This is a genomic window from Modestobacter sp. Leaf380, from assembly GCF_001424485.1.
Lineage (GTDB): Bacteria > Actinomycetota > Actinomycetes > Mycobacteriales > Geodermatophilaceae > Klenkia.
Map to the genome: position 1 here is coordinate 57,672 of NZ_LMQC01000003.1, position 44,988 is coordinate 102,659.

General features: G+C 75.3%; 46 protein-coding genes and 1 rRNA gene (1 of these 47 cut by a window edge). 22 read left to right on the forward strand and 25 right to left on the reverse strand.

Translation table 11 applies throughout. The features are described 5' to 3' along the window. A protein-coding gene (locus ASG41_RS04810; protein ID WP_056290910.1) for an Fpg/Nei family DNA glycosylase crosses the window boundary here: on the reverse strand, positions 1 to 333 show its 5' portion. The gene continues 522 nt to the left of window position 1, outside the view; the window shows 333 of its 855 coding nt (coding positions 1-333); the start codon lies at positions 331 to 333; its stop codon lies beyond the left edge, outside the window. Positions 334 to 481: 148 nt separating this feature from the next. Here ASG41_RS04810 and ASG41_RS04815 point away from each other — a divergent pair, with 148 nt between their 5' ends. Then, complete coding sequence (locus ASG41_RS04815; RefSeq protein WP_056290801.1) at positions 482 to 1,522, forward strand: GGDEF domain-containing protein; 1,041 nt, start codon at positions 482 to 484, stop codon at positions 1,520 to 1,522. Between the two features lie 4 nt (positions 1,523 to 1,526). Here the strand turns inward: ASG41_RS04815 and ASG41_RS04820 are convergent, their stop codons facing one another. Beyond that, positions 1,527 to 2,426 carry a GAF domain-containing protein gene (locus ASG41_RS04820; protein ID WP_162245530.1) on the reverse strand — a complete coding sequence of 300 codons (900 nt, stop codon included), beginning with the start codon at positions 2,424 to 2,426 and terminating at the stop codon, positions 1,527 to 1,529. 446 nt (positions 2,427 to 2,872) lie between these two features. Here ASG41_RS04820 and ASG41_RS04825 point away from each other — a divergent pair, with 446 nt between their 5' ends. After that, positions 2,873 to 4,726 carry an EAL domain-containing protein gene (locus tag ASG41_RS04825; RefSeq protein ID WP_056290810.1) on the forward strand — a complete coding sequence of 618 codons (1,854 nt, stop codon included), beginning with the start codon at positions 2,873 to 2,875 and terminating at the stop codon, positions 4,724 to 4,726. Positions 4,727 to 4,818: 92 nt separating this feature from the next. On the opposite strand, the gene ASG41_RS04830 is transcribed toward ASG41_RS04825, so the two are convergent. Then, entirely contained in the window at positions 4,819 to 5,751 is a 933-nt protein-coding gene (locus ASG41_RS04830) for a dihydrodipicolinate synthase family protein (protein ID WP_056290812.1), read from the reverse strand. A 30-nt stretch (positions 5,752 to 5,781) separates the two neighbouring features. Beyond that, positions 5,782 to 6,399 (reverse strand): TetR/AcrR family transcriptional regulator, encoded by a 618-nt coding sequence (locus tag ASG41_RS04835; protein ID WP_200938731.1) that lies wholly within the window; start codon positions 6,397 to 6,399, stop codon positions 5,782 to 5,784. 87 nt (positions 6,400 to 6,486) lie between these two features. On the opposite strand from ASG41_RS04835, the gene ASG41_RS04840 reads away from it, so the two are divergent. Then, positions 6,487 to 7,206: an SDR family NAD(P)-dependent oxidoreductase gene (locus ASG41_RS04840; protein ID WP_056290817.1), complete on the forward strand. Its 720-nt coding sequence runs from the start codon at positions 6,487 to 6,489 to the stop codon at positions 7,204 to 7,206. A 52-nt stretch (positions 7,207 to 7,258) separates the two neighbouring features. Here the strand turns inward: ASG41_RS04840 and ASG41_RS04845 are convergent, their stop codons facing one another. Continuing rightward, on the reverse strand, positions 7,259 to 7,879 hold the full coding sequence (locus tag ASG41_RS04845) for a hypothetical protein (RefSeq protein ID WP_056290819.1): 621 nt from the start codon (positions 7,877 to 7,879) through the stop codon (positions 7,259 to 7,261). Positions 7,880 to 8,065: 186 nt separating this feature from the next. Here ASG41_RS04845 and ASG41_RS25165 point away from each other — a divergent pair, with 186 nt between their 5' ends. Next, on the forward strand, positions 8,066 to 9,613 hold the full coding sequence (locus tag ASG41_RS25165; protein ID WP_056290823.1) for a methyl-accepting chemotaxis protein: 1,548 nt from the start codon (positions 8,066 to 8,068) through the stop codon (positions 9,611 to 9,613). 200 nt (positions 9,614 to 9,813) lie between these two features. On the opposite strand, the gene ASG41_RS04855 is transcribed toward ASG41_RS25165, so the two are convergent. Genes ASG41_RS04855 through ASG41_RS04865 form a run of 3 tightly spaced genes read right to left on the reverse strand, consistent with a single transcriptional unit; the run spans position 9,814 to position 13,114 of the window. Further along, positions 9,814 to 11,430 (reverse strand): ABC transporter permease, encoded by a 1,617-nt coding sequence (locus ASG41_RS04855; RefSeq protein ID WP_056290827.1) that lies wholly within the window; start codon positions 11,428 to 11,430, stop codon positions 9,814 to 9,816. Further along, on the reverse strand, positions 11,427 to 12,173 hold the full coding sequence (locus ASG41_RS04860; RefSeq protein WP_056290911.1) for a phosphonate ABC transporter ATP-binding protein: 747 nt from the start codon (positions 12,171 to 12,173) through the stop codon (positions 11,427 to 11,429). Before ASG41_RS04860 ends, ASG41_RS04855 begins: the two co-directional genes overlap by 4 nt. Next, positions 12,170 to 13,114 carry a putative selenate ABC transporter substrate-binding protein gene (locus ASG41_RS04865; RefSeq protein WP_235564490.1) on the reverse strand — a complete coding sequence of 315 codons (945 nt, stop codon included), beginning with the start codon at positions 13,112 to 13,114 and terminating at the stop codon, positions 12,170 to 12,172. Before ASG41_RS04865 ends, ASG41_RS04860 begins: the two co-directional genes overlap by 4 nt. 246 nt (positions 13,115 to 13,360) lie before the next feature. Here ASG41_RS04865 and ASG41_RS04870 point away from each other — a divergent pair, with 246 nt between their 5' ends. From ASG41_RS04870 to ASG41_RS04880, 3 genes are all read left to right on the forward strand, one after another. Beyond that, the gene (locus ASG41_RS04870) at positions 13,361 to 14,269 is read left to right on the forward strand and encodes a TetR/AcrR family transcriptional regulator (RefSeq protein ID WP_082556581.1); all 909 of its coding nucleotides are present in this window, start codon (positions 13,361 to 13,363) and stop codon (positions 14,267 to 14,269) included. A gap of 201 nt (positions 14,270 to 14,470) precedes the next feature. Further along, on the forward strand, positions 14,471 to 15,253 hold the full coding sequence (locus ASG41_RS04875; RefSeq protein ID WP_056290829.1) for a DUF2382 domain-containing protein: 783 nt from the start codon (positions 14,471 to 14,473) through the stop codon (positions 15,251 to 15,253). A 170-nt stretch (positions 15,254 to 15,423) separates the two neighbouring features. Next, positions 15,424 to 16,164 carry a hypothetical protein gene (locus tag ASG41_RS04880; protein ID WP_056290831.1) on the forward strand — a complete coding sequence of 247 codons (741 nt, stop codon included), beginning with the start codon at positions 15,424 to 15,426 and terminating at the stop codon, positions 16,162 to 16,164. A 75-nt stretch (positions 16,165 to 16,239) separates the two neighbouring features. Here the strand turns inward: ASG41_RS04880 and ASG41_RS04885 are convergent, their stop codons facing one another. Further along, positions 16,240 to 17,190, reverse strand: coding sequence for an ABC transporter substrate-binding protein (locus ASG41_RS04885; protein ID WP_056290833.1), 951 nt, complete (start codon positions 17,188 to 17,190; stop codon positions 16,240 to 16,242). A 47-nt stretch (positions 17,191 to 17,237) separates the two neighbouring features. Next, entirely contained in the window at positions 17,238 to 18,734 is a 1,497-nt protein-coding gene (locus ASG41_RS04890) for an NAD-dependent malic enzyme (protein ID WP_082556582.1), read from the reverse strand. A gap of 126 nt (positions 18,735 to 18,860) precedes the next feature. On the opposite strand from ASG41_RS04890, the gene ASG41_RS04895 reads away from it, so the two are divergent. From ASG41_RS04895 to ASG41_RS04905, 3 genes are read left to right on the forward strand one after another with little or no spacing between them, the layout of a single operon-like run. Further along, positions 18,861 to 19,205 (forward strand): PadR family transcriptional regulator, encoded by a 345-nt coding sequence (locus ASG41_RS04895; RefSeq protein ID WP_056290834.1) that lies wholly within the window; start codon positions 18,861 to 18,863, stop codon positions 19,203 to 19,205. Next, a complete protein-coding gene (locus ASG41_RS04900) occupies positions 19,202 to 19,705 on the forward strand; it encodes a hypothetical protein (protein ID WP_056290836.1) in 504 nt (167 codons plus the stop codon). The genes ASG41_RS04895 and ASG41_RS04900 overlap by 4 nt, the downstream gene beginning before the upstream one ends. Before the next feature lie 56 nt (positions 19,706 to 19,761). Next, positions 19,762 to 20,277, forward strand: coding sequence for a hypothetical protein (locus ASG41_RS04905; protein WP_157519036.1), 516 nt, complete (start codon positions 19,762 to 19,764; stop codon positions 20,275 to 20,277). Between the two features lie 24 nt (positions 20,278 to 20,301). Here ASG41_RS04905 and ASG41_RS04910 read toward each other — a convergent pair whose 3' ends face one another. After that, positions 20,302 to 21,144, reverse strand: coding sequence for a tryptophan-rich sensory protein (locus tag ASG41_RS04910; protein WP_157519038.1), 843 nt, complete (start codon positions 21,142 to 21,144; stop codon positions 20,302 to 20,304). Positions 21,145 to 21,240: 96 nt separating this feature from the next. Here ASG41_RS04910 and ASG41_RS04915 point away from each other — a divergent pair, with 96 nt between their 5' ends. Beyond that, positions 21,241 to 21,699, forward strand: coding sequence for a MarR family winged helix-turn-helix transcriptional regulator (locus ASG41_RS04915; protein ID WP_200938732.1), 459 nt, complete (start codon positions 21,241 to 21,243; stop codon positions 21,697 to 21,699). Here ASG41_RS04915 and ASG41_RS04920 read toward each other — a convergent pair. Further along, the gene (locus ASG41_RS04920) at positions 21,696 to 22,142 is read right to left on the reverse strand and encodes a DUF309 domain-containing protein (RefSeq protein ID WP_235564492.1); all 447 of its coding nucleotides are present in this window, start codon (positions 22,140 to 22,142) and stop codon (positions 21,696 to 21,698) included. The genes ASG41_RS04915 and ASG41_RS04920 overlap by 4 nt on opposite strands. A 4-nt stretch (positions 22,143 to 22,146) precedes the next feature. Continuing rightward, positions 22,147 to 23,100, reverse strand: coding sequence for an anti-sigma factor RsbA family regulatory protein (locus tag ASG41_RS04925; RefSeq protein ID WP_056290846.1), 954 nt, complete (start codon positions 23,098 to 23,100; stop codon positions 22,147 to 22,149). Between the two features lie 240 nt (positions 23,101 to 23,340). On the opposite strand from ASG41_RS04925, the gene egtA reads away from it, so the two are divergent. The 5 genes from egtA to egtE are packed head-to-tail and all read left to right on the forward strand — an operon-like array spanning position 23,341 to position 28,759. Then, positions 23,341 to 24,621 (forward strand): ergothioneine biosynthesis glutamate--cysteine ligase EgtA, encoded by a 1,281-nt coding sequence (egtA, locus tag ASG41_RS04930; protein WP_056290848.1) that lies wholly within the window; start codon positions 23,341 to 23,343, stop codon positions 24,619 to 24,621. Next, on the forward strand, positions 24,618 to 25,895 hold the full coding sequence (gene egtB / locus ASG41_RS04935; protein WP_056290850.1) for an ergothioneine biosynthesis protein EgtB: 1,278 nt from the start codon (positions 24,618 to 24,620) through the stop codon (positions 25,893 to 25,895). The genes egtA and egtB overlap by 4 nt, the downstream gene beginning before the upstream one ends. Before the next feature lie 8 nt (positions 25,896 to 25,903). Continuing rightward, a complete protein-coding gene (gene egtC, locus ASG41_RS04940; protein WP_056290852.1) occupies positions 25,904 to 26,644 on the forward strand; it encodes an ergothioneine biosynthesis protein EgtC in 741 nt (246 codons plus the stop codon). Then, on the forward strand, positions 26,641 to 27,609 hold the full coding sequence (gene egtD / locus ASG41_RS04945; protein WP_056290854.1) for an L-histidine N(alpha)-methyltransferase: 969 nt from the start codon (positions 26,641 to 26,643) through the stop codon (positions 27,607 to 27,609). Before egtC ends, egtD begins: the two co-directional genes overlap by 4 nt. 40 nt (positions 27,610 to 27,649) lie before the next feature. Then, positions 27,650 to 28,759, forward strand: coding sequence for an ergothioneine biosynthesis PLP-dependent enzyme EgtE (gene egtE / locus ASG41_RS04950; RefSeq protein ID WP_082556583.1), 1,110 nt, complete (start codon positions 27,650 to 27,652; stop codon positions 28,757 to 28,759). Between the two features lie 32 nt (positions 28,760 to 28,791). Here the strand turns inward: egtE and ASG41_RS04955 are convergent, their stop codons facing one another. Beyond that, positions 28,792 to 30,180: an 8-oxoguanine deaminase gene (locus tag ASG41_RS04955; RefSeq protein ID WP_056290855.1), complete on the reverse strand. Its 1,389-nt coding sequence runs from the start codon at positions 30,178 to 30,180 to the stop codon at positions 28,792 to 28,794. A gap of 94 nt (positions 30,181 to 30,274) precedes the next feature. On the opposite strand from ASG41_RS04955, the gene ASG41_RS04960 reads away from it, so the two are divergent. Genes ASG41_RS04960 through pucD form a run of 3 tightly spaced genes read left to right on the forward strand, consistent with a single transcriptional unit; the run spans position 30,275 to position 33,965 of the window. Next, positions 30,275 to 31,111 carry a xanthine dehydrogenase family protein subunit M gene (locus ASG41_RS04960; RefSeq protein WP_056290857.1) on the forward strand — a complete coding sequence of 279 codons (837 nt, stop codon included), beginning with the start codon at positions 30,275 to 30,277 and terminating at the stop codon, positions 31,109 to 31,111. Next, positions 31,111 to 31,611, forward strand: a complete 501-nt coding sequence (locus ASG41_RS04965; protein ID WP_056290860.1) for a (2Fe-2S)-binding protein — start codon at positions 31,111 to 31,113, stop codon at positions 31,609 to 31,611. Before ASG41_RS04960 ends, ASG41_RS04965 begins: the two co-directional genes overlap by 1 nt. After that, the gene (gene pucD / locus ASG41_RS04970) at positions 31,608 to 33,965 is read left to right on the forward strand and encodes a xanthine dehydrogenase subunit D (RefSeq protein WP_082556584.1); all 2,358 of its coding nucleotides are present in this window, start codon (positions 31,608 to 31,610) and stop codon (positions 33,963 to 33,965) included. The genes ASG41_RS04965 and pucD overlap by 4 nt, the downstream gene beginning before the upstream one ends. Positions 33,966 to 34,047: 82 nt before the next feature. Here the strand turns inward: pucD and ASG41_RS04975 are convergent, their stop codons facing one another. The 10 genes from ASG41_RS04975 to ASG41_RS05020 form a co-directional block, all read right to left on the reverse strand. Next, a complete protein-coding gene (locus tag ASG41_RS04975; protein ID WP_056290862.1) occupies positions 34,048 to 34,398 on the reverse strand; it encodes a DUF4333 domain-containing protein in 351 nt (116 codons plus the stop codon). A gap of 81 nt (positions 34,399 to 34,479) precedes the next feature. Beyond that, complete coding sequence (locus ASG41_RS04980; protein ID WP_056290863.1) at positions 34,480 to 34,821, reverse strand: DUF4333 domain-containing protein; 342 nt, start codon at positions 34,819 to 34,821, stop codon at positions 34,480 to 34,482. A 109-nt stretch (positions 34,822 to 34,930) separates the two neighbouring features. Further along, positions 34,931 to 35,929 (reverse strand): allantoicase, encoded by a 999-nt coding sequence (gene alc, locus ASG41_RS04985; protein ID WP_056290865.1) that lies wholly within the window; start codon positions 35,927 to 35,929, stop codon positions 34,931 to 34,933. 240 nt (positions 35,930 to 36,169) lie between these two features. After that, positions 36,170 to 37,495: an allantoinase AllB gene (gene allB / locus ASG41_RS04990; protein WP_056290866.1), complete on the reverse strand. Its 1,326-nt coding sequence runs from the start codon at positions 37,493 to 37,495 to the stop codon at positions 36,170 to 36,172. After that, positions 37,492 to 38,214, reverse strand: coding sequence for an urease accessory protein UreD (locus tag ASG41_RS04995; protein WP_056290868.1), 723 nt, complete (start codon positions 38,212 to 38,214; stop codon positions 37,492 to 37,494). Before ASG41_RS04995 ends, allB begins: the two co-directional genes overlap by 4 nt. Positions 38,215 to 38,224: 10 nt before the next feature. Continuing rightward, the gene (gene ureG / locus ASG41_RS05000; RefSeq protein WP_056290870.1) at positions 38,225 to 38,902 is read right to left on the reverse strand and encodes an urease accessory protein UreG; all 678 of its coding nucleotides are present in this window, start codon (positions 38,900 to 38,902) and stop codon (positions 38,225 to 38,227) included. Positions 38,903 to 38,996: 94 nt separating this feature from the next. Beyond that, positions 38,997 to 39,764, reverse strand: a complete 768-nt coding sequence (locus ASG41_RS05005; RefSeq protein WP_056290872.1) for an urease accessory protein UreF — start codon at positions 39,762 to 39,764, stop codon at positions 38,997 to 38,999. Between the two features lie 34 nt (positions 39,765 to 39,798). Then, complete coding sequence (locus ASG41_RS05010) at positions 39,799 to 41,520, reverse strand: urease subunit alpha (RefSeq protein ID WP_056290874.1); 1,722 nt, start codon at positions 41,518 to 41,520, stop codon at positions 39,799 to 39,801. After that, positions 41,520 to 41,822, reverse strand: coding sequence for an urease subunit beta (locus tag ASG41_RS05015; RefSeq protein ID WP_056290922.1), 303 nt, complete (start codon positions 41,820 to 41,822; stop codon positions 41,520 to 41,522). The genes ASG41_RS05010 and ASG41_RS05015 overlap by 1 nt, the downstream gene beginning before the upstream one ends. Positions 41,823 to 41,947: 125 nt before the next feature. After that, positions 41,948 to 42,250, reverse strand: coding sequence for an urease subunit gamma (locus tag ASG41_RS05020; RefSeq protein ID WP_056290877.1), 303 nt, complete (start codon positions 42,248 to 42,250; stop codon positions 41,948 to 41,950). 160 nt (positions 42,251 to 42,410) lie between these two features. Here ASG41_RS05020 and ASG41_RS05025 point away from each other — a divergent pair, with 160 nt between their 5' ends. The 3 genes from ASG41_RS05025 to ASG41_RS05035 are packed head-to-tail and all read left to right on the forward strand — an operon-like array spanning position 42,411 to position 44,373. Next, entirely contained in the window at positions 42,411 to 42,773 is a 363-nt protein-coding gene (locus ASG41_RS05025) for a GntR family transcriptional regulator (protein WP_056290879.1), read from the forward strand. Continuing rightward, positions 42,770 to 43,681, forward strand: a complete 912-nt coding sequence (locus ASG41_RS05030; RefSeq protein ID WP_056290881.1) for an ABC transporter ATP-binding protein — start codon at positions 42,770 to 42,772, stop codon at positions 43,679 to 43,681. Before ASG41_RS05025 ends, ASG41_RS05030 begins: the two co-directional genes overlap by 4 nt. Next, the gene (locus ASG41_RS05035) at positions 43,678 to 44,373 is read left to right on the forward strand and encodes a hypothetical protein (RefSeq protein WP_056290884.1); all 696 of its coding nucleotides are present in this window, start codon (positions 43,678 to 43,680) and stop codon (positions 44,371 to 44,373) included. The genes ASG41_RS05030 and ASG41_RS05035 overlap by 4 nt, the downstream gene beginning before the upstream one ends. Before the next feature lie 524 nt (positions 44,374 to 44,897). On the opposite strand, the gene rrf is transcribed toward ASG41_RS05035, so the two are convergent. Further along, positions 44,898 to 44,988 (reverse strand): 5S ribosomal RNA (gene rrf, locus ASG41_RS05040); the annotation flags it as partial.

A 44,988-nucleotide genomic window follows, 5' to 3' on the forward strand; every position in this document is an offset into this window, starting at 1 on the left:
GGTCAGGTCGAAGCCGGCCCCGTCGTCCAGGTGCACGCGCAGGGCCAGCGGGCCCTTGCCCGGCTTGGGCGGCGCGGTGGGCAGCTCGGCACGCCAGTGCAGCCAGCCCGCGCGGGCCAGGTGCACGACCAGGTGGACCCCGGAGACGTCCAGGTCCAGGAACTTGCCGTGCCGGCCGGCACCGGTGACCTCGAGCCCGGCCAGCGCGCTCAACGGCGGGTCGAAGGTCTTGATCGTCTGGATGCCGGTCAGGTCGACGCGGGTGACGACCCGGCCGACGGCGTTCTCGCGGAGGAACGCGGCCAGCGCCTCCACCTCGGGCAACTCGGGCACGGGCCCATCGTCGTCCGCGACCGGGGTGTCGTCCACCGGCGGCACCCGGACGAGGGGCCCCGTGCGGGCACGTCGGGACCTGCTCCGGACGGGTGGCCCGGGCGCCGCCGGAGGTCAGCGCACCCCCGGACCTGCCGACCCTCCTGGTGTGCACCTCTCCTCCAGCATGCGGGCCCGCCACCCGCGTCGGGCCGCCCGCACGGCCGCCGGCGTCCTGGGCGCCGGCAGCGCCGTCCTCACCGTCTTCTCCGTCATCGACCCCGCCACCCCCACCCTGGACGAACGCTGGGCCAGCTGGGCGGTGGCCGGCCTGGCCGCGCTCCTCGCCGCCTGCTGCTGGCGGGTCGACGCGCACCGCAGCGACCGACGGGGGCTGCTCACCGCAGCGCCGGCCGTGGGCGCACTGCTGATCTGTGTGCAGGCCTGGCACACCCGGGACGTCTCGGCGTCCGTGCAGGTCTTCCTCGCCCTGCCCGTCGTCGCGGCCGCCACCCAGCTGCGCGCCGCCGGTGCCGCGACCACCGTCGCCGCCGCGGTCGCGGGTGACCTGGTGGTCACGCTGCACCTGATGCCGGTCGGCGCCGCGCTCACCGACGTCGTCTTCGTCGGCACCACCCTGGCCGTGGTCGCCGTCGTGCTGGTCCGGTTGGAGGACAGCCAGGCCGAGGACAAGGCCGAACTCGCCCGACTGGCCGCCGTCGACACCCTCACCGGCCTGGTCACCCGGCGCGTCCTGGACGACGCCCTGGCCACCGCGCTCAGCTCGGCGGCGTCCTCCCAGGGGACGGCGCTGATCCTGGTGGACGTCGACGACTTCAAGGCCGTCAACGACGGTCACGGCCACCCCGTCGGCGACGACGCCCTGCGCCACCTGGCCACCGTCCTGGCCCGCTCGGTCCGCGAGGACGACGCCGTGGTCAGCCGGATGGGCGGCGACGAGCTCGCGGTGCTGCTGCCCGGCTGCTCCCCCGAGGTCGCCGCGGACCGGGCCGGTGACCTGGTCGCCGCCGTGCGGGCGTCGCCCCTGCCGCTGGCGGACGGCAGCTGGCTGCCGCTCACCGTCAGCGTGGGCGTCGCCCAGGCGCCGCGGCACGCGGTGGCGCTGCGCGAGCTGTACACGGCGGCCGACACCGCGCTCTACCAGGCCAAGCGCGCCGGCCGGGACCGGTGCGCCGTCGCCGTCGCCTGACCGGTCAGCGACCGGAGGGCAGAGCCCGCTCCCGGCGGGCCGCCACGAGCGCGTGCTCCGTCCGCGACCAGGTGGTGGACAGCGGTTCGAGTCCGGCCCGCATGCTGTGCGCGGTCGCCGTCGCGAAGCCGGCGCCCTCCAGCCGGGCCTGCACCAGGTTCGCCGTGCGGGCCACCTGGGAGGCACCCGCTCCCCCGGCCAGGACCCCCAGCTGTCGCGGGCCCACCCGGGCGAGCCGCAGGTCCCCGGCGGCCTCGCCGGCGACCGCGACCGCCCGGCGCAGCGAGCGCACCGTGCGGAGGACGCCCAGGTCGACCAGGACGAGGCCGACCGGGTCCCCGACCGGGGTCGACATCTCCTCCTCCGCGGCCAGCAGCCTCGCCCACCCGCGCCGGTCGGGCAGCCGGGTGACGTCGTCGTGGTCGGCCAGGCTGCGCTCGTAGACCTCCTGCCGGGCGAGGGCCAGGGCGGCGATGTCGGCGCTCAGGGACGCCTGCAGGGCGGTGGCCTGCACGGTCAGCAGCGCGGCCCAGTCCCGGTCGTCGGGCTGCAGCGGTGCGGCACTCAGCCCTGCCAGCGACCCCAGCTCCTCCCCGGTGGGCGAGGTGAGGGAGACCCCCAGGTAGCCGCGGACGCCCCAGGTGGCCGCCACCGCCCGGACGTCGGGGTCCTCGCTGCGTTCCAGGTCGGCGACGACGACCGGCGCCGGGCCGGACAGCAGGTGGTGGCACAGGGACCGCCCCCGCCGGACGGGGGTGCCGGCGGGGTACCCGGCGGCTGCGCTGGACGACCAGCGCGAGCCGGGGTCGGCGGAGTGCGCGGCGGTCTCCAGGGCCAGCCCGGTCCAGGTGTCCTCGGTCATCCGGGTGACGGCCCAGGTGTCGACGCCCACGAGCGCGCTCAACAGGGTCAGTGACGCCCGGTTGCTGCGCACCGCCTCCCGTGGCCACGACCGGACCAGGGGCGCCGCGACCGCCGGGACCCCGGACCCGGTCCGGGCAGACAGGACCTCGACCGTGGGTGTGACGTCCGTGCCCTCCAGCGTCCCGCTGGAGGCAGTCCCGCGCGTCCGTGTCACGACAACTCCTTGGTTCTAGACGGTTCAGTTCCGGAGTCCCTCGCGGTATCGCCACCGCGAGGCCCGGTCTCCAGTCGAACCCGCCACGGCCCCGGTGGTCGTGGTCACGCTGCCGCGACGGCCCCGGTGACGAGCTCGCCGCCCCGGGTCACCGTGGCCCAGCAGCGGTTGGACCTGACCCGGGAGTGTGACCTGGACTTCAGCTCGTCCGCGAGCGGCCGACAGTGGATCCAGCAACCCCTGCACCGTCGACCCCCTCTGAGCGGAGCCTCGTGTCCACCAGCCACGGCGCGTGTGACGTCGGTCCGCCCAGCGGAACGGCCACCACCGCCCCCGCAGCCCACGCTCTGGACGGGCTGGCCGCCCTGCGGTCGATGGTCGCCCTCGCCGAGGTCCCGGGCGAACCGGGGATCCTCGACGAGCTCGTCACCTCCGCCCGCCGCCTGCTGTCGGCCGACTTCGGCATCGCCATGCTCATGGGCCCCGACGGCCGGGCGACCGCGCTGACCCACCAGGGCATGACCACCGGCGAGGTCGCGTCCACGCCGCACCTCCCCCGCCCCCTCGGGCTCATCGGTGCCGTCCTGGGCGGTCAGGTGCTCCGACTGGCCCGGATGTCCGACCACCCCGCAGCGGCCGGGTTCCCGACCGGGCACGTGGCGATGGGCCCCCTGCTGGCCTCGCCCGTCACCGTCGACGACACCGTCCTGGGCGCCCTCTACCTGGCCCGCCGCCCCGGCGACCCGGTGTTCACCGCCGTGGACGAGGACGCCGTCCGGTCCCTGACCCGGATGACCGGTCTGGTCGTCGCCGTCCGTCGCCGCGTCGTCGACCGCCGGGAGGTCCTGGACGGGTTGGCCACCATGGGACTCGGGCTGCCCGAGACCACCACCCGCCCCCCGGCGGGCCTCACCGGGGCCATCGACCACCTCGTCGAGGCAGCCCGCACCGTGCTGGGGGTGGACGTGACGTTCCTGTCCCGGATCGCCGCCGGGGAGCAGACCGTCACCCACGTCAGCACCCGGGCCGGCGCCCCCGACGTCGCCCCGGGGCTGTGCCTGCCCGAGGACGACGGCTACTGCGCCGCCATGCTCTCCGGCGCACTGCCCTCCTCGGTCCCCGACACCCACGGTCACCCGTTGACCGCGGACCTGCCGATGACCGCGGAGCTGGGTGTCGGTTCCTACAACGGGGTGCCCGTGACGCTGGCCGACGGCAGCGTCCACGGCACCCTCTGCGCCCTGGACCGGGCCAGCACCACCGCCGCCGACAGCACGTCCCGCACCGAGTCCCTGCACGTGGTGGCCCGCCTCGTCGCCCTGCAGGTCGACCGGCACCACGCCGCCAGGGCCCGCCGCACCGCCGACCGGGACCTGCTCGAGCCGCTGATCGCCGGGCACCGCCGCCGCACGGTCCTGCAACCCATCGTCGACCTGCGCACCGGCACCCCGGTGGGCTACGAGGCGCTGTCCCGGTTCACCGACGTCCACGGCGGCGCCCTGCGCCCCGACCTCGTCTTCGCCGAGGCGACCCGCCTGGGCCTGGGGGTGCGCCTGGAGCAGGCGTCGTTGGCCTCGGCGCTGCACCTGCTGCCCCGGATCCCCGGACCGGCCTACGTGTCGGTGAACCTCTCCCCGCAGGCCCTCGCCGACCCGGCCACCCACGACCTGCTCACCACCGTGCCCGCCCACCGGTTGCTGGTGGAGATCACCGAGCACGACCAGGTGCTGGACTACCCGTCCCTGGCCCGTCTCACCGAGCACCTGCGCGGCCGCGGCATCCGCATCGCCGTCGACGACGCCGGTTCCGGGTTCGCCAGCCTCCAGCACGTCACCCGGCTGCGCCCCGAGGTCGTCAAGCTCGACATCGCCTTCGTCCGCGACGTCGACACCGACCGCGGACGGCGCGCCGTCGCCCGCGCCATGATCGCCTGCACCGCCGAGATCGGCGCCACCCTCGTCGCCGAGGGCATCGAGACCCCCGCCGAACTCGACCAGCTGCGCGCCCTGGGTGCCGAACTGGGTCAGGGGTACCTCACCGGCCGCCCCGCCCCGGCCGACACCCTGCTCCCACCCCCCGCGTCAGCACCGGTGCCGCGGGGGCACCCCGCACCCGCGAGCGTCTGACCGGTCCGTCACGGCCGCCCCGTCACGGCCGCCCCGTCACGGCCGCCCCGTCACGGCCGCCCCGTCACGGCCGCCTCGTCACGGCCGCCTCGTCACGGCCGCCCCGTCGCGCCCCGCCCGGCCCCGTCGCGGACCTGCACCCCCAGCTCGGCCAGGGCGTCGGCGACGGCGGTGCGGTGCTCGGTGGGCACCGGGCGCAGCGGGCGGGGCAGCACCGGCTCGGTGGCGTCGCCGATCGCGACGGCCAGGGCGGCGCAGGTGCGCAGGCTGCCGAACCGGCGGTAGAGCGCCCACACCGGCTCGAGCTCGGCCGCGGCCGACACCGCACCGGCGACGTCGCCGGCCGTCGCGGCACGGGTCACCCGCAGGGCGTGCTCGGGCAGGACGGCGCCGATCATGGAGTACCAGCCGTCGCAGCCGTGGGTGAGCCCGATCGCGGCGGCCGGGTCACCGCTGATGCCCACGTGGTGGCCGGCGGGCAGGTGCGCCCGGAGGGCGCCGATGGTCCGGGCGGCGGCCTCGGGCACCAGTGACGGCGGCGGCGGGATCTTGACCGCCGCCACGTGCTCCAGCTGCGCGAGCCGGCCGTGCAGCTCGTCGGTGAAGGTGACGTGGGTGGTGCCGGGGTTGTCGTAGACCACCACCGGCACCGACGCCTGGGCCGCGACCGCGGCGAAGAGGTCGACCACCTCGTCCTCGGACAGCGGGTGGTACGACACCGGGGCCAGCAACAGCCCCGCCGCCCCGGCCGCCTGGGCGGCCTCCGCGTGGGCGAGCACGTCACGGGTCCGCAGCGCACCGATGCCGACGACGACCGGGGTGTCCCCGGCGGCCTGCACGGCCAGCCGGGCGACCCGCGCCCGCTCGGCCCCGGTGAGGTAGGCGTAGTTGCCGGTGGACCCCAGCACCCCGAGACCGTCGACCCCGGCGGCGGCCAGCCGGGCCACCAGGGCGCTGAAGGCCTCCTCGTCGATGCGTTCCTCGTCCAGCGGGGTGAGCGGGAAGGCGGTCAGGCCGGTGATCACGGTGGGGCTCCTCGGAGGTCGGTGACGTCGTCATCCTCGCGGGGAGGGCGGCCACGAGCTCAGGGTCATGTCGACGACGACCCGGAGCTCGGACTCCCCCACGCCCGTGGCCGCCTGCACGGCGACGCCGTTGGCGACGGTCATCAGGTGCCGGGCGAGCAGCGCCGGGTCCGTACCGGCCGGCAGGTCACCGTCCTGCAGCGACCGCTCGAAGCGGTCGCGCAGGAGGGCGGCCCCCGCTTCCCGCCAGGACGCCAGGACCCCCCGGGCCGCCGTGCCGGCGGACCCGACGGCGAGGGCGCCCTGCACCCCCAGGCAGCCTGCCGGGCTGGACGGGTCGGTCGTCGCCTGGACGGCGCCGTCGAGGAACTCCCGGGCGACCTCGCGGGCGGTGGGCCGTCCCACGGCCCGCAGCGCGTAGGCGGCCGCCGTCTCGGTGTACCGGGCCAGCACCCGCCCGAAGAGCTGCTCCTTGTTGCCGAAGGCCCGGTACAGGCTCGTGCGGGTGATGCCCATGGCGGCGGTGAGGTCGTCCAGGCTCGCCCCCTCGTAGCCCTGCGCCCAGAACACCCGCACGGCGGCGTCCAGCGCCGCGTCCGCGTCGAAGGCCCGGGGTCTGCCCGCCGGCCGTGCGCGTCCGGGTTCCACGGACCCACGGTAGCGCGTTCGGTACCGGTCGGTACACATCTGCTACGTTCCGTTGTGCACCGATCGGTACCGAACCCAGGAGTCACCATGACCCGCGTCGTCCTCGTCACCGGCGGCACGTCCGGCATCGGACTGGCCCTGGCCGAGGCCTTCCTCGCCGACGGGGCCTCCGTGGCCGTCTGCGGCCGGTCGCCGGCCGCACTGGACCGCTTCCGCACCGCGCACCCCGAGGCCCTGGCGGTGCAGGCCGACGTCACCGACCCCGCGGCACGCCGCGTCCTGCTCGACGCGGTGGTCGACCGGTTCGGCCACCTGGACGTGCTGGTCAACAACGCCGGCAGCTTCGTGGAATGCGACTTCACCACCGGCCTGCGCGCCCTGGACGGCCTCGCCCAGGAGATCGACCTCAACCTGACCGCACCGATCCGGCTGACCGCCGAGGTGCTCGAGCGGTGGCCGACCCCCGAGGCCGTCGTCGTCGTCACGTCGGGGTTCGCCCTGGTCTCCCCCACCCGGGCACCCACCTACGGCGCCGTCAAGGCCGGGCTGCAGGGCTTCGCCGACGGCCTCCGGCGGCAGCTGGCACCCGCGGGCACGCACGTCCTCGAGGTGCTCCCGCCCACCACCGACACCCCGATGACCGCCGGCCAGGCGGTGGACAAGCTGTCCCCCGCCGACGTCGCGCGGTCCACCCTGGCCGCACTCGGCCGGCGCCGCCGCACCGCCACCCCGGGGGACACCCGCGTACTGCCGGCCCTGCTCCGCCTGGCACCCCGCACGGCCGACCGGGTGGTCGGGAGGCTCTGAGCGGCGGCGGCGTCGGCGGCACCGGGGTCCGGACGACGACCGGTGACGCCGCTCAGCCCGACCGGTCGACCTGCTCCACCAGCACCGCGCGGGACGGGTCCACCTCCTCGGGCGGGGTGATGCCCAGGTCGGCGAGGTGGCTCAGCAGGAGTGGGCGGTCGAGCCGGTCCCGGATGCGCCGGGCGCGGTACCGGTCGACGTCCTCGAAGGGCAGCGGCGTCCCCGAGGCGTGCCAGGACCACCGCCCGTCCGTGGCCGACGCCGAGAGCGTCCGCTGCGGTGCCAGCGGTGGCTCGCCGTCCGGGCCGGTGACCCACAGCTGGGTCGCGGCGTGAGCGGGCCCGTAGGGCGGGACGTGCTGGGCCATGACGTGCTGCACCCCCAGCCGCCGGGCGACGACCACGGCGGAGGCAGTGGGGTCGCCACCGTGCGGGGCGTCGTTCAGGTAGGCGGTCCACCGGCCCGCGGGCAGCAGGAGCTCCCGACGCCAGGGCGACTCCCCGGGCAGCAGCTCCGCCAGGCCACGCTCAGGGCCCTCGACGACCCGCGTCCGTTGCCCCAGACCGCTCCGCCACGCCACCAGGTCGGCGAGCACGACGTCCACCGGTGCGGCGAGGAACTGCACCATGCACCCCGCGGGGTGCGCCGAGCCGCCGAGGAGTCCGGTCACCACGCCAGACCACCACACGGGACCACCACACCGGACCACCGCGCCACGACCGGGACGGCCGACGGGACGCCGGCCGACCCACCCCCTCCGGGTCCCACAATTCCGGATTGGGCTTCAGCCCACGCCGTGGCGGCCGTTACTGCTGTCAGCGCGCCGTCCCGGGCGAGCCCGGAGAGCGGAGACCCTGCTGTGTTCCCCAGTCGCAACGCCCGCGTCGTCGATGCCCCTCCCGCGGACGACCTGGGCCAGGACGTCGACGCCGTGGCCGCGGTCATCGCCGCGCTGGCCCAGGCCACCGACACCAAGGGCGCCGTCGTGGCTGCGCTGACCGCGGTGCGGGAGGCCTTCGGGTACGCCTACGGCTCGCACTGGGTCATCGACCCCGCCGACGACACCCTGCACTTCTCCTCCGACTCGGGCTCGGTCAGCCCGGAGTTCGCCGCGGTCACCGCGACGGCCACCTTCGCGCGCGGCGTCGGCCTCTCCGGGCGGGCGTGGGCGACCCGGGACCTGGTCGTCACGGCCAACCTCGGCGAGATGACCGACTGCGTGCGGGCACCGGTGGCCCAGAAGGTCGGGGTGCGCTCGGGCATCTGCTTCCCGCTGTTCAGCGAGGGCAAGGTGACCGGGACGATGGACTTCTTCTGCATGAAGGAGCTCACCCCCTCCCCCCGCCGGTTGACCACGCTGCGCTGCGTGGGGACGCTGGTCTCCCAGGCCATCGCCCGGTTCGCCGCCGTGGCCGCCGATGCCAAGACCGCCCAGGACGTCGCCGCGGTCACCCAGGTGCTCCAGCAGCTGACCCTCACCGACGACGCCGACTCGGCCCTGCAGATCGCCCTGGACACGATCCGCGCCGAGTTCGGCTGGGCCTACGGCTCCTTCTGGCGGGTCGACACCTCGGCGCGGGTGCTGCGGTTCGAGCGGGAGTCCGGCGACGCCGGGCCCGAGTTCCGCGCCGTGACGCTGTCGGCGACCTTCGCGCCGGGCGTCGGGCTGTCCGGGCGCACCTGGGCCAGCCGCGACCTCTTCTTCGTGCCCGACCTGGGTCAGATGACCGACTGCGTGCGGGCACCCGTCGCCCAGCGCGCCGGGGTGAAGTCCGGCGTCTGCATCCCCGTGGTGTGCGACGGGGAGATCATCGGCACGATGGACTTCTTCGCCACCTGGACGATGGTGCTCTCCCCCGGCCGCGAGGCCGCCCTGCGCAACACCGCGTTCCTGCTGGGCCAGACGCTCAACCGGATCGCCTCCACCGACCGGCTGTCCACCGCCGGACGGGAGCTCGTGCTGTCCATCGAGGAGGTCGAGCGCAACGTCCTCTCGGCGACCAACGTCGCCAGCGAGGGCCGCACCCTGGCCGAGGAGGCCAACCGGGTCGTCGCCGAGCTCGGCGCCTCCAGCCGACAGGTCGGCAAGGTCGCCCAGACCATCGACAACATCGCCGCCCAGACCAACCTGCTCGCCCTCAACGCCACCATCGAGGCCGCCCGCGCAGGCGAAGCCGGCAAGGGCTTCGCGGTCGTGGCCAACGAGGTCAAGGAGCTGGCCCGGGAGACCGCCGTGGCCACCACCGACGTCAGCGCGAAGATCACCGCCATCCAGGAGCAGGTCGACGCCGTCGTCAGCTCCCTGGCCTCGATCGGCACCGTCATCGAGACGATCAACGAGACCCAGGCGGTCATCGGCGGGGTGCTGACCGAGCAGGTCGCGGTGACCCGGGCGATCCTGGGCTGAGCACGACGGCGCCCGTGCCCGCCGGACCCGGGGCGCGTGCGTTGCCGCCGTCACGACCCCGGCGGCCCGCACCCGGGCGGCCAGCTCGGGGTCGGCGTGGTCGCCGGGCTCGACGCCGGCGGCCCGCAGCGCCTCGTGGTGCCGCGGCGAGGCCGCACCGACGACCCGAGCGTGTGGTGTCGAGCGGAGGCGCCCGTGGATCAGCGGACGGCGGACCGGGCCCGCGCGCTGACCAGGTCGACGGCCAGGGTGAGCAGCACCATCGCCACCAGCACGGTGGCCACGGCAGGCCAGTCGAAGGACGCGGTCTCCGCCGAGAGCAGGACCCCGATCCCCCCGGCCCCGAGCAGACCGACCAGCACCGAGTCCCGGACGGCCACCTCCCACCGGTAGAGGGCGAAGGCCAGGGTGGGCCCGACGGCGCGGGGTGCGGTGCCGACCAACCACGCGCCGACCGGCCGCGCACCGAGGGCGTCCAGCGCGGCCCGGGGGCGGGGGTCGAGCTCCTCGACGACCTCGGCGGTGAGCCGTCCCAGCACCCCGAGCGTGTACAGCCCCAGCGCGAGCGCCCCCGGCAGCACACCGGGCAGGAACACGAAGAGCACCACCAGCGCCCAGACCGGCGGCGGCACGGCGCGCAGCACGAGCAGCACCGCCCGGACGGCGACACCCGCCACCCGCCGGCCCGGCCCGGCGCCCGGGCCCGGGTGGGCGGCCACGCCGGACAGCGCCACCGCCCCGGTGAGGGCCACCGCGATCGCGACGACCGACATCTGCAGCGTCTCCACCGACAGGGCGACCACCCGACGCAGCAGCTCGCCGTCCACGGCCGGCGGCCAGGCCGCGGCCAGCACGTGGCCGACCTGCTCGCGGGCCCGGGCGCCGACCAGGGTGCGCACGTCCAGCGCCAGGTACCAGGCCGACCAGCCGACCAGCACCAGCACGCCGGCCACCGCGCCGACCAGCACCCGGTCCCGGCGCAGCACCCCGGCCGGCGCCTGGGCGGGGGCGGCCAGCCGGCGGCGCACCGCCCGCCCGCCGACGTCGGCGAGCAGGCACAGCAGCGCGATCGCGTAGACCGCCGTCCAGACCTGCGGCCAGCGCAACGACTGGAAGGACAACGACAGCTGGTTCCCCAGCCCGCCGGCTCCGATCAGGCCCAGCACGACGGCGGAGCGGACGGCGCACTCCAGCCGGTAGAACGCGTAGGCCAGGAGCCCGCCGGCCGCGGGGGGCAGCAGGCCGTAGAGCACCGCGGCGGACCGGGACGCACCGGCGGCCCGCAGCGCGTCGTGCCCGCCCCGGGGGACCTCGTCGACCAGGTCGGCGAACACCTTGGCGGTGACCGCGCCGTACGGGATGCCGATGGCGAGCACCCCGACCCACGGGTCCAGGCCCAGCACGTTGACCAGCAGCAGTCCCCAGACCGCCTCGTGCAGACCGCGCGGGACGGCGAGCGCACCCCGGGTGAGGGTCCAGCCCAGGCGTCGTCGTCCCCAGGTGGTGCGGGCGACGGCGACCGCACCGAGCGCGCCCAGCACGACCGCCAGGCCCGCCCCGAGCGCGGCGTAGGCGACGGTGACCAGCGCGGCGCCGCCGAGCACGGCGAGGAGGTCCCCGCTCAGGTCCGGGTGCACCGCCCCGGCGGCGAACCGGCCCGCCTGGGACAGCCCCGCCGGGTTGAGCACGTCCCCGGTGAGGGCACCGGTGCCGGCCAGCGACCACAGCACGAGTGCGACGGCGCCCAGTCCCCAGGCCCACCGGCGACGGTCCCGGACCAACGGGGCGACCGCCCGCGGACGCTCGAGCACCGTCACCGGGTCACCCCGTAGAAGGCCTCGAGCGCGCGCAGGTCCAGGTCGGCGGCGGGCCGGTCCAGCACCACCCGGCCGGCGACCAGACCGACCACCCGGTCGCAGTGCCGCAGCGCGAGCGCCGGGTCGTGCAGGCAGGCCACGAGCGCGCCGCCGGTGTCGGCGGCCAGCCCGGCGAGCACCTCCAGCGCGGTGTCGGCCAGCGCCGGGTCCAGCGCGGACGCCGGCTCGTCGGCGAGCACCAGCTCGGGCCGCTGCACCAGCACCCGGGCCAGGGCGACCCGCTGCTGCTGACCCCCCGACAGCCGGTCGGTGCGGTCGAAGACCCGGTCGGCGAGCCCGACCCGGTCCAGCGCGGCGACGACGTCCTCGACGCCCTGGGGTCGCAGCAGCGACCAGCCGGCCCGGGCGGCCGACCAGGACCCCAGCCGTCCGGCGTTGACGTTGTGCACCACCCGCAGCGGCCCGACCAGGTCCAGCTGCTGGTGCACGGTGCCCACCCGGGAGCGCAGCCGGCGCAGCCCGGCACCGGACAGCCCGGTCGGGTCGGCGCCGAGCACCCGCACCGCGCCGTCGGTGGGGGTGAGGGTGCCGTTGGCGACGCCCAGCAGCGTGGACTTCCCGGCACCGGAGGCGCCCACGACCGCCACCCGCTCGCCGGCGTGGACGGTGAGGTCGACGCCGGCGAGCGCGGTGGTCCGGCCGCGGACGACGGTGACCCCGTCCAGCTGCAGGACCGTGCTCAGCTGACCAGCCCCAGGTCGCGGCCGATCTCCTCGATCTGGTCGTACGCCGAGGCCCCGGTCGGGATGAACGACCCTGCCCCGAAGAGCTCGAGCACCTCGTCGTCGGCCGGCAGCCCGGTGAGCCACGCCAGCACCCGGTCGGGCAGGTCCTCCCCCAGCCGCTGGACCGCGTCGGGCCCGAGCAGCCAGTGGTAGTCGTGGTACCCCGGCGTCCGGGCGTACCGGACGACGGCGGGGTCGACCGTGCCCTCGGCCTGCCGGGAGGTCCACACCTGCTCGTTGAGCACCCCGGCCTGGTAGCTGCCCGAGGCCACCAGGGCCAGCGTCGCGTCGTGCGAGCCGGAGAACCCGGGGCCGCCCGGGAAGCCCTGCGGGTCCACACCGGCCTGCTGCAGGAACCAGGCGGGCATCAACCGGCCCGAGGTCGAGGTCTCGCTGCCGTAGGTGAACCGCAGCCCGGCCAGCGCTCCGAGGTCCTCGGCAGGGGCCAGCCCGGTGGCGGTGTTGACGACGAAGACGGAGTGGAAGTCGGCGTCGATGTCGCGCTGGGCGACCGGGACCGCACCGGGGGTCTGCAGCCGGGCCTGGACGCCGGTGAGGCCGCCGAACCAGACCAGGTCCAGGTCGCCGGTGCGGAACAGGGACACCGCGGCGGCGTAGTCGGTGACGGGCTCGTAGACGACGTCGAGGTCCAGGGCGGCCGACGCCGAGTCGGCGACCGCGCCGTACAGCCGGGCGAGGACCTCGGGGTCCTGGTCGGGGATGGCGCTGATCGTGAGGGTGTCGCGCCCGGACGACGAGCCGGAGACCGGGGACTCCCGGCCCCCGCAGGCGGTGAGGGCGGCAGCGAGGGCGACGCCGGAGGCACCCAGGAAGGAGCGCCGGGTCAGCGGGGGTGCGAGGACGGGGCCACCCGACCGGGCGACGCGGGGACCGCGCACTACGACTGCTCGGCGGGTCGGGGGGACGGTCGTCGGGACACGGGGCCTCCTGGGTCGGGTCTCCTGGAGCAGGTCTCCTGGAGGGGACACCCCCATCCTGCGGCCACCACCGCGGGCCAGCCCGTCGGTGCACCGGGGCCCCCGCTCGACCGGTGCGGCCGCCCGGCACGGACGCACCAGCGGGTAGAACGGTCCAGGACCCCCCCCACCCCACCGCACAGCCCCACCGCCGAACGGAGTGCCGCGATGCCCGGTCCCCACCCGTCGTCAGCCGGCCCGGAGGAGCCCCCGGCCCCGGACCGGTCGGCATCCGAGGGCCACGTGGGCCGCATCCAGTCCGGCGGGCTGGACGCCCCGGACGACCCGACGGACCCCGACCTGCCGGCGAACCGGCCGGGGGGCACCGAGGTGCTCGCCGGGGCGGCCGGCGTCGAGCCCCGGCGGGGACTGGACCGGCACCGCATCGTGTCCGCGGCGGTCGCGTTCATCGACGAGCACGGACTGCCCGAGCTCAGCATGCGCAAGCTGGGGACCGCGCTCGGGGTGGAGGCCATGGCCCTCTACCGGTACGTCCCCGGCCGCGAGGACCTGCTGGACGGGGTGGTCGAGATGGTGGTGGACGAGCTGTACGCCGACCCCGACGTCTACTTCGAGCCCCGCCACGGATGGCACGACTACCTGCACCGCCTGGCCCACGGGTTGCGCCGGATCGCCCTGGCACACCCGGCGGTGTTCCCCCTGGTGGCGACCCGGCCACCGGCCGCCCCCTGGGTGCGGCCCCCGCTGCGCAGCCTGCGCTGGGTCGAGTCCTTCCTGTCCGCGCTGACCAGCCACGGGTTCACCGACGACCAGGCCGTGGAGGCCTACCGGGCCTACTCCAGCTTCCTGCTCGGGCACCTGCTGCTGGAGGTGGCCCAGCGTGGGGTCGCGATCAACGCGATCGACGACCCCGACGGCGACCCGTCGGCCGCGATCGGGGACATGGACGCCTATCCCCTCATCGTGCGGCTGCAGCCCTCGCTGGCCCAGGACGAGACCGTGGCGGAGTTCGAGGAGTCGCTGGAGCACCTGGTCGAGCGCCTGGACGCCATCCTGGCGAAGGCACCCCGCCCCGAGACCGGCGGGTCCGCCGCCCGTGGAACGACTACACCGTAAACAATCGACGGCCGCACTTGTTTACGGTGTATCTGGGTGGGCACTGAGGAGTCGTCTCGCCGGGTTGTGACGCTCAGCCCGGGACGCGCACGGCGACTGTCAGTCGCACGCCGCGCAGCGCACGACCGCCGCGCGACCCCCACCCCACCCGCACCGCCGGCCCGCCCGGCCGATGTGGGCTGCTCACCTCCGGGAGCACACGTGATCACCGAGAACGACATCAGCACCGTCATCGGCGCCGACGCCGTCGACACCGACGGCGACGAGATCGGCACCGTCTCCGAGGTCTACCTCGACGACCAGTCCGGACGCCCCGAGTGGGCGACGGTCACGACCGGCCTGTTCGGCACCAAGGAGACCTTCATCCCGCTGGCCCAGGCCGAGCTGTCCGGGGGCTCCCTGCGGTTCCCCTACGACAAGGCCACGGTGTCCGACGCCCCGAAGATCGAGGCCGAGGGCCACCTGTCCCCGGAGGAGGAGACCGAGCTCTACCGCTACTACGGCGTCGGCGAGGCCACCACGCAGACCGCCGGCACGACGGAGACCACGGACCGCTCCGCCGCGCTGTCCGGCGACCAGCGCGAGGACCGCCGGGACGCCCCCGGCACCGTCGGCCACGACACCTCCGGCCCCACCACGGACGACGCCATGACCCGCTCCGAGGAGCGGCTCACCGTCGGCACCGAGTCCGTGGAGACCGGGCGGGCCCGGCTGCGCAAGCACGTCGTCACCGAGAACGTGACCCGCACCGTGCCGGTCTCCCACGAGGAGGTCCGCATCGAGCGCGAGCCGATCACCGAGCACGAGGTCACCCTCCACGCCGAGCGTCCGGTCGTGCAGAAGGAGACCGTGCCCGTCGAGCGGGTCCAGCTGGACACCCGGACCGTCACCGACCAGGAGACGGTGGCCGAGACCGTCGCGCACGAGGAGATCGAGCAGGTCGAGGACGACGTCGTCCCGACCGGGCGCGACCACCGGGACTGAGCTCCGCCCGAACCACCTGAGCACCCCGCCGGCACCGCCGGCGGAGCACCAGACCCGCAGGGCCGGTCACGACCGGCCCTGCGGGTCCCACCCCTGCCCCCGGTGACCGCACCGCGCCCTCCCGGCGCCGACGGCCGGGGGTCCCACCCCAGCACCAGCTCAGGAGAGCCATGTCTTCCACCAGCCAGTCGTTCCGGGACCTCCTGGACACCGTCATCCAGTTCCTGCCCAAGCTCATCGGCTTCCTGCTGATCCTGGTGATCGGCTACGTGATCGCCAAGGCGCTGCAGAAGATCGTCGACAAGGTCCTCGAGAAGGTCGGCTTCGACGCCGCCGTCGAGAAGGGCGGCATCAAGAAGGCCCTGGCGAAGTCCCAGTACGACGCCTCCGACATCCTCGCCAAGATCGTCTTCTACGCGGTCATGCTCTTCGTGCTGTCCACCGCGTTCGGCGTCTTCGGCCAGAACCCGATCAGCGACTACCTGTCGGCGATCATCGGCTACCTGCCCAAGGTCTTCGTCGCGATCCTGATCCTGGTCATCGCCTCCGCCGTCGCGGCCGGGGTCAAGCTGCTCGTCCAGTCCGCCCTGGGCGGCCTGTCCTACGGCAAGGTGCTGGCCAACGTCGCCTCCACCGTCATCCTGGCCCTGGGTGTCATCGCCGCGCTGGACCAGCTGCAGATCGCCCAGAACGTCGTGAACGCCGTGCTGTACGCCTCGCTGGCCGCGGTCGTCGGCATCGCGGTCGTCGCCGTCGGTGGCGGTGGCATCGCCCCGATGCGGGCTCGCTGGGAGTCCGCCCTGGCCGCGGTCGAGGCCGAGGCCCCCGAGGCCGAGCGCGCTGCCCGTCAGACCGGTTCCCCCGCCGACGCCGTCGAGGCCGAGGCCGAGGCGCAGCAGTACCGCAGCTGACGCTGCCGCCGGCAGGGCGCGGGTCCGCGACCCGCGCCCTGCCGGCACCTCCCCCGCCGCCCGACCGCCCCGGGATCAGCGGGAGGCGACGATCTCGGCCAGGTCGTCCAGCACCAGGTCGGCGCCCGAGGGGCCCAGCCCCAGGAACCAGCGGCTGTCGTCGATCTCGTGCTCGGCACCGGCCTGCACCGCGGGCAGCGTCGTCCAGAGCCCGCCGGACTGCACGGACGCCGACTCCGCCTGCCCGGTCTCCCCGAACCCCGGGGACCAGAAGACGACGTCGGAGGTGACCAGGGCCAGCGACTCCGGGGTCAGCTCGACCCGGTTGTCGGTGGTGTCCAGCGCCGCGGGCCAGACGAAGCCGATGTCGTCGAGCACGCTGCCGATGAACGACCCGCGGGCGTAGGCCCGGATCTCCCCGGCGCCCATGAACCGCAGCACGGCCACCTCGGTGCCGGCCGGGTCGCTCCAGGCGGCCGCGATCTCCCCCACCCGCCGGTCGTAGTCGGCCAGCTGCTCCTCCGCCTGCGCCGTCATCCCCAGGGCCTCCGCGGAGAGCAGGAAGTTCTCCTTCCAGACCGCACCCAGCTCGGCGGACATCACGGTCGGGGCCAGTTCGGACAGCTGGTCGTAGATCGCCTCGTGCCGGATCGCGTTGGTCAGGATCAGGTCCGGTCGCAGCGCGGCGACGGCCTCCAGGTCCGGCTCGGCGATGGACCCGACGACCTCGACGTCCGCGGCGTCGAAGTCGTGGGCGGTCGCGAGCTCCTCCAGCAGGCCCTCGGTCTCCACGGTGCCGACCGGGACGACGCCGAGCGAGGTGACGGCGTCCAGTTCCCCACTGTCCAGCACGACGACCCGCTCCGGCGTCCCGGCGATCTCGGTGGTGCCCAGCGCGTGCACCACCGACCGGGTCTCCTCCCCGGTCGCCGACTGCGGGCCGGCGTCCTCCGTCGTCGACCCGCAGGCGGTGAGCAGCAGGCCACCCACCGCCGCGAGTGCGATCAGTCCGGTCCGTCGTGCCACGTGGAGCTCCTCTTGTTAGGGGAGCCTCACCTTATCCAGGCAGGCGGTCAGACCGGCAGCCGGTCCTCGTCCACCTGCACCGTCGCACCGGGCTCCTGCCGCGCGGACGCCGCCACCGCGGCCGCCACCGCCTCCGTCGCCGCCGCGTCGAAGACGCTGGGGATGATGTAGTTGGCGTTGAGCTGGTCGTCGCGCACCACCGCGGCCAACGCGTCGGCAGCCGCCAGCAGCATCCCGGGGCGGATCTCCTTGGCCTTGGCGTCCAGCAGCCCGCGGAACACCCCGGGGAACGCCAGCACGTTGTTGATCTGGTTGGGCAGGTCCGACCGGCCCGAGGCGACGACGGCGCAGTACGGCCGGGCGCGGACCGGGTCGACCTCCGGCGTCGGGTTGGCCATCGGGAAGACGATCGCCTTCTCCGCCATCCCGGCCAGCGCCTCGACCGGCAGCACGTTGCCCGCACTGACCCCGATGAACACGTCGGCGCCGACGAGGGCGTCGGGCAGCTCACCGCGGCGGCACTCGGGGTTGGTCCGCTGCGCCAGCTCGTGCTTGGCCGGGGAGAGCCGGTCGTCGTCCGGGGACAGGACGCCCTCGCGGTCCCACACCAGCACGTGCTGCGCGCCGGCCTCCAGCAGCAGCGAGACGATCGCCGTCCCGGCTGCGCCGCCGCCGGCGACGACCACCCGGACGTCGGCCAGCTGCTTGTCCACCACCCGCAGCGCGTTGCGCAGCGCGGCCAGGGCGACGATCGCCGTGCCGTGCTGGTCGTCGTGGAAGACCGGGATGTCCAGCTTCGCGCGCAGCCGGGCCTCGATCTCGAAGCAGCGGGGCGCGGCGATGTCCTCGAGGTTGATGCCGCCGAAGCCGGGGGCGATGAGCTCGACGGTGCGGACGATCTCGTCGACGTCCTGGGTGTCCAGGCAGATCGGCCAGGCGTCGATGTCGGCGAACCGCTTGAACAGCGCGGCCTTGCCCTCCATCACCGGCAGCGAGGCACCGGGCCCGATGTCGCCCAGCCCGAGCACGGCCGACCCGTCGGTGACCACGGCGACCGTGTTGCCCTTGATGGTCAGCCGGCGGACGTCCTCGGGGTGGTCGGCCAGCGCCAGGCAGACCCGGGCCACGCCGGGGGTGTAGGCCATCGACAGGTCGTCGCGGGTCTTGAGCGGCACCTTGGAGACGACCTCGATCTTGCCGCCCAGGTGCAGCAGGAAGGTCCGGTCGCTGACCTTGCGGACGTGCACGTCGTCCACGGCGTCCAGCGCGGCGACGACCTCCTCGGAGTGCGCGGCGTCCGCGGCCGAGCAGGTGACGTCCACGGTCAGCCCGTCCGAGCGGGACTCGACGACGTCGATCGCGGTCACCGCGCCGCCGGCCGAGCCGACCGCGGTGGCGATCCGGCCGATGGTGGCCGGGTCGCCGTCGGCGGAGAGCCGGACGGTGATCGAGTAGGACGCCGAGGTGACGGGTCCGCGGGCCGGCGGCGCCGCCGCCGGGGTCTCGGCGGGCGTCTGGGCTGGGGTCTGGGTGTCGGTGCTCATGGCACGAGCGATCCTGCCGACCCCCGGACGGCCGGTCCACCCCCTCCCGGCCGACCGTTGTGACCGCAATCCCACTGTCCGCCCGACTAGCTTGCGTCGCTGACTAGTGGTCGCTAGCTTCTAGTCATGGCCGACGACGACGTGCCCACCGAGTGGCTCCGGGCGGTGCTGCCCCTGGCGGTGCTGGCCGTGGTCGCCGAGGAGGAGACCTACGGCTACGCGGTCGCCCAGCGGCTGCAGGCCGGTGGTCTCGGCGCCGTCAAGGGCGGCACCCTCTACCCGGTGCTCAACCGGCTGGAGGCCGAGGGGCTGCTCACCTCGTCCTGGCGCGAGGGCGTCGGCGGGCCCGGCCGCAAGTTCTTCGCCGTCACCACGGCCGGCCGCGACCACCTGGACCGCCGCTCGGCGGCCTGGCACACCTTCACCGAGCGGGCCGGCGGCCTGCTCCCGGACCCGAGGAGCGCCCGATGAGCACCTCCGTCACCGACGTCTGGCAGCAGCGGCTCGTGGCGGCGCTCCGCGCCCGCCGGGTGCCCGCCGAGCGGATCGGCGAGGTCCTGGCCGAGGTCGACAGCCACGTGGCCGAGACCGGCGAGGACCCCACCGAGGCCTTCGGCACCCCCCGGGAGTACGCCGCCTCGCTCACCCACGAGCACCGCCGCGACCGGCCGGCACTGCTCGTCCTGGAGGCGCTCAGCGGCGCCGCCGCCGGGTGGTTCGTCGCCGTCGGCGCGGTGACCCTGCTGCGCGGCGGGGAGTTCGCCGGGATGCCCTGGTGGGTGCTGGTGCCGCTGGGCCTGCTGCTCGGCGTCCCCGGCGGCCTCCGGATCGCCGGGCGCGCCCGACAGGTGCGCGACCCCCGCACCGGCGCACCGCTGACGCCGACCCCCCGGCGGGCCCTGGTGACGATCACCGGGACCCTCCTGGCCCTGGCTCTCGTGGTCGCCGGCATCGCGGTGGCACTCACGTGACCGGCACCCCCGACGCGACACCCCACCGCCCGACGCGCGACCCCGAGGAGCACCCGATGACCGCTGCCCCGACGCCCCGGACGACCTCCGACTACCGCCAGTCCCTCGTGCTGCACCTGCGCCTGCATGAGGTCCCGCCGGACCGGATCGGCGAGATCGTCGCCGAGGTCGAGAGCCACGTGGCCGAGACCGGCGAGGACCCGACCGAGGCCTTCGGCACCCCCCGCGAGTACGCCGCGAGCCTCACCGACGAGCACCGCAAGCCGCCGTGGTGGTGGACGACGACCACCCTGGTGCTGGCCGCGGCGGCCGGCTGGCTGATCGGCCAGGGCGCCTTCGCCCTCCTGCTCGACGAGCCCTACCTGGGCCGGTCGGGCTGGCTGTGGCTGGCCACCGGGGTGGTCGTCGGCGTCCCGCCGGCGTACCTGGTCGCCCGGCGGGCCCGTGAGGTGCTGGACCCGCGCACCGGGGAGCCGCTGGTGCGGACCCCCCGGTGGGCGGTGCTGGTGTTCTTCGCCATCCCGTTCGCGATCGTGCTGCTCGGCTGGGCGGCCATCGAGCTGGCGAACTGACCCCCGCGCCCCCGCGGGAGGGGCTCAGCCGACGAGCAGGGCACCCGCGTGGACCCGCCGGGAGGCGACCCGCACCCCGAGGGCGACCAGGACGACGGCGGCGGCACCGAGCGCGGCGACGGTGACCGGCGTCGGGCCCCCGGCGGCGGCGATGGCGACCAGTCCCCACACGACGGCGGCGGCGAACGGCCCGGCCGCGACGTGGGCGCGGAGGACGACGAGGGAACCGACCAGCGCGACGGCGACCATCGCGGCCACCGCCCAGACCTCCGAGGAGGTGGTGGCCGGGTCGGCGCCGAGCGCCACGCCGGTGTTGCCGACCTGGGCCACCGGGGCGACGGTCACCCAGCCCAGCAGCAGACCGGCCGTGGCCGCGGGCAGCGCCCGGGCCCAGCCGCGCAGGTCGGCCCGGACCTCCTCGCGCTGCAGCCGGGCGAAGCCGACGGCGGCGGAGGCCGTGATGGCGAAGACGAGCACCTGCGTGACGTACTGCCAGACGCCACCGAAGGGGTAGACGGTCTCCCACACGGCGTTGCCGGCGAAGGCGGCGGCCAGCGGCCAGCCGGTCACCCGGTGCACCAGCCGGGTGCGCTGGGCAGGCAGTGCCTGGTAGACCGCCCAGGCCAGCGAGCCCAGGAAGACGAGCCCCCAGATGCTGAAGGCGTAGCCGGCGGGGGTGACCAGGGAGCGGGCGCCGTCGCTGACGTCGCCCACGCTGTTGCCCGACAGCACCGACCCCAGCGGGCTGCCGACCACCTGGGCGACGGCGGCCAGGACGACGACCACGACCCGGGTGGTGTCCCCGCTCCCGGTGGCCGGGGCTCCTGCGTGTGCCCGGGACCCCTGCTGCAGGCCTGTGCTGGTCATGATCTGCTCCTCCTGCACCTCGACGGTGCGGCCTCTCGACGACCATGTCTCTCTACCGTCGAAGGACTTGTCGCAAACCCGCAGGTGGAGGTGATCGTGGACCCACTCCGACGTGAGGTCGTGCTGCTGCTGCGCGAGGTGTCGGTGGCCAGCAACCGCACCGCCGCCGTGTTCGGCGAGACCCACGACCTGCACCGCACCGACCTGGACGCCCTCGCCGTCGTGGTCGGCGCCTCGATGGGCGGGGTGGAGATGACCCCGGGCCGGCTGGCCACCCGGCTGCGGCTGTCCTCGGCGGCCACCACCGCCCTCGTCGACCGGCTCGAGCGGGCCGGCCACCTGGTCCGCGAGCGCTCCACCACCGACCGCCGCCAGGTCGTGCTCCGGGTGCAGGACCGGGCCCGGGCCCTGGCCCGGGACTTCTTCACCCCGATGGCCGAGGACGTGGGGGCCGTGATGGCCGACATGACCGAGGACGAGGTGCAGGTCGTGGCCCGGTTCCTGCGCCGGGCCGTCGACGCGCTGGGCCCGCCGACCGACGGGGCCGGGCGCTAGCCCACCAGCCGGGGCACCGGTCCCACGTCGGCGACGTCGACAGCCCGCGCCCAGCGGGCCAGCGCGCGGCCGTCCACCCCGAACCCGGCGGCCACCCCGGCCGCGGCCTCCACGTGGCCGGCACCGCGGTCCAGCAGCGTGCGCGCGCCGGTGCCGTTGCCCCGCGCGGCGTGGGTGAGGCCCACGGCGAGCTGGGCCAGCCCACGCCACAGCTCGCGGGTCTCCGGCGGCCCGGACTTCCAGGCGTCCTCGAAGACCTCGTGGGCGTGGAAGGGCCGGCCGGCGTCGAGCAGCTCCTGGGCCTGGGTCAGCGTGTCCCCGGACGTGCGGACCACGCCCTCGGGCGCGCGCGGCTCCCCCGGTGTCCCGTACGGCAGCGGCCGGCCCAGGCCGTCCCGCGGGCGCGCGTTGCGGGCCCGGCCGTCCTCGTCCCGGTCGCGCACCACGTCAGCGCAGGTGCGTGATCAGCCGGATCGAGACGCCGGCACCGTCCGGGGTGATGTCCACGTGGTCACAGAGCTGGCGGGCCAGCCAGAGGCCCATGCCGCCCTGCGAGAGGTCCTCGCCGTGCGCCGGGCCGTAGCCGATGAACGGGTCGTCCAGGCCGGTGCCGTGATCGGTCACCCGGCAGACCAGGCGCCCCTCCCCGGCCCACAGACGCAGGTCGACCGGGGGCCGGCCGTGCCGCAACGCGTTGGTGGTCATCTCGTCCACGGCGAGCAGGAAGTCCTCGACCCGGGTCTCGTGGGTCTCCAGCAGCCCCTCGTCGGCGGCCCGGGTGGCCAGCGCCCGGCGCAGGCCCCGCAGGTCACGGACGGCGTGCTCGGCGACCAGCGGCTCGCTGTCCTCCAGCGGCTCGCCGGGGACCTCCAGGGTCTCCAGGAAGACCGCCGGGTCCTGGTGGTCGGGGTTCGCGACCTCGGCGGCGCCGCGCAGCAGCACCGGGTGGGTGGCCCGGGCGCTCTCCAGCAGCGGGGCGGCTTCGCGGCGGGCGTCGTGCAGGCAGGCCACGCACAGCGGCTCGGTGGCCGCGACGTGGTCCAGCACCGCCTCGAACCGCTGCCACTCCCGCCAGGTGTCCGGGTCGTCCCCGGCCATCGGCTCGATGAGGACCCGCACCACGTCGGAGGGCCCGGGCCGCAACCGGGCGGCGAGCCGACGCAGCGCCGTCACCGCCGCCGGGGCGCCACCGCCGAACACCTCGATCCAGTCCACGAAGACGACCGGGTGGCCGGCCAGCGCCGGACGCAACAGCTCGGCCACCGGGGCCGACACCACCACGACCGCGACCTGCCCCGCGTCGATCCCGTCACACAGGAAGCCGGGCGCAGCCGCCAGCACGGCGGCGTCGTCCTCGACGAGCAGCGCGGCGTGCGGCGAGCAGCCGTCCTCGTCGTCCACGTCTGTCCCCGTCCGTCCTGGCGCCGGTCTCGGTCCGGCGTCCGTCCCGGACTACCCGGCCACGGGCAGGCTAGGCGTCGGGTCGGACGTGACTTGCACCGAGCCCTCCCCGGGGGACGCGGGTTGCCCCGACGGCCGACCGTGTGCACCCTGGTGGACGAGGACGGCCCGCCACCGCGAGCCGCCCCCGCACCGACCCGCGGTCGTCCACGACCGGTCCGGACCTGGAGGGGGTGGCCCTTGGCCACGGTTCTCGCTCATCAGCACGCCCATCGGCAGGACGACCGCCCCCTCGACGACGTCGGGGAGGCGCTGGCCCACGTGGCCGCCCGCGCCCTCGTCGCCGCCGACCCGGGCCCCGTCGGCCTGGAGCTCGAGGCGCACCTCGTCGACCGGCACACCCCCGGCGCACGTGTCCCGTGGGCGCGGATCACCCGGCTGGTCGCCGGGCTGGCGCCGCTGCCCGGGGGCAGCCGGGTGACCCTGGAGCCGGGCGGTCAGGTCGAGCTGTCCGGACCGCCGTACGGCGACGTGGCCGCCGCCGTCGCCGCTCTGCGCACCGACAGCGCCGCCCTCGCCCGCGCCCTGGCCGCGGACGGGCTGGCGCTGGCCGCGCTGGGCACGGACCCGCTGCGCCCGGCGTCCCGGGTCAGCCCCGGGCCCCGTTACCTGGCCATGGAGCAGCACTTCGCCGCGATCGGCTGCCCCGGCGCGGGTGCGGCGATGATGACCTCCACGGCCTCGCTGCAGGTGAACCTGGAGGCGGGACCCGCGGCGGGCTGGGTGGACCGGGTGGGCCTGGCCCACGCGCTGGGACCGGTGCTGGTGGCGGTGTCGGCGTGCTCGCCCTGGCTGCAGGGCCGGGACACCGGCTGGGTCTCGGGCCGCCAGCAGGTCTGGGGCGACCTGGACCAGGCCCGCTGCGGGCCGCTGCTGGGGCGGGGCGACCCGGCCGACGAGTGGGCGGAGTACGCGCTGGCCGCGCCGGTGATGCTGGTCCGCTTCACCGACGCGGGCGGCGCGGAGCCGGTGACCGGCCCGGTCTCGTTCGCCGACTGGGTCCGCGGCCGGCCCGAGCTGGGTGGCCGGCGGCCCACCGCCGCGGACCTGGACTACCACCTGACCACGCTCTTCCCGCCGGTCCGGCTGCGCGGGTTCCTCGAGGTCCGCTACCTCGACGCCGCCCCGGAGCCCTGGTGGCCGGCCCTGGCCGCGGTGACCGCGACCCTGCTCGACGACCCGGTCGCCGCCGACCTGGCCGCCGCGGCCTGCGCCCCCGTCGCCGGCCGCTGGGACGACGCCGCCCACCACGGCCTGACCGACCCCGACCTGCACACCGCCGCCACGGCCTGCCTGGCCGCGGTGGCCGACCGCGTCCCGCCCGCGCTGCGCCCGGAGGTGCACGCCCTCGCCGAGCTGGTGGCCGCCGGCCGCAGCCCCGGGGACGCCGTCGCCGACACCGCCCGGGCCGCCGGCCCGGCCGCCGCCCTGCTCGCCGCCTGTCCGGAGGAGGACTCGTGACCGCCCCCTACGAGCTGCTGGTCCGCGATCTCACCGTCGCCCGGGACCGCACCCTGCTGCTCACCGACCTCGACGAGCCCGAGCTGCTGCGCCAGCACGACCCGCTGATGAGCCCGATGGTCTGGGACCTCGCCCACATCGGGCAGCAGGAGGACCTGTGGCTGCTGCGCGGCGGCGAGGCCGGCCGGCCCGGCGTGCTGCCGGTGCAGGTCGAGGCGCTCTACGACGCCTTCACGCACCCGCGCGCCGTCCGCGCCGCGCTGCCGCTGCTCCCGCCGGTCGAGGCCCGCGGCTACGTCGCCGCAGTCCGGGACCGGGTGCTGGACCGGATCGCCACGGCCACCCCCGACGACGACCCCTTCGACGTCGCGATGGTGGTCAGCCACGAGGAGCAGCACGGCGAGACGATGCTGCAGACCCTGCAGCTGCGCCGCGGGCCCGCCCTGCTGGGGACCGGTGCGGCGCTCCCGCCCGGGCGCCCCGGCGTGGCCGGCACCAGCGTGCTGGTGGCCGGCGGGCCGTTCGAGCTGGGCGTGGACGGCACGAGCGAGCCGTTCAGCCTGGACAACGAGCGGCCGGCACACACCGTCGACGTCCCCGCCTTCCGGATCGGCCGGGTCCCGGTCACCAACGCCGAGTACGCCCGGTTCGTCGCCGACGGCGGCTACACGACGGCGCGCTGGTGGTCGGCCCGCGGCTGGGCGCACGTCGCGGACGCTGGGCTGCAGCGGCCGATGTCCTGGCACGCCGACGGCACCCGGACCCGGTTCGGGGTCGTCGAGGAGGTGCCCGGCGACGAGCCGGTCCAGCACGTGACCCACTTCGAGGCGGAGGCCTACGCCACCTGGGCGGGTGCCCGGCTGCCCACCGAGCAGGAGTGGGAGAAGGCCGCCGTCTGGGACCCGACGACCGGTCGCCGCCGCCGGTTCCCGTGGGGCGACACCGAGCCCACCCCGACGCTGGTCAACAGCGGCGGGACGGCGCTGCGCCCGGCTCCGGTGGGCGCCTACCCGGCCGGCGCCTCCCCGTACGGCGTCGAGCAGCTGCTGGGCGACGTCTGGGAGTGGACCGCCTCGGACTTCACCGCCTGGCCCGGCTTCACCCCGATGCTCTACGCGCAGTACTCCGAGCCGTTCTTCGGCGGCGACTACAAGGTGCTGCGCGGCGGCTCCTGGGCGGTCGGTGCCTCCGTGCTGCGGCCCAGCTTCCGCAACTGGGACCACCTGCAGCGCCGCCAGGTCTTCAGCGGGTTCCGGCTGGCCTGGGACGCGTAGGCAGCCGCATGTGCAGACACCTCGCCTGGCTCGGACGACCCCGGACGCTGTCGTCCCTCGTCCTGGAACCGCCGTCGGCCCTGGTCGTGCAGTCCTACGCACCCCGCCGCCAGCGGCACGGCACCGTCAACGCCGACGGCTGGGGCGTGGGCTGGTGGGCCCCCGACCGGCCCGGGCCGGCGCGCTGGCGGTCGGCGTCCCCGCTGTGGGGCTCGGCGTCCTTCGCCTCGGTGGCGCCCGCGGTGTCCTCGCGCTGCGTGCTGGCCGCGGTCCGGTCGGCCACCGTCGGGATGCCGATCGACGAGTCCGCCGCCGCACCGTTCACCGACGGCCGGTGGCTGCTCTCGCACAACGGCCGGGTCGAGCGGTCGGTGCTGCCGCCGGCCCCGGGGGCGGAGTCGGTCTGCGACAGCGCCCAGCTGGCGGCCCTCGTCTTCGCCCGCGGCCTCGACGCCCTCGGTGACGTCGTCCGGGAGGTGGGCGCCGCCGACCCGACCGCACGACTGAACCTGCTGGCCGCCGACGGCACCCGGCTGCTGGCCACCACCTGGGGCGACACCCTCTCGGTGCTGACCACCGAGGAGGGCACCGCCCTGGCCAGCGAGCCCTGGGACGACGACCCCCGCTGGACCGACGTCCCCGACCGCCACCTGGTGTCCGTCACCCCCGACGGCACCGCCCTGACGCCCCTCGACGACGCGCCACCGACCACCCAGCACGCCACCCCAGACCCGGGAGGACCCCCATGAGCTTCACCCTGACCGACCACCTCGGCCCCGTCGACGCCGGCGCCGCACTCCGCGCCGACGTCACCGCCGGCCTGACCGCGACGCCCAAGACGCTGCCGCCGACCTGGTTCTACGACGAGCGCGGCAGCGAGCTCTTCGACGACATCACCCGGCTGCCGGAGTACTACCCGACCCGGGCCGAGCGCTCGATCCTGGACGAGCACGCCGACGAGATCGCGGTGCTGTCGGGCGCGGACACCCTGGTCGAGCTCGGCAGCGGGACGTCGGAGAAGACCCGGCTGCTGCTCACCGCGCTGACCACGGCCGGTACGCTGCGCCGCTTCGTGCCCTTCGACGTCGACCCGTCCGTCCTGCGGCACGCCGGCGCGGTCATCGGCGAGGAGTTCCCCGACCTCGCCGTGGACGCCGCGGTCGGCGACTTCACCCAGCACCTGGGCGAACTGCCCCGGGAGGGACGGCGGCTGGTCGCCTTCCTGGGCTCGACCATCGGCAACCTGGAGCCGGGCCCGCGGGCGGCGTTCCTGACCTCGGTCGGGGCGATGCTGGACCCCGGCGACTGGTTCCTGCTGGGCACCGACCTGGTCAAGGACACCGACCGGCTGGTCGCCGCCTACGACGACGCCGCCGGGGTGACCGCGGCGTTCAACAAGAACGTCCTCGCCGTGGTCAACCGGGAGCTCAAGGCCGACGTCGACCTGGACGCCTTCGACCACGTCGCCCGCTGGGACGCCGGGAACAGCTGGGTCGAGATGCTGCTGCGCTCCCGCCGCGACCAGGTCGTGCACGTGGCCGGCCTGGACCTGGACGTGCCGTTCGCCGCCGGGGAGGACCTGCGCACCGAGGTGTCGACCAAGTTCCGGGTCGAGCAGGTGGTCGCCGAGCTGGACGCCGCCGGGCTGCGGGCGGCGGAGACCTGGACCGACCCCGACGGCGACTTCGCCGTCACCCTGGCGACACCCCGGTAGCCCGCGTCCCGGCGGCGCGCACGCCAGGGAGGATGGCCGCGTGACGGACCTCCCCCTCCCAGAGCTGGGCGCCGCCTGGCGGGCCGCCCGGCCCCGGCCGGCCGGCGTGCACCTGGACTCCGCGGCGTGCAGCCGGCAGTCGGTCAAGGTCCTCGACGCCGTCGCGCACCACGCCCGGCACGAGGCCGAGGTCGGCGGCTACCAGGCCGAGGCGTCGGCGGAGACGCTGCTGCAGCAGGGCCGGTCCGTGCTGGGCGGGCTGGTCGGGATGGCCGCCGCCGACGTCGCCTTCACCGAGTCCGCGAGCTCGGCAGTGCGCGTCCTCTTCGCGGCGTGGCCGCTGCCGGCCGGGTCGCGGGTCGGGGTGCTGCCCGGGGAGTACCACGGCAACCTCGCCGCGATCCTGTACGCCGGGCTCGTCCCCGAGGCGCTGCCGGCCGACGACCTGGGCCGGGTCGACGTCGAGGCGCTGGCCCGGCTGCTGCGCTCAGACCCGCCGGCCGCGGTGCACCTGACCGTGGTCGCCAGCCACCGCGCCGTGGTCCAGCCGGTGGTGGAGGTGTCCCGGCTGTGCCGGGCGACCGGGGTCCCGCTGGTCCTCGACGTCGCGCAGGCGCTGGGTCAGGTCGACTGCGACGTGCGCGCCGACGCCGTCTACGGCACCTCCCGGAAGTGGCTGGCCGGCCCCCGGGGGGTCGGCTTCCTGGTGCTGCGCCCGGCGTTCCGCGCCGGGCTCGTCCCGGTCCAGGGCGACCCGGCCGACGTGCTGTCCTTCGAGACCCACGACGCGCACGTGGCCGGCCGGGTCGGCCTGACCCTGGCGATCGGCGAGCACCTGGCCGCCGGCCCGGCCGCGGTCCGGGCGCGGCTGGCCGGCGTCGGCCGCGCCGTCCGGGAGCGGGTGGACGGCGTCGCGGGCTGGCGGGTGGTCGAGCCGTTCGGCGAGCCGACAGCGGCCACCACGCTGGTCCCGCCCGACGGCGTCGACGTCGCCGGGACCGTGGCCCGGCTGCGGGCCGAGCACGGCGTGGTCACCACGGCCTGCCTGCCGGCCCGGGCGCCCGGGGAACTGACCGGCCCGGTGCTGCGGGTGTCCCCGCACCTGGACGTGACCGACGCCGACCTGGAGACCCTGGCCGCCGCGCTCTGACCCCCCGCGCTCTGACCCCCCGCGCTCGACCCTCAGGCCTGCAGGCGGGCCGAGACGCGACGGTGCACGGCCAGCTGCTCGTCGAGCCCGGCGTGCACCGGGACGCCGTCCTCGACGACGAACCGCCCGGCGACGACGGTGTGCCGCGGGGAGACCGGCCCGCAGCGCAGCCAGGCCTCCACCGGGTCGGACAGAGCACCGGCGAACCGGACGCCCTCCAGCGGCCAGACGACGAGGTCACCGCAGGCACCCACCGACAGCTCGCCGATCTCCCCGGCCCGGCCCAGGCAGGCCGCTCCCCCGCGGGTGGCGACCTCCAGCGCGTCCCGGGCGGACATCGCGGCGGCGCCGTGGCGCAGCTTGCCCTGCAGCATCGCGGTGCGGGCCTCCAGCCACAGCGACGCCGAGTCCGCCGACGCCGACCCGTCCACACCCAGCCCGACCGGCGCCCCGGCCGCCCGCAGCTCGGCCACCGGGGACAGCCCGGAGCCCAGGATCATGTTGGACGACGGGCAGTGCGCCGCCCCGACCCCGGCGGCGCCCAGCCGGACGACCTCGGAGGCGTCGGGCCAGACCACGTGCGCGAGCCAGGACCGGTCGGTCAGGCAGCCGACGTCCTCCAGGTAGTCGACCGGCCGGCGGCCGAAGGTCTCCAGGCAGAAGGCGTCCTCGTCCTGGGTCTCGCACAGGTGGGTGTGCAGCCGGACGTCGAGCCGCTCGGCCAGCTCCGCGGTCTGTCGCATCAGCGCGGTGGAGACGCTGAACGGCGAGCACGGGGCCAGCGCGATCCGGGTCATCGCGTGCGGTGACCGGTCGTGGTGCAGGCCGACCAGCCGCTCGGAGTCCGCGAGGATCGTGTCGTCGTCCTGCACGACGGAGTCCGGTGGCAGCCCGCCGTCCTTGACCGACAGCGACATCGAGCCCCGGGTGGGGTGGAACCGCATGCCCAGGTCGCGGGCCGCCCGGACCTCGGCGGTGATCAGGTCCCCGGCGCCGGCGGGGTGCACGTAGGAGTGGTCGGTGGAGGTGGTGCAGCCGCCCAGCGCGAGCTCGGTGAGCCCGACGAACGTGCTGGTGTAGACCGCCTCCTCGTCGAGCCGGGCCCACAGCGGGTACAGCGTCACCAGCCACTCGAAGAGCCCGCCGGTCAGCGCGGGGGCGTAGGCGCGGGTCAGGTTCTGGTACAGGTGGTGGTGGGTGTTGACCAGGCCCGGGGTGACCAGGCAGCCGCGCGCGTCCACCCGCCGCAGCGCCTCGGGCTTCGGGTCGGCGGGCCCGCCGACCGCCGTCACCACCCCGTCGGTGACGGCCACCCAGCCGCCGGCGATCTCGGCGCGGGCCTCGTCCACGGTGGCCAGCAGGTCGGCGTCGTGGACCAGCAGGTCGGCGGGGCGGGCCGGTGCGGGGGTGGGTGCGGACATGCCCGCATCCTGCCGTCCGCTCGTTGCGACACGGTGTCGTGACAATCCCCGGTTACGGTCGGCTGGCTGTCCGTGCTGACCGAGAGGTTCCCGAGTGCTGCTCGCCGCACCCCGCTTCGCCCTCCCCGAGACCCTCGGTGAGGCGATCACCGCCCTGGCCGACCGCCCGGACGCCACCGTCGTGGCCGGCGGCACCGAGGTCATGCCGGACCTGCTGTGGCGCACCCGCCGGGCCGAGGGCTTCGTGTCGCTGCGCCGGGTCCGCGAGCTGCGCGGCGTCACCACCACCGACGACGAGCTGGTGGTCGCCGCCGGCACCCCGGTGGCCGCGTTGATCCACGTGGAACACCGCGCCCTGGCCGCCGCCGCGACGTCGCTGGGCACACCGCTGGTGCGCACCGAGGCCACGATCGGCGGCAACGTGATGAGCGCGCTGCCCTACCGGAACCTGCTGCCGGCCCTGCTCGCCGCGGACGCCGCCCTGGAGCTGACCGGCCCCGGCGGCACCCGCACCGTGCCCTTCGACGGCTTCGTCACCGCACCCGGCGTCACCGCGATCGGCCCCGGCGAGCTGCTCACCGCCCTCCGGCTGCCCCGGCACCGCGGCTTCGCCGACTACGCCAAGGTCGGCCGGCGCAACGCCCAGTTCGTCGCCACCGCCTCCGTCGCCGCCGTCGCCGCGGCCGGCCGGGTCCGGCTCGCGTTCGGCAACGCCGGCCCCACCCCGGTCCGCTCGGACGCCGTCGACGCCGTCGCCACCGCACTGCTGGACGGCACCGCCACCCCCGAGGAGCTGAGAGCCGCCGTGGACGCCGCCGTGGACCCGCCCACCGACCCCGTCGCCTCGGCCGAGTACCGGCGGCACGCCCTGGGCGTGCTGGCCGTACGGCTCGTCGTCCGCGCCCAGGTCGACGCCGGACTGGGGTCCTGATGGCCGACGTGGAGTTCGAGCTGACCGTCGACGGCACCACCTCGGCCGTCGAGGCCGGGTTCAGCGAGTCGCTGCTGACCGTGCTGCGCGACCGGCTGGGGGTGCGCGGGCCCAAGGTGGGCTGCGCGCACGGCCGGTGCGGCGCCTGCGCCGTGTCGGTGACCGTGCCCGGCGAGGACGCCCACGTGCTGTGCGCCTGCCTGGTGCCCGCGGCGATCGTCGCCGGCTGCGCGGTGTCCACCATCGCCTCGATCAACGGCCCGGACGGCGAGCTGTCCGACGTGCAGGAGGCCTTCCTCGCCGAGGGCGCCGTGCAGTGCGGCATCTGCACCGCCGGGTTCGTCACCGCGGCCACCGAGCTGCTGGACACCAACCCCGACCCGACCCGCGAGGAGATCGAGGGCGCGCTGTACGGCAACCTGTGCCGCTGCACCGGCTACGGCCGGATCGTCGCCGCCGTCGAGGCGGCCGCGGCCGGACGCCGGGAGGCGACGTCGTGACCGGCGGCATCGGCGAGTCGGTCCGGCGCCCCGACGGCCCGGCCAAGGTGCGCGGGGAGTTCGTCTACGCCGGTGACCTCACCGCCGACGACGTGCTGGTCGGCGTCACGGTCCGCTCCCCGCACCCGCACGCGCGCATCACCCGCATCGACACCACCGCGGCCCGCGCGACCGACGGGGTGCACGCGGTGCTCACCGCCGACGACGTGCCGGGCGACCCGTGGTTCGGCCTGACCATGCGCGACGAGCCGGTCCTCGCCGGGGACGTCGTCCGCTACGCCGGGGAGCCGGTCGTCGCGCTGGCCGCCGTGGACGCCGCCACCGCCCGCCGGGCCGCGCGGGCCGTCGTCGTCGAGTACGAGGTGCTGCCCGCCGTCACCGACCCCGAGGTCGCGCTGACGGCGCCGCCGCTGCACCCGCAGGCGCACCCGGAGGGCAACGTCTACCGGCACGTCGCCTACACCTGCGGCGACCCGGACGCCCGGGGCGTCGTCACGGTGGAGAACACCTACCGGATCGGCATGCAGGACCCGGCGTTCCTCGCCCCCGAGGCCGGGATGGCCACCCCACTGCCCGGCGGCGGGGTGCTGCTGGAGGTGGCCACCCAGTGGCTGCACTCGGACCAGCAGCAGGTCGCCCGGGCCCTGGGCCTGCCCCCCGAGCAGGTCGAGGTCCGGCTCGCCGGCGTCGGCGGCGCGTTCGGCGGCCGCGAGGACGTCACCCTGCACACCCACGCCTGCCTGCTCGCGCTGGCCACCGGCCGCCCGGTGCGGGTCGAGTACACCCGCGAGGAGTCCTTCCTGGGCCACCGCCAGCGCCACCCGGGCACGATCTGGCTGCGGCACAGCGCGGACGCCGACGGCACGATCGTCGCCGTCGAGGGCCGGGTGCTGCTGGACGGCGGGGCCTACGCCTCCACCTCACCGGTCGTCATCACCAACACCGTGACCCTGCTGCAGGGGCCCTACCGGGTGCCCAACGGCCGTTTCGAGGGCTCCTCGGTCCGCACCCACAACCCCTCGTGCGGGGCGATGCGCGGGTTCGGCGTCCCACAGGCGGCGTTCGCGCACGAGGCGCAGCTCGACGCGCTGGCCGCCGCACTCGGCCTGGACCCGCTGGAGGTGCGGCTGCGCAACGCGCTGCGCCGGGGCGACGTCGCCACCTTCGGGCAGACCCTCGACGCACCCACCCCGGTGCGCGAGGTCATCGAGGGCGTCCGGGACCTGCCGCTGCCCACCGGACCGGCCAAGGCGCCCGGCGGCGTCGGCCGGGCCGCCGAGGGCGGCACCGTCCGGCGCGGCGTCGGCTACGCGGTCACCATCAAGAACCTGGCCTTCAGCGAGGGCCACACCGACGAGTCGACGGCGACGGTCTCGCTGCGCGACGGGCACGCCACCGTGCACTGCGCCTGCGCGGAGGTCGGCCAGGGCTTCGTCACCGTGGCCGAGCAGATCGCCCGCACCGTGCTGGGCGCGACGACGGTGACCGTCACCCAGCCCGACACCCTCATCGCCTCGGCCGGGTCCACCTCGGCGTCCCGGCAGACGATGGCCTCGGGCACCGCGGTGCACCGGGCCTGCGAGGTCGTCCGGGACCGGCTGCTGGCCCGGGTCGCCCGGGCCGGCGACCTGGACCCCGCCACGCTCTCCATCGCCGGCACGACGGTCTGCGCCGCCGGCCGCCCGCTCACCGAGGTCGCCGACGCCGCACCCGGGCACACCGTGCGGGCCACCGAGCACTTCGCCCACCCGGACACGTACCCGCTGGGCTCCACCGAGGGCGGCATGTACGTCGGCTTCGGCTTCTCCGCCCAGCGCGCCGTCGTCGACGTGGACGTGGACCTCGGGCTGGTGAGCGTCGTGCAGATCGCCTCCTGCCAGGACGTCGGCACCGTCGTGAACCCGACCCAGCTGCTAGGCCAGATCGAGGGCGGCATCGTGCAGGGCATGGGCCTGGCGCTGATGGAGGAGGTGGTCGTCGTCGACGGGCTGATCACCAACCCGCACTTCGAGGGCTACCTGATCCCGACGATCGTGGACGCCCCGGAGGTCGTCTCCACCTACGTCACCGACCCCGAGCCGGGGATGCCACACGGCTGGAAGGGCGTCGGCGAGCCCCCGTTGTGCACCGCGGTGCCGGCGGTGGCTGCGGCCGTCCGCGCGGCGACCGGGCTGCCGCTGCCGGCGGTGCCGATCAAGCCCGAGCACATCGCCCTGGGCCTGGGCAGCACCCCGACGGTCACCTGGACGACGCCGCGGCCGGCGGCACCGTCGTCCCCGGGCCGGGCGGTGGTCGAGCTGGACCCCACCGACCGCACCGGCACCTGGGACGCCGAAGGCGCCACCGGGGCCTGAGACCGCCCGCGGCTCGGCGGGCCGACCGGGGCCTGCTCGCCCGTCCCGCGCCGGCCACGGCGGGCCGGCGCGGGAGGGAGGATCAACGGGGGGTGTCGGCGACCTGGACGTCGTAGGCGACGTTGTTGCCGTCGACCGAGTTCACGGTGATGTCGACGTCGTACTCACCCTCGAGGCCGTCGGCGGTCAGCGTGCAGACGATCGCCGCGCCCTCCTCGGCGGGGAGGTCGTCCTCGCAGTCGATGTCGGGACGGACGTCGGAACCGGTCTGGTCCATGAGCTGGGTCTCGGCGCTCTCCTCGACGTCGTCGGAGTCGACCGAGCCGGCGCCGCAGGCGGACAGCGACAGGGCGAGCGCGGGGGCGGCGGCCAGGGTCAGGACCAGGCGGCGTGCGGTGCGGGTGATGGGGGCTCCTCGGTCCGTGCACAGCACGGGCCGGCTGTGCGTCGGCCCAGAACGTATCGGCAGCTGGAGGCCGGGGGCCGCCGGACACGACGGCCCCGTCCGACCAGGTCAGCCGGCCGCTGCGCCCGCGGACCGGGTGACGGGCTCCTCGGACCCCACCTCGATGGACAGCGACGCCGTGTCGCCCTCCACCTCGGCCACGCTGACCGTGGCGTCGACGACGTCGCCGGTGCCCGGGTCGGTCACCTCGCAGCTGGTCTCCGCGCCGACCTCGCCGGCCAGGTCCTCCGGGCAGGTGACGTCGGGGCGGGTGCCGGTCTGCTCCTCGATGGCGTCGCTGACCTGACCGGCCACGTCGGCGGAGGAGACCGCGGAGCTGCAGCCGCCCAGCAGGAGCACGGCGAGCGGGACGGACGCGGCGAGGGCAAGACGGGTGGGGACTCGGGACACGGTGGCTCCAGGGTGGGGGTCGACGGCCACGGACGGCGTCGGCTCCCTCCCAACGGCAGGTGCCGGCCCCACCTGCACCCCACCCGACCCGGACGGGTGGAACCGCTGGTCAGGAGGCCGTGAAGCGCCTGTCCAGCTCGGCCCGACCGGCCTCGGTGGGGCGGCCCCACAGCCGCAGCCGGGCCATCCCGCCGTCCGGGAACACGTCGAGCCGGACGGCGACCACCCCGGCGGCGTCCTCGAGCAGGAACCGGTGTCGGGTGTCGGGCTGCAGCGGGGTGCGGGCCAGCAGCTCCACCTCGGTCCCGTCGGCGGCGATCCCGGTCAGCGAGGCGGCACCGGGGGCGTTGCCCAGGAAGTACGAGGTGTCCAGCTCGGCGAGGGTGACGGTTCCCTCGCAGGCCAGCTGGACGTGCACCCAGTCGTTGCCGTCGTCCCGGCGACGGGCGGTCTCCCAGCCCTCGCCCATCGAGCGGGCCAGACCACGGCCGACCAGCTGGTGCGGGGTGCCGTAGAACTCGTTGCTCACCGCGGTCACCAGCCCGCCGTTCTCCAGCGCCGCCAGGTCGAACGGGCCGGCGTCGAGGTACCGGGGGTCCGGGACGACGGTGCCGTGCACCCGCAGGCGGGCCACGCCACCGTCGGGGTGGATGGCCAGCCGGACGTGGGTGACCCGCCGGTCGGAGTCGACCACGAAGGCGTTGGCGGTGTCCCCGGCCAGGTCGACCGAGGGCAGCAGCGGCTGCCAGTCCGCCTGCTCGAGCTCGGCGACCGAGGGGTGCCCGTCGACCGCGACGCCCTCCACCGAGGCCCGCGGCGGGTAGTTGCCGGTGAAGAACGCGGTGTCGACGACGACCCCGGCGACGATCCCGGGCGCACCGAGCCGGACGACCGCCCAGTCGTGCCCGGCGCTCCGGCGGCGGCGGGTCTCCCAGCCGTCGTACTCCTTGCCCTTGTGGCCGAACTCGGTGCGCGCGACGGCGGGCCAGGGCAGCACCAGGTTCTCCCGGGCGGCGAAGAACTCGTCGTTGGCCGCCACCACGGCCCCACCCAGCGCACGGCTGGCCAGGTCGGGGAGCTGGGCCCAGGGGGCACGCGCGTCGGTCATCGGTCTCCTGTCAGGACGGGTGCGTCCACTGTGGCAGAGGGTGGGAGCGGGTGGTCGGTGCTCGACGGGACAGCGGGAGGCCACCGTGGCGCAGCTCGGAGGGGACCCAGGACGGTCGGGAGCACCTGACGGCGCGGGCCCGCGAGACCGACCGGGCGGCGCCGACCCCGCGGGAGGAGGTGCAGGACGACCCGCAGGTGCACGGCGAGGCGGCCCGGGAGGAACCGCGGTCGGTGGTCGTCAGGTGCCCTCCCGGTCGAGCAGCCGGCCGCGGGGGACGCCGTCCACCTCGGTGCCGCGCAGCCAGGTGCGGCGGACGACACCGGTGAGTTCGCGCCCACGGTAGGGCGTCACCGGGTTCCTGTGCTCGAGCCGGTCGACGGTGAAGGCCTCGTCGGGGGCGAAGGCGACCAGGTCGGCGTCCTTGCCGACGGCGATCGCGCCCTTGGCCGGCAGGCCGGCCAGCCGGGCCGGTGCGGCCGACATCAGCTCGACCACCCGGGTGAGCGGGACGCCGCGGGCCCGCGCGCCGGTCCAGACGGCGGGCAGGGCGACCTGCAGGCCGGCGATGCCGCCCCAGGCCAGGCCGAAGTCCCCGACGTCGAGCCGCTTGAGCTCCGCGGTGCACGGCGAGTGGTCGCTGACGACGAGGTCGATCTCGCCGTCGGCCAGGGCCTGCCACAGGGCCTCGCGGTGTCCGGCCTGGCGGATCGGCGGGCAGCACTTGTAGGCGGTGTCGCCGTCGGGGACCTCGTCGGCGGCGAAGGTCAGGTAGTGCGGACAGGTCTCCACGGTCACCCGGACGCCCTCGGCCCGGGCCCGGCGCAGCGCGGGCAGCGCCCCGGCGTCGGCCAGGTGCACGACGTGCACCCGCGCACCGGTCTCGGCGGCAGCGGCCAGCAGCAGCCCGATGGCCGTCTCCTCGGCGGCCTCGGGCCGGGAGGCGAGGAACGCGGCGTAGCTGGCGCCCTCGGGGGCGGGGGCGGCCGCGATCGTGGCCTCGTCCTCGCAGTGCGCGATGAGCAGGCCGTCGACGGCGGCCAGCGCGGTGAGCGCCGACCGGAGCCCGGCAGGGTCCAGCGGCGGGAACTCCGGCACCCCGCTGTCGAGCAGGAAGCACTTGAACCCGACGACCCCGGCCGCCAGCATCGGGACGAACTCGGCGGTGTTCCCGGGCACCGCCCCGCCCCAGAAGGCGACGTCCACGCTGATCTGCCCGCGGGCCACCGCCCGCTTGACCTCCAGCCCGGTCAGCGTGGTGGTCGGCGGGATCGAGTTCAAGGGCATGTCCACGACGGTGGTCACGCCACCGGCAGCGGCGGCCCGGGTGGCGGAGGCGAAGCCCTCCCACTCGGTGCGGCCCGGCTCGTTGACGTGCACGTGGCTGTCGACGAGACCGGGCAGCAGCACCTCGTCGTGGTCGAGCGTGACGGACCCGTCCGGACCGGCGTCGTCGAAGTCGGTGACCGCGGTGATCCGCCCGTCGGCGACGTGCACCGCGGCCGGGCGCTCACCGTCGGGCGTCACCACGCGGCGGGCGCGGACCACCAGCGGTGTCCCGGTCATCGGGCGTCCTCCAGGAGTGCGGGGTCGTGGGTCACCCGGTCCAGTGCGGCGAGCCGGGTGAGTGTGGGGATCAGCCGGTCGCCCCAGGCGGTGGCGACCCACCCGTCGACCAGCGGCAGCCGGACGGCGTCGTCACCGACCTCGCGGGTCCCGGCGGCACCCAGGTGGACGGTGCTGGCGTAGGCGCGGGGAGCGACCGGCGGCAGCCAGGCCGGAGCCCCGGGCCCCAGGCCCACCGTGGTGTGCAGCACGGGCAGCCCCGCGCGCTCGACCCGGGTGGTCCCGGTCCAGCGGCCGGGCTCCTCGCCGGTCCGGCCGAGCTGGACCTGCTCGGTGGCGGTCAGCCGGGCACCGTCGGCCAGGACGGCGTGCAGCAGCGCCCGGTGCTGCGCCCCCGCGGTGACGACGGTCGGTTCGGGCTGCAGGTCCAGCTCGCCGGCGACCTCGGCGAGCACCCGCTGGACCGAGGCCGGCGACTCGCCGCGGGCAGGGAGGACGACGGCTGCGGCCACCGTGCGCACCGACAGCCGGGCACCCTCCTCGACCACGAGCCGGATCTCGGCGTCGTCGCCACCGAGCGGCCCGAAGGCGGTGGCCACGAGGTGGACGGTGGTCGGCCCGGTGCGCCGGACGGCGAGCTGCCCGCTGGCCCGGACGACGGGGAGCACGGTGCGCCCGCCCGGCCCGGGTCGGGCGACCACCTCGACCAGCGTCCTCACCGGCTGCGGCTCACGCGTGCGCGACGGCGCGGGCGCGGACCTGCTCGCGGACCCACTCGGCGACCTGGGTGGCCGCCGGGTCCTCGCGCAGCGAGATGAGGAACGTGGGCTTGCCGCCCCGGACGGCGTCGGAGTCCCGGCGCATGACGCCCAGGTCGGCCCCCACCATCGGGGCCAGGTCGGTCTTGTTGACCACGAGCAGGTCGGCGCTGGTGACCCCGGGCCCGCCCTTGCGCGGCACCTTGTCCCCTCCGGCGACGTCGACCACGAACACCTGGACGTCGACCAGGCCGTAGCTGAACGACGCGGTCAGGTTGTCCCCGCCGGACTCGACGAGCACCAGCTCCAGGCCGGGGTGCCGGGACTCCAGCAGCTCCACGGCGTCCAGGTTGGCGGTGATGTCGTCCCGGATCGCGGTGTGCGGGCAGCAGCCGGTCTGCACCGCCTCGATCCGGTCGTCGGGCAGCACGGCGTTGCGGCGCAGGAAGTCCGCGTCCTCGGTCGTGTAGATGTCGTTGGTGACGACGGCCAGGTCGTACTCGGCGCCCAGCGTGCGGCACAGCGCAGCGGCCAGGGCCGTCTTCCCCGAGCCGACGGGACCGCCGAGGCCCACCCGCAGGGGCCCGCCGTGGCGGTGCCCCGGCTCGTAGGGGTCCACGTAGTCGTCGAGGTTGTGGTCAGGCGGCACGGTCTCTCCCTGTCGGTCGTGCGGTGATCCTGTGGTCCTGCGGTCCTGCGGTCCTGCGGTCCATGGTGCGGTCGAGTTTCGGGGTGGCCCCCGGTCAGGAGGCGAAGTACCGGTCCCCCCGGGCTGTGTGCACCTCGGCGAGCAGGTCCATCAGAGGATCGGTGTCGGCCGGCAGCCAGGTCCCGACCGCCGCACCGGCGGGGGCCCAGGACACCGCCCCCGTCACCTCGGTCCGGTGGTCGCCAGAGACGGTGGCGGTGGCGCCGCCCTGACCGGTGCGGGCGAGCGCATCGGCGGCGACGGCGTCGACGTCCGGCCCGAGTCGGGCGGTCACCGTGGCCACGGTGATCGGGTCCATGGCCAGCAGCCGTTGCGCCGCCGTGGCCGGCCCGGTGATCGCCAGGTAGGCGGCCGCCGCCGCGGCGTCCCGTGCGGTCAGGTCCCCGGCCGCGGCGGCGACCCCGAGGGCCACCGGGTGGTGTGGGTGCCCCGGCAGCGCGTCCCAGACCGGGTGCGGCCAGGCACGACGACCGACCCGGACCAGCCCACGTCCCTGCTGCCGGGCGGCCGCCCGCAGTGCCGGCGACGGGGTCCGCGCGTCGGCCTCCGCGTCGAGCGCGACCAGCACGCGAGCCAGGCCACCATCCGGCACCGCCTCTGCCTCCGTGACCGCCCGGCAGGCAGCTGCGGCCAGTCCACCGGCGACCGCCCCGGACGTCTCGAGCCGCCGACGCAGGAACCCCTCCAGCGAACGCGGGTCGCCGACGATCCCGGCCGCGATGGCCTGCTCCACCCCGCCGGAGTGGGTGTGCCCACCGGCAGGCAGCCGGGAGTCCGCCAGCGCCAGCAGCGCCGCCGTCACCTGCCGTCTCCGGGAGTCAGGGTCCTCGCCACGGTCAGAAGAGGAAGTAGCGCTGGGCCATGGGCAGCTCGGCGACCGGCTCGGGGTCCCACACCTCACCGTCGACGGACACGGTGAACGTGTCGGGGTCGACCCGGATGTCGGGCAGCGCGGTGTTCTCCGGCATGTCGGACTTCCCGAGCCGGCTAGTGTCCCGGACCGCGACGAGCCGACGGTCCACGCCCAACCGGTCGGGCAGCCCGGCGTCCAACGCGGCCTGGGCCACGAAGTGCAGCGACGTCTGTGCCGGGACCTTGCCGTACGCCCCGAACATCGGCCGGGGGAAGACCGGCTGCGGCGTGGGGATGGAGGCGTTCGCGTCCCCCATCTGGCCCCAGGCGATCATCCCGCCCTTGAGCACCACGTGCGGCCGCACCCCGAAGGTCTTGGGGTCCCACAGCACCAGGTCGGCGAGCTTGCCCGGCTCGACCGAGCCCACTTCGCCGTCGATGCCGTGCGCCACGGCGGGGCAGATCGTGTACTTGGCGACGTACCGGCGGGCCCGGGCGTTGTCCGCGGCGCCGTCACCGGCCAGTGACCCACGCCGCCGCTTCATCACGTGCGCCGTCTGCCAGGTGCGCATGACGACCTCGCCGACTCGGCCCATCGCCTGCGCGTCCGAGCCGATCATCGAGATGGCGCCCAGGTCGTGCAGCAGGTCCTCGGCGGCGATGGTCGTCGGCCGGATCCGGCTCTCGGCGAACGCAAGGTCCTCGGGCACCGAGCTGTCCAGGTGGTGGCAGACCATGAGCATGTCGAGGTGCTCGTCGAGGGTGTTCACCGTGTGCGGCCGGGTGGGGTTCGTGCTGCTGGGCAGCACGTTCGGGTGGCCGGCAACGGTGATGATGTCCGGTGCGTGCCCACCCCCGGCGCCCTCCGTGTGGTAGGCGTGGATGCTGCGCCCGGCGATGGCCGCGAGGGTGTCCTCGACGAAGCCGGCCTCGTTGAGGGTGTCCGAGTGCAGCGCCACCGGGACGCCGTGGCGGCCCGCGACGGTCAGGGCCGCGTCGATGGCGGCCGGGGTCGACCCCCAGTCCTCGTGCAGCTTGAATCCGCTGGCCCCGGCCCGCAGCTGCTCCTCGAGGGAGGCGTGCGAGACGGTGTTGCCCTTGCCGAGCAACGCGACGTTGACCGGCCAGACGTCCATCGACTCGAGCATCCGCGCGAGGTACCAGTCACCCGGGGTGATCGTGGTGGCCTTGGACCCCTCGGCCGGCCCGGTGCCCCCGCCGATGAGCGTGGTGACCCCCGACCCGAGCGCGGTCGGCACGATCTGCGGGCAGATGAAGTGGACGTGGCAGTCGATGCCGCCGGCCGTGAGGATCTTGCCGTTGCCGGACAGCACCTCGGTCGCCGGGCCGATCACCAGGTCGGGGTGGACGCCGTCCATCGTGTCGGGGTTCCCGGCCTTCCCCAGGGCCACGATCCGGCCGTCCCGGATGCCGACGTCGGCCTTCACCACGCCCCAGTGGTCCAACACCACCGCGCCGGTGATCACCAGGTCGGGTGCGCCCTCGGCCCGGGTCGCCCGACCCTGGCCCATCGACTCGCGGATGACCTTGCCGCCGCCGAACACCGCCTCCTCGCCGGCGAGCCCGGGCCCACCGGAGCGGTCCTCGGTGACCTCGATGAGCAGGTCGGTGTCGGCCAGCCGGATCCGGTCCCCGGTGGTCGGGCCGTACAGCTGGGCGTAGCGCTCACGGGACAGCCGGACCATCAGCCCAGACCCCCTTCTGCGGTCAGGCCCGGGACGACGCGCGCGCCGGCCAGGGGGACGAGGGTGACGGTCTTCTCGATGCCGGGCTCGAAGCGCACCGCCGTACCTGCAGCGATGTCCAGCCGGTGACCGTGCGCCGCGACCCGGTCGAACACCAGGGCGGCGTTGGTCTGCGCGAAGTGGAAGTGCGACCCGACCTGGACCGGCCGGTCCCCGCTGTTGTGCACCTCGAGCTCGACCCGCGGCACCCCGGGCAGCGTCTCGATCCAGCCCTCGGCCGGGATCACCTCCCCGGGCACCACGCCGTGCAACTCCCCGCCCACGGGCTGCGCCGGACGGTCCCGCTCGCTGGCGCTCACGGGCTGCGCCGGACGGTCCTGCTCGCTGGCGCTCACGGGCTGCGCCGGACGGCCCCGCTCGCTGGCGCTCACGGGATCGGGTGGTGGACGGTCACCAGCTTGGTCCCGTCCGGGAAGGTCGCCTCCACCTGCACCTCCTCCAGGAGCTCCGGGACACCGTCCATGACGTCCTCCCGGGCGAGGACCGTGCGGCCGCTCTGCATCAACTCCGTGACCCGGACCCCGTCCCGGGCCCCCTCCAGCACGTGGTCGGTGACCAGCGCCGTGGCCTCCGGGAGGTTGAGCTTGAGTCCGCGGGCCTGCCGGCGACGCGCCAGCTCGGCGGCGTAGCTGAGCAGCAGCCGCTCCTGCTCGTGCGGGGACAGGTGCACGGGGTCGACCTCCGTCGTCTCGGGATCCGCACGCTAACCCCGGGGTGTGACAGTCCTGTTGCGTCGGCCCTTGCGCTGAGTGGCGTACCACTTCTATGGTTCATTACATGAGTAGTGGACCAACGAGCCGTCGCGCTCACCCTCGTCACGCCCGGTCGGCGTGAACGAGGACGGCGGCCCGATCTTCCGGCAGATCGCGGCACAGGTGGAGAACGCGATCGTCGACGGCTCCCTCCCGGAGGAGAGCCAGGCGCCCTCGACCAACGAGCTCGCCGCCTTCCACCGCATCAACCCCGCCACCGCGGCCAAGGGCCTGAACCGGCTCGTCGACGACGGGGTCCTCCACAAGAGACGAGGAGTCGGGATGTTCGTCGCCACCGGTGCCCGCGACCAGCTGCTCAAGCGGCGTCGCAGCGAGTTCGCGGACCAGTACCTGGAGCCCCTGCTGACCGAGGCCGCCAAGCTCGGCATCTCGGGCGCCGAGATCTCCACGATGATCGCGGAACGGAGGGGCGCCCGATGACCGCCGCCGCCACGCTGGACGACGTGACCATGCGCTTCCGTGGCCACACCGCTCTGGACGGCATCACCACCGAGCTGCGGCAGGACTGCATCACCGGCCTGCTCGGGCGCAACGGGGCAGGCAAGACGACCCTGATGCAACTGCTCACCGGCCACCGGGTGCCGACGTCGGGGAGGGTGCGCGTCTTCGGCGTCGACCCCTACGAGGCGGACTCGGTCCTGCAGCGCGTCTGCTTCGTCAAGGAGAGTCAGCGGTACCCGGACCACTTCCGGGTCTGCGACGTCCTGACCGCCGCCCGGATGCTGTACCCGGACTGGGACGACGACCTCGCCACACAGCTGGTGGGGGAGTTCGACCTCCCCCGCCGCCGTGCGGTCAAGAAGCTGTCCCGCGGGATGACGTCGATGGTCGGCATCGTCGTCGGCCTGGCCTCGCGCGCACCCATCACGTTCTTCGACGAGCCCTACCTGGGCCTGGACGCGGTGGCCCGGCAGCAGTTCTACGACCGGCTCATCGCCGACTGGTCGGAACAGCCACGCACGATCGTGCTGAGCACGCACCTCATCGAGGAGATCGGCGACCTCCTGGAGCACGTCCTCCTCGTGGACCGCGGACGCGTGCTGCTGGACGAGGACGCCGAGTCCCTGCGCGACCGAGCGCTCACCGTGTCCGGTCAGATCCCCGCGGTCGCCGCGTTCACCGCAGGCCGGCGAGTCCTCCACTCGGACGCACTGGGCTCCTTCACCCGGGCGGTGGTCGAGGTCCACTCGGCCACCGACCGCGACGAGGCTTCTCGGCACGGGTTGACGCCGGAACCGACATCGCTCCAGCAGCTCGTCGTCGCGCTGAGTCGTGCGACAGCGCCAACCACGACCGCACCCGACGACCTCGAGGGAGTGTCGCGATGAGCCGCGTCGTCGCCGCAGCACGCCTGCACGCCATCCACGCCCCGGTGGCCCTCGGCGTCCCCTGGCTGGTGGTGGGCTCCAGCTTCGCCATCAACCTGGCCATCTGGGCCGCGATGTCCCCCGAGGCCCGCGCCGCCGGTGGCACCGGTGGCCTCGTGTCCCTCTACATCACCGTCGGCATCGTGTTCCTGCAGTCGGTGACGCAGCTGTTCCCGCTGGCCATGGGCCTGAGCCTGACCAGGAGGACGTTCTACCTCGGCACCCTACTCACCGCCGGGCTGCAGTCCCTGGTCTTCGGGGTCGTCCTCACCGTCTTCACCCTCGTGGAGAACGCGACCGGCGGATGGGGCGTGGGACTGTCCTTCTGGGCCCCCGGTCGGCTCGACGTCGACAACCCCGCCCTGCAAGTGGTGGTCTTCGCCGTTCCGATGATCCTGGCGTCAGTGGTGGGCACGGGCCTCGGTGTGGTGGTGAAGCGGTGGGGCCAGACCGGCATGTGGGTCCTGGGCATCACGAGTCTGTTGCTGAGCGGCCTGGCCGGGGTCCTGGTCACGTACAGCGGGTCGTGGAGAGCGGTCGGTGCCTTCTTCCTCGACGCACCACTGGCCGTCCTCGTCCTGGTGGTACCTGGCCTCGCCGCTGTCGCACTCGCCGGCCTGGGCTTCGCCGGCCTGCGCCGGGCCGTCCCCTGATACGTCACTGGAGCAATCTGAGGGCCGACCCGCACACCCTGCGCGGGTCGGCCCTCGACGCATGGACCCGTTCATCACGAGTACGGCGGCCACCACGCCCGGCGACGAGCAGGGCAACCACGAGAACCTGAGCACTGCTGCGCTGCCGGTTCAGTCCTCCGCGAGGGGCCGCCAAGCGCCGACCGATGCCGCCGTCGGCCCGTCGACGACTCGGCCGGGACGGGGTGCGAGCCGGGGTGCAACGACATCGGCCGTGAGCCGGAAGTGGCACGTCGCCCTGCGGCGAGCCAGACCAGCCTGAGGAGACGTTGGTGGAGCACCTCAGCCCTCGTCGTTCTGGATCCCGGACTCGACCGCCGAGGTGGTGACACCAGCACCTGCACCGCCGGCCGTGTCGACTGAGCCACTGAGAGGCAACCGCCGTGACGCGTCACCTCTGGTGACCTCAGAGCCCGCCACCCGGAATGGTCTGGGAATGCCGAAACGGGGCCACGACTGTGTCGTGACCCCGTTTCGGGAATGATGTCCGGCGGCGTCCTACTCTCCCACCCAGTCCCCCGGGCAGTACCATCGGCGCTGAGAGGCTTAGCTTCCGGGTTCGGAATGAGACCGGGC

Coding starts and splice junctions, on each gene's coding strand:
- ASG41_RS04955 (WP_056290855.1), bottom strand. CDS start 30,180: ATGTCCGCACCCACCCCCGCACCGGCCCGCCCCGCCGACCTGCTGGTC.
- ASG41_RS04910 (WP_157519038.1), bottom strand. CDS start 21,144: ATGACCAGCACAGGCCTGCAGCAGGGGTCCCGGGCACACGCAGGAGCC.
- ASG41_RS04965 (WP_056290860.1), top strand. CDS start 31,111: ATGGCCGACGTGGAGTTCGAGCTGACCGTCGACGGCACCACCTCGGCC.
- ASG41_RS04840 (WP_056290817.1), top strand. CDS start 6,487: ATGACCCGCGTCGTCCTCGTCACCGGCGGCACGTCCGGCATCGGACTG.
- alc (WP_056290865.1), bottom strand. CDS start 35,929: ATGACCGACGCGCGTGCCCCCTGGGCCCAGCTCCCCGACCTGGCCAGC.
- egtD (WP_056290854.1), top strand. CDS start 26,641: ATGAGCTTCACCCTGACCGACCACCTCGGCCCCGTCGACGCCGGCGCC.
- egtC (WP_056290852.1), top strand. CDS start 25,904: ATGTGCAGACACCTCGCCTGGCTCGGACGACCCCGGACGCTGTCGTCC.
- allB (WP_056290866.1), bottom strand. CDS start 37,495: ATGACCGGGACACCGCTGGTGGTCCGCGCCCGCCGCGTGGTGACGCCC.
- ASG41_RS04880 (WP_056290831.1), top strand. CDS start 15,424: ATGTCTTCCACCAGCCAGTCGTTCCGGGACCTCCTGGACACCGTCATC.
- ASG41_RS05010 (WP_056290874.1), bottom strand. CDS start 41,520: ATGGTCCGGCTGTCCCGTGAGCGCTACGCCCAGCTGTACGGCCCGACC.
- ASG41_RS05035 (WP_056290884.1), top strand. CDS start 43,678: ATGAGCCGCGTCGTCGCCGCAGCACGCCTGCACGCCATCCACGCCCCG.
- ASG41_RS04870 (WP_082556581.1), top strand. CDS start 13,361: ATGCCCGGTCCCCACCCGTCGTCAGCCGGCCCGGAGGAGCCCCCGGCC.
- ASG41_RS04890 (WP_082556582.1), bottom strand. CDS start 18,734: ATGAGCACCGACACCCAGACCCCAGCCCAGACGCCCGCCGAGACCCCG.
- ASG41_RS04900 (WP_056290836.1), top strand. CDS start 19,202: ATGAGCACCTCCGTCACCGACGTCTGGCAGCAGCGGCTCGTGGCGGCG.
- ASG41_RS04895 (WP_056290834.1), top strand. CDS start 18,861: ATGGCCGACGACGACGTGCCCACCGAGTGGCTCCGGGCGGTGCTGCCC.
- ASG41_RS05030 (WP_056290881.1), top strand. CDS start 42,770: ATGACCGCCGCCGCCACGCTGGACGACGTGACCATGCGCTTCCGTGGC.
- ASG41_RS04905 (WP_157519036.1), top strand. CDS start 19,762: ATGACCGCTGCCCCGACGCCCCGGACGACCTCCGACTACCGCCAGTCC.